The organism is Streptomyces sp. NPDC053048 (assembly GCF_044547045.1).
Classification (GTDB): Bacteria; Actinomycetota; Actinomycetes; order Streptomycetales; family Streptomycetaceae; genus Streptomyces.
Genome location: NZ_JBITZS010000006.1, coordinates 397,696 through 451,740 on the forward strand (window position 1 = coordinate 397,696; position 54,045 = coordinate 451,740).

The following is a 54,045-nucleotide window of genomic DNA, read 5'->3' on the forward strand; positions in this document are numbered from 1 at the left end:
TCGGGTTCACACCGGTGGCGGCGAGGGTCGCCTGCGACTGGGTGCGGCCAATGCCGAAGACGTAGGTGAGTGCGACCTCCACGCGCTTGTCGCGCGGGATGTCAACACCGGAAACGCGTGCCATTCAATGGCTCCAGATGTTCTCGGGGGTCTGACACAGAACCGATCCCGGCCGCCGTACTAGGTACGTTCCGGGTCCCCGGCCCCCGCCGGAGGTGTCGCCAGTGATCACTGGACGGGTTCTGCGTATGTACGTTTTTTGCTCGCGTCGCGCGAAGAACTGCGGAGTGCAGGCTTCTGCGTCAGCCCTGGCGCTGCTTGTGGCGCAGGTTGTCGCAGATGACCATGACCCGGCCGTGGCGGCGGATCACCTTGCACTTGTCGCAGATCTTCTTGACGCTCGGCTTGACCTTCATGGGATGTGAGGTTCTCCGGGTCAGTGCCGTCGCCCCGCCGGAAGCGGGGCGTCGACAAGATCTACTTGTAGCGGTAGACGATCCGGCCACGCGTCAGGTCGTAGGGAGACAGCTCCACGACGACCCGGTCATCCGGAAGGATGCGGATGTAGTGCATACGCATCTTGCCGCTGATGTGCGCGAGGACCTTGTGACCGTTCTGGAGCTCCACCTTGAACATGGCGTTCGGCAGAGACTCGATCACGGTGCCCTCGATCTCGATGGCACCTTGCTTCTTGGCCACGCTTCGCCTTTCGAATCGGCTACCTTGATCGACTCCCCCGTATGCACGCAGGCATGCGGATACACGAGAGCCGACGCATCAGTCTACGTCAGGGCAACCGGAAAGACTAATCCAGGGTGCTTGCCCCGCCGCAAAGATCCTTAAGCCAGCGGGTCGGGCGCCGCCGTGACGCCGTACTCCGCCAGCTTGGCGCGGCCTCCGTCGACCGCGGTGAGCACCAGCGGGCCCTGCTCCGTCAGGGCGACGGAGTGCTCCCAGTGGGAGGACCAGCTCTTGTCGTCCGTGAGGACCGTCCAGTCGTCCTCGAGGACGTGCGTCTTCGCGGTGCCCAGGCTCACCATGGGCTCGATCGCGATGCAGAAGCCCGGGACGAGCCTGGGGCCCTTGCCGCGCTTGCGCGAGACGTAGTTCAGCAGGTGGGGGTCCATGTGCATCTCGGAACCGATGCCGTGGCCGCCGTAGTCCTCGATGATCCCGTACTTGCCGCTGGCCGGGCGGGGCTGGCGGCGGATGTAGCCCTCGATGGCCTTGGAGATGTCCACCAGGCGGTTGCCGTTCCTCACGGCCGCGATGCCCGCCCACATGGACTCCTCGGTCACCCGGGAGAGCTCAATCAGCTCCGGAGCGTGACCGGTGCCCACGAAGGCCGTGAAGGCGGCGTCGCCGTGCCAGCCGTCCACGATCGCGCCGGCGTCGATCGAGATGATGTCGCCGTCCTTCAGGACGGTCCTCTCGTCCGGGATGCCGTGGACGACGACCTCGTTCACCGAGGTGCAGATCGTCGCGGGGAAGCCGCCGTACCCGAGGAAGTTCGACTTGGCGCCGTGCTCGGCCAGCACCTTGCGGGCGACCTCGTCCAGGTCCCTGGTCGTGGCACCGGGCACCGCGGCCTCCCGGGTGGCCGCGTGGATGGCGGCGACGACCAGCCCCGCCTCGCGCATCTTCGCGATCTGCTCCGGGGTCTTGATCTCGACCATGACGGCTGACGCCTTTCTCGACGACGGATGAAACGTTCTGTCTGGAGGGCGCCGCCCGGTCCTCCCGGGGCGCGGGCGCGCCCGCCCGAACACAATACGGCCGCGATGCCCGGTCGGGCATCGCGGCCGTATGGACCCCGGCGGGGTCAGGACTCCTCGCGCTCCAGCGCGGACATGGCCCGCTGGGTCACCTCGGCGACCTTGCCGAGGGCCGAGATCGTCACCACCAGGCCCTGGGCCTTGTAGTAGTCGATGATCGGCTCGGTCTCGCTGTGGTAGACCTCCAGCCGCTTGCGGACGGTGTCCTCGCTGTCGTCCTCGCGCTGGTACAGCTCGCCGCCGCAGGTGTCGCAGACACCCTCCGCGGCCGGCGGGTTGTAGATCACGTGGAAGATGTGGCTGCTGTCCTTGCGGCACATCCGGCGGCCGGCGATCCGCTTGACGACCTCGTCCTCGGGGACCTCGAGGTCCAGGACGGCGTCCAGCTTGAGGCCGTCGGCCTTGAGGATCTGGTCCAGCGCCTCGGCCTGGGCCAGGTTCCGGGGGAAGCCGTCGAGCAGGAAGCCGTGCGCGGCATCGGGCTGCTGCATGCGGTCCTTGGCCATCCCGATGGTGACCTCGTCCGGCACGAGCTGGCCGGCGCGCATGTACTCCTGGGCCTTCTGGCCCAGGGGCGTGCCCTGGCTGATGTTCGCCCGGAAGAGGTCGCCCGTCGAGATGTGCGGGATCGCGAGGTTCTTGGCGAGGTACGCGGCCTGCGTACCCTTGCCGGCGCCGGGCGGCCCGACGAGGACGATTCGCATCAGCGGAGGAACCCTTCGTAGTTGCGCTGCTGAAGCTGGCTCTCGATCTGCTTCACAGTCTCAAGACCGACACCCACGATGATCAGGATGCTGGTTCCACCGAACGGGAAGTTCTGGTTCGCGTTGAGTGTGACCAGTGCCACGGTCGGCACCAGGGCGATCAGGCCCAGGTAGAGCGAGCCCGGCCACGTGATGCGGTTCAGCACATAGCTCAGGTACTCGGCCGTGGGACGGCCGGCCCGGATGCCCGGGATGAACCCACCATACTTCTTCATATTGTCGGCAACTTCTTCGGGGTTGAAGGAGATGGCGACATAGAAGAACGCGAAGAAGACGATCAGCAGGAAGTACGTGACCATGTAGATGGGGTGGTCACCCTTGACCAGGTTGGCCTGCACCCAGTTCGCCCAGTCCGCCTTGGAGCCCGTGAACTGCACCAGCAGTGCCGGGATGTAGAGCAGCGACGAGGCGAAGATGACCGGAATCACACCGGCCTGGTTCACCTTGAGCGGGATGTAGGTCGACGTACCGCCGTAGGACCGGCGGCCGATCATGCGCTTCGCGTACTGCACGGGGATGCGGCGCTGGGCCTGCTCGACGAAGACCACCAGCGCGACCATGGCCAGACCGCAGAGGATCACCAGGCCGAACTCCAGCCAGCCGTCCATCAGCTTGCCCTGCATCTTGATCGCCCACAGGGCGCCCGGGAAGCCGGCCGCGATGGAGGTGAACATCAGGATCGACATGCCGTTGCCGATGCCGCGGTCGGTGATCAGCTCACCGAGCCACATGATCAGCGCGGTGCCCGCGGTCATGGTGATGACCATGATGGCGGTGGTGAAGACCGACTTGTCCGGGACGATCTGGTTGCCGACGGTGCAGTTCCCGAACAGCGCGCCGTTGCTGGCGGTGGCGACGAGGCCGGTGCCCTGGAGGATCGCCAGGGCGACGGTCAGATAGCGCGTGTACTGCGTGATCTTTGCCTGGCCGGACTGGCCCTCCTTCTTGAGGGCCTCCAGACGCGGGATGACAACGGTGAGCAGCTGAAGGATGATGCTCGCCGTGATGTACGGCATGATGCCGAGCGCGAAGATCGTGATCTGCAGCAGCGCACCACCGCTGAACATGTTCACGAGGCCGAAAAGGCCCATCCCGCTCTTGGCCTGGTCCATGCAGGTCTGGACATTGCGGTAGTCGACACCGGGCACGGGTACATGCGCACCCAGCCGGAAGAGCACCATGATGCCCAGCGTGAACAGCAGCTTCTTGCGCAGGTCGGGCGTCTTGAACGCCCGGGCGAACGCGGTGAGCACGGTGCCTCCTGCGCCTCTCACGCAGCCACGTGAGAGGTGACGGTGTTGTGGTTCGACGAATACATAACTGTCAAGTCCGCCCGGACACAGGCCGGGCGGCTCGGAGGCATGGGCCCCCACTGATACAGCAACAGTGCACGCCACCTTACCGGCGACCGTGCCCCCCTTGGAACGACCAACCGGGGATGCCCCTTTTGGGACATCCCCGGTTGTCAGATCAACGAACTCAGATGAGCTCGGAGACGGTGCCGCCGGCGGCGGCGATCTTCTCCTTGGCGGAGCCGGAGACGGCGTCGACCGTCACCTGCAGCGCCACGGAGATCTCGCCCTGGCCCAGGACCTTGACGAGCTCGTTCTTGCGAACCGCACCCTTGGCGACCAGGTCGGCCACCGTGACCTCGCCACCCTGCGGGTAGAGCGCGGCCAGCTTGTCCAGGTTCACGACCTGGAACTGCTTGTGGGCGGGGTTCTTGAAGCCCTTCAGCTTCGGGAGGCGCATGTGGAGGGGCATCTGCCCACCCTCGAAGCGCTCCGGAACCTGGTAACGGGCCTTGGTGCCCTTGGTACCACGACCTGCGGTCTTACCCTTGGACGCCTCACCACGACCGACACGGGTCTTGGCGGTCTTGGCGCCCGGGGCAGGACGGAGGTTGTGGACCTTCAGCGGGTTGTTCTCCGCCATGTCAGTCGACCTCCTCAACCGTCACGAGGTGGCGGACGGTGTGCACCATGCCGCGGATCTCGGGGCGGTCCTCCTTGACAACCACGTCGTTCATGCGCTTGAGGCCAAGCGAACGAAGGGTGTCGCGGTGGTTCTGCTTGCTGCCGATGTAGGACTTAACCTGCGTGACCTTGAGACGAGCCATTACGCACCCGCTCCCGCACGCGCCCGCAGCAGAGCCGCGGGGGCGACGTCCTCGAGCGGCAGACCACGACGGGCGGCGATCTCCTCGGGACGCTGCAGTCCCTGGAGGGCCTCCACCGTGGCGTGCACGATGTTGATCGGGTTCGACGAACCGAGCGACTTCGACAGGATGTCGTGGACGCCGGCGCACTCGAGCACCGCACGCACCGGGCCACCGGCGATAACACCGGTACCGGGGGTGGCGGGCTTGAGCAGGACGACACCGGCCGCCTTCTCGCCCTGGATCGGGTGGGGGATGGTGCCCTGGATACGGGGGACCTTGAAGAAGTTCTTCTTGGCCTCTTCCACGCCCTTGGCGATGGCAGCCGGAACTTCCTTGGCCTTGCCGTAACCGACACCGACCGTGCCGTCACCGTCGCCCACCACGACCAGCGCGGTGAAGCTGAAGCGGCGACCACCCTTGACAACCTTGGCGACGCGGTTGATCGCGACTACGCGCTCAACGTACGCGGTCTTCTCGGCGGCAGCGCCACCGTCGCGACCCTTCCGGTCCCGCCGCTCGCCGCCACCGGCACCGCTTCCGCGGCGCTGGGGTCCAGCCATTGGAATTACCTCTCTCTGTTACGTCCGCTAGCTCCGGAACCGGGGCTTAGAACTTCAGCCCGGCTTCGCGGGCGGCGTCCGCCAGAGCGGCAATGCGCCCGGCGTACTTGTTGCCACCGCGGTCGAACACGACGGCCTCGACGCCGGCGGCCTTGGCACGCTCGGCGACCAGGGCGCCCACCTTCGTGGCCTGGGCGCTCTTGTCGCCCTCGCCACCACGGATCGACGCGTCCAGGTGGGACGCCGACGCCAGGGTGTGACCCTTGATGTCGTCGATCACCTGGGCGGTGATGCCACGGTTGGAGCGCGTCACGACCAGGCGCGGACGCTCGGCCGTACCCGACATGTTCTTGCGGATGCGGATGTGGCGGCGGGCCTTGGCGGCGCGCTTGTACGCGTCACCCTTGGCGATCTTCACACCGTATGCCATGGCTTACTTACCAGCCTTTCCGACCTTGCGGCGGATGACCTCACCCGCATACTTCACGCCCTTGGCCTTGTAGGGGTCGGGCTTGCGAAGCTTGCGGATGTTGGCGGCAACCTCGCCGACCTTCTGCTTGTCGATGCCCTCGACGCTGAGCTTGGTGGGCGACTCGACCTTGAAGGTGATGCCCTCGGGGGCCTCGATCAGGATCGGGTGGCTGTAGCCCAGGGCGAACTCCAGGTTGGAGCCCTTCGCCTGGACGCGGTAACCGACACCGCTGATCTCAAGAGCCTTGCTGTAGCCCTGGGTCACGCCGGTGATCATGTTCGCCACCAGCGTGCGGGACAGGCCGTGCAGGGCCTTGTTCTGACGCTCGTCGTTGGGACGGGTGACGTTGAGAACGCCGTCCTCGCCCTTGGCGATCTCGATGGGCGCCGAGAGGGTGAGGTTCAGGGTGCCCTTGGGGCCCTTCACCTGCACGTCACGGCCATCGATGGTGACATCCACACCAGCGGGAACCTGGATGGGCAGCTTGCCAATACGCGACATTAGCTATTCCTCCGTTCCCGATTACCAGACGTAGGCGAGGACTTCCCCACCCACGCCCTTCTTGCTGGCCTGCTGGCCGGTCAGGAGACCGTGGGACGTGGAGATGATCGCCACGCCCAGGCCGCCGAGGACCTTCGGCAGGTTGGTGGACTTTGCGTAGACCCGGAGGCCCGGCTTCGAGATCCGCTTGATGCCCGCGATGGAGCGCTCACGGTTCGGGCCGAACTTGAGGTCGACGACGAGCTTCTTGCCGACCTCGGCGTCCTCGACCTTCCAGCCGGCGATGTAGCCCTCCTGCTGCAGGATCTCGGCGATGTGCGCCTTGATCTTGCTGTGGGGCATCGCCACGGAGTCGTGGTAAGCCGAGTTCGCGTTCCGCAGACGGGTCAGCATGTCTGCGATCGGATCGGTCATGGTCATGTTTGGCCTTCGGCCTCTCTCGCCGTGGTTTCCTATCTGCGCCATCCCTCTCCCCGAACTTGACGTCGGAGCGGGTGCGGCGCGGGGACCTACGGCGTAGTAAGACGGTCATGGGCGGCGGGCGCCCAACCCTTCAACTCTACGCGAGTCAAGGGCTGGGCCCCACCGTCCTTGATGCTTACCGAGAGCCCTGGTCAACCCAAGTGGGTTGTTACCAGGAGCTCTTGGTCACGCCCGGCAGCTCGCCACGGTGAGCCATCTCACGAAGGCACACGCGGCAGAGGCCGAACTTGCGGTACACGGAGTGCGGCCGGCCGCAGCGGTTGCAGCGGGTGTACGCGCGCACCGCGAACTTGGGCTTGCGCGAGGCCTTAGCGATCAGAGACTTCTTCGCCATCTCGGTTACGCCTCCTTGAAGGGGAAGCCGAGGTGACGAAGGAGGGCGCGGCCCTCGTCGTCGTTGGTCGCCGTGGTCACCACGGTGATGTCCATACCCCGGACGCGGTCGATCTTGTCCTGGTCGATCTCGTGGAACATGACCTGCTCCGTGAGACCGAAGGTGTAGTTGCCCCGACCGTCGAACTGCTTCGGGGACAGACCACGGAAGTCGCGGATGCGCGGCAGCGCGAGCGACAGGGTGCGGTCCAGGAACTCCCACATGCGGTCGCCACGGAGGGTGACGTGGGCGCCGATCGGCTGGCCCTCACGCAGCTTGAACTGCGCGATGGACTTGCGAGCCTTGGTCACGGCGGGCTTCTGGCCCGTGATCGTGGTGAGGTCGCGGATGGCGCCCTCGATCAGCTTGGAGTCGCGGGCGGCGTCGCCCACACCCATGTTGACCACGATCTTGGTGAGGCCGGGAACCTGCATGATGTTCTCGTAGGAGAACTCCTCACGCAGCTTGCCGACGATCTCTTCGCGGTAGCGCAGCTTGAGACGCGGCGCGTTGGTGGTGGCAGTCATCAGATGTCCTCACCGGTGCGCTTGGCAACGCGGATCTTGTTGCCGTTCTCGTCGAAGCGGTAACCGACACGCGTGACGACCTTCTTGCCGTCCTTCTCCACGACGAGCTGAACGTTGCTCACGTGGATGGGGGCCTCGGTCGTGACGATGCCGCCGGTCTGCGAACCACGAGCGGTCTGGCCGGCCTTGGTGTGCTTCTTGACCCGGTTGACACCCTCGACGAGGACGCGGTTGTCGGCGGGGAAGGCCACGATGACCTTGCCCTGCTTGCCCTTGTCCTTACCGGTGATGACCTGGACCAGGTCGCCCTTCTTGATCTTCATCGGTTACAGCACCTCCGGCGCGAGCGAGACGATCTTCATGAACTTCTTCTCGCGCAGCTCTCGGCCCACGGGGCCGAAGATACGGGTGCCGCGGGGGTCACCGTCGTTCTTGAGAACGACAGCGGCGTTCTCGTCGAAACGGATGTACGAGCCATCCGGACGGCGGCGCTCCTTGACGGTGCGAACGATGACGGCCTTGACGACGTCACCCTTCTTCACGTTGCCGCCGGGGATCGCGTCCTTGACGGTGGCGACGATGACGTCACCGATGCCCGCGTAGCGGCGACCGGAACCACCGAGAACACGGATGCAAAGGATCTCCTTGGCACCAGTGTTGTCGGCGACCCGAAGTCGCGACTCCTGCTGGATCACGTCTATCTCCTGATCGTCTGCCGGTTCCCGGCGGGGGCCTCAACGGGTGAGGCCCCACGCCGAGCCTGGCGGAACTTATCTGAGGGAAAACCCCTCAGAAATTACTTGGCCTTCTCGAGGATCTCGACGATGCGCCAGCGCTTGGTCGCCGACAGCGGACGCGTCTCCATGATGAGGACGCGGTCGCCGACGCCGGCAGCGTTCTGCTCGTCGTGCGCCTTGAGCTTGTTGGTACGGCGGATGACCTTGCCGTACAGCGCGTGCTTGACGCGGTCCTCGACGGCGACGACGACGGTCTTGTCCATCTTGTCGCTGACGACGAGACCCTCACGGGTCTTGCGGAAACCGCGCTCGTTCGTCTCAGTCACATTCTTCTCGCTCATCAGGCGCTCTCCACCGTCTCGATGCCCAGCTCACGCTCGCGCATCAGGGTGTAGATCCGGGCGATGTCCTTACGGACGGACTTGAGCCGACCGTGGTTCTCAAGCTGCCCGGTCGCCGCCTGGAAGCGGAGGTTGAACAGCTCTTCCTTGGCCTCACGGAGCTTCGCGACGAGGTCCTCGTCGTTCAGCTCACGCAGCTCGGTCGCCTTGATACCAGCGGCCATCACGACTCACCTGCCTCGCGCCGAACAATGCGGCACTTCATCGGAAGCTTGTGGGCGGCGCGGGTGAGCGCCTCCTTAGCGACCTTTTCGTTCGGGAAGGACAGCTCGAACATCACCCGACCGGGCTTGACGTTCGCGATCCACCACTCCGGAGAACCCTTACCGGAACCCATGCGGGTCTCGGCCGGCTTCTTCGTCAGCGGACGGTCCGGGTAGATGTTGATCCAGACCTTGCCGCCACGCTTGATGTGACGGGTCATGGCGATACGAGCGGACTCGATCTGCCGGTTCGTCACGTAGGCCGGGGTCAGGGCCTGGATGCCGTACTCACCGAACGCCAGCTCGGTGCCACCCTTGGCCATGCCGTTCCGCTTGGGGTGGTGCTGCTTGCGGTGCTTGACCCTGCGAGGGATCAGCATGTCGGTCAGGCCTCCGTTCCGGTGGACTCAGCCGGAGCAGCGGTGGCCTCGGCCTTGGGGGCCTCGGCAGCCTGCTGCGGCTTGCGGCCGCGGCCGCCACGCTCGCCACCACGGCCACCACGGGCCGGGCGGTCGCCGGCGCCACGGGACGGGCGGTTGCCCGCACGCGCGGCAGCGTTCTCGGCGCGGACCTCGGCGATGTTCTTGACGTCGCCCTTGTAGATCCAGACCTTCACGCCGATGCGGCCGAAGGTGGTCTTGGCCTCGAAGAAGCCGTAGTCGACGTTCGCGCGGAGCGTGTGCAGGGGCACACGGCCCTCGCGGTAGAACTCCGAGCGGGACATCTCGGCGCCGCCGAGACGGCCACCGCACTGGATCTTGATGCCCTTGGCGCCGGCCTTCATCGTCGACTGCATGCTCTTGCGCATGGCGCGACGGAAGGAGACGCGGGAGGACAGCTGCTCGGCGACGGCCTGGGCCACCAGCTGAGCGTCCACCTCGGGGTTCTTGACCTCGAGGATGTTCAGCTGGACCTGCTTGCCGGTCAGCTTCTCCAGCTCGCCGCGGATGCGGTCGGCCTCGGCGCCGCGGCGGCCGATGACGATGCCCGGACGAGCGGTGTGGATGTCAACGCGGACGCGGTCGCGGGTGCGCTCGATCTCAACCTTCGAGATACCGGCGCGCTCCATGCCCTTCGTCATCATGCGACGAATGGCAACGTCTTCCTTGACGTAGTCCTTGTACAGCTTGTCGGCGTACCAACGCGACTTGAAGTCGGTGGTGATGCCGAGCCGGAACCCGTGCGGGTTAACCTTCTGGCCCATTACCGGGTTCCTTCCTTGCTGCTGACGACCACGGTGATGTGGCTGGTCCGCTTGCGGATCCGGTAGGCACGGCCCTGAGCGCGCGGACGGAACCGCTTCAGGGTCGGGCCCTCGTCCACGAACGCCTCGCTGATGTACAGCGACGAAGCGTCCGTGTGGTCGTAGTTGTGCGCGGCGTTGGCAATGGCGCTGTCCAGCACCTTGCCCACCGGCACGCTCGCGGCCTGCGGGGCGAAACGCAGGACCGCCTGAGCCTCCGTGGCGTCCATGCCACGGATGAGGTCCACCACGCGGCGGGCCTTCATGGGCGTGACGCGGATGTACCGCGCCTGGGCCCTGGCTTCCATGGTTGTCCCTTCGGTGTCAGTCATAGTCGTTCACACCCCGCCTTAGCGGCGCTTCGACTTGCGGTCGTCCTTGACGTGGCCGCGGAAGGTGCGGGTCGGCGAGAACTCGCCGAGCTTGTGGCCGACCATCGACTCGGTGACGAACACCGGGACGTGCGTCTTGCCGTTGTGCACCGCGAGCGTGTGGCCGAGCATGGCCGGCACGATCATGGAGCGACGGGACCAGGTCTTGATGACGTTCTTGGTGCCGGCTTCGTTCTGGGCGTCCACCTTCTTGATCAGGTGGTCGTCGACGAAGGGCCCCTTCTTGAGACTACGCGGCATCTAAACCCGCTCCTAGCGCTTCTTGTTCGTCTTGCGGCGGCGGACGATGTACTTGTTGCTCGCCTTCTTGGGAGAACGAGTACGACCCTCCTTCTGACCCCACGGGGAGACCGGGTGGCGACCACCGGAGGTCTTGCCCTCACCACCACCGTGCGGGTGGTCAACCGGGTTCATGGCGACACCGCGGACGGTCGGGCGAACGCCCTTCCAGCGCATACGGCCGGCCTTGCCCCAGTTGATGTTCGACTGCTCGGCGTTGCCGACCTCGCCAACGGTGGCGCGGCAGCGGACGTCGACCAGGCGGACCTCACCGGACGGCATGCGCAGGTGGGCGTAGGCGCCCTCCTTCGCCAGCAGCTGCACGGAGGAACCGGCGGAGCGGGCGAACTTGGCACCACCGCCGGGACGGAGCTCGATCGCGTGGATCGTGGTACCGACCGGGATGTTGCGCAGCGGGAGGTTGTTGCCCGGCTTGATGTCGGCCGTGGGGCCGTTCTCGACCAGGTCGCCCTGGTTGAGCTTCGCCGGGGCGATGATGTAGCGCTTCTCGCCGTCTGCGTAGTGCAGGAGCGCGATGCGCGCGGTGCGGTTCGGGTCGTACTCGATGTGAGCGACCTTGGCCGGCACGCCGTCCTTGTCGTGACGACGGAAGTCGATCACGCGGTAGGCGCGCTTGTGGCCGCCACCCTGGTGGCGGACGGTCACGCGACCGGTGTTGTTACGGCCACCCTTGCTGTGCAGCGGGCGGACCAGCGACTTCTCCGGCGTGGACCGCGTGATCTCGACGAAGTCGGCGACGCTGGAGCCACGACGGCCCGGGGTCGTCGGCTTGTACTTGCGGATACCCATTTCTCAGTCCTCGTCCGATTTCGGACGATCCAGACCGCCGTTAGGCGGTCGGACCGCCGAAGATGTCGATACGGTCGCCCTCGGCGAGGGTCACGATGGCGCGCTTGGTGTTGGCGCGCTTGCCGAAACCGGTGCGGGTGCGCTTGCGCTTGCCCTGGCGGTTGATCGTGTTGACCCCGGTGACCTTGACCGAGAAGACCGCCTCGACGGCCTGCTTGATCTGGGTCTTGTTGGCGCGCGGGTCGACGATGAACGTGTACTTGTTCTCGTCCAGCAGCGCGTAGCTCTTCTCGGAGACAACCGGCTTGACCAGCAGGTCACGCGGGTCCGAGAAGGTCTTGCTGGTGACGACGGCCTCAGTCATCAGGCCTCGCTCCCTTCGGTCTCAGCGTTCCGTCCAGCGGGCGCGCCAGACACGAAGGACTCGAAGGCGGCCTGGGTGAAGACCACGTCGTCGGAGACGAGCACGTCGTACGTGTTCAGCTGGCCCGGCTCCAGGATGTGGACCTGGGGCAGGTTGCGGGCGGACAGCCACGCGGCCTCGTCGGACCGGTCGGCGACCAGGAGCACGTTCTTGCGCTCCGAGATCTTGCCGAGCAGGGTCTTGGCGGCCTTGGTGGACACCGCGCCGTCGACCACGCCGGAGACGACGTGGATACGGCTGTGGCGCGCCCGGTCGGTGAGGGCACCGCGCAGGGCGGCGGCCTTCATCTTCTTGGGCGTGCGCTGCGAGTAGTCACGCGGCACGGGACCGTGCACGACGCCACCACCGGCGAACTGCGGCGCGCGGGTCGAACCCTGACGGGCGCGACCGGTGCCCTTCTGGCGGTAAGGCTTGCGGCCACCGCCGCGGACCTCGCCACGGGTCTTCGTCTTGTGCGTGCCCTGACGGGCAGCGGCCAGCTGCGCGACGACGACCTGGTGGATCAGCGGAACGCTGACCTTCGCGTCGAAGATCTCCGAGGGGAGCTCGACGGTCCCGGCCTTGTCGCCTGCCGGCGAAAGGATGTCAATGGTGCTCATCGTTACCTCAGGCCCCCTTGGCCGCGGTACGGACCAGGACGAGGCCGCCGTTCGGACCAGGAACCGCGCCCTTGATCAGGAGCAGGCCCTTCTCCGCGTCAACGGCGTGGACGGTCAGGTTCTGGGTGGTGACCCGCTCGTTGCCCATGCGGCCCGCCATGCGGAGGCCCTTGAACACACGGCCCGGGGTGGCGCAGCCACCGATGGAACCGGGGGAGCGGTGCTTGCGCTGGGTGCCGTGCCCGGCGCCGAGGCCACGGAAGTTGTGACGCTTCATGACACCGGCGAAGCCCTTGCCCTTGCTCTTGCCGGTGACGTCAACCTTGACGCCCGACTCGAACACGGCAGCGGTGATCTCCTGGCCGAGCGTGTACTCGCTGGCGTCAGCGGTACGCAGCTCCACCAGGTGGCGGCGCGGGGTGACGTCGGCCTTGGCGAAGTGGCCCTTGAGGGGCTTGTTCACCTTGCGCGGGTCGATCTCGCCGAAGGCGATCTGGACCGACTCGTAGCCGTCGATGTCGTTGGTGCGGACCTGGGTGACGACGCAGGGCCCGGCCTTGACGACGGTCACCGGGACAACCCGGTTGTTCTCGTCCCAGACCTGGGTCATGCCGAGCTTCTCGCCCAGGACGCCCTTAATGTTCTTAGCCATCTCGCGCGTCACCTCAGAGCTTGATCTCGATGTCGACGCCAGCCGGCAGGTCGAGACGCATGAGCGAGTCAACCGTCTTCGGCGTGGGGTCGAGGATGTCGATGAGGCGCTTGTGCGTGCGCATCTCGAAGTGCTCGCGCGAGTCCTTGTACTTGTGCGGCGACTTGATGACGCAGTACACGTTCTTCTCAGTGGGCAGCGGCACCGGGCCCGCGACCGACGCACCAGTGCGGGTCACCGTCTCGACGATCTTCTTCGCCGAGGAGTCGATGACCTCGTGGTCGTAGGCCTTGAGCCGGATGCGGATCTTCTGTCCCGCCATGGCTACTCAGTAGTCCTGTCTCTCGTAACGCTCTGGGACTCGGCCGGCTGTGCCCCCGGAAACCTCCGGAAACACCGCTCCTCCCCACTCCACCTCCGACCCACGCGGTCGGGCGTGTCGCGCCCCTTCCAGCAGAATCCCCAAAGGGGATTCCCTGCTCAAGGGGTTTGTGGGGGAAGAACACCCACCGAGCGCCTGGCTGGGGCCCCGCTGACACTTCCCGGAAGATTCCCGTACTTCCGCCTCTGAAAAGAGGCGACGAGTACTGCGGGACTCGCTTCCAGTCCTCCCGGCGGGAGGCGCGCAGCATCGGCACTCAACCGAGCAACCTGAACAGTGTGCCATACGCGCCCGAAGAGGCGCCAATCGCGGCCGAAGACGGTACCCCGAGCGGCGCACTTGTCAAACCACCCCGCCGACATACGGGACACTATGGTCGCGAACAGCCTGGTGTCACGGCTGTCACGCCCCGGCGGGCGTGTGGGACGGTTCCGCCTCGCCGGACCGGCAGGCTTTGTCAGGGCTTGGGCAACCCATGCCCCGCTCCAGCCGTCCCCTATCTCGCTGGGGCAGCCGGGGCTGCGCGCGCTGGACGACGGGACGGAGTCACTTTGTTGAACACCTCACAGCGCAGGGGCATCTCACGCCGGGCCGTCCTCGCGGGCGTCGCCGCCACCACGGCGGTCACCGCGGCCGGCTGCAGCACAGGCTCCGGGCGGGTCGCTCCCGGCCCCGACGCCACGCGGTCCGTCGATCCCAGCGCCACGCAGTCGTTCAACAACCCCGAGGGCTCCCTGCTGCTGCAGGTCATGGCACACCCCGACGACGACCTGTTCTTCATGAACCCCGACGCCCAGCACCTGGTCACCGCGGGCGTCCCGGTCGTCTCCGTCTACGTCACCGCGGGCGAGGCCGTGGGGCAGAACTGGACCTCGGGCATGCCCCTGCCCAAGCCCAAGCCGGACAAGGCCGCCTATTCCGCCGCCCGCCACCAGGGGCTCCGCCAGGCCTACGCCGAGATGATCGGCAAGGACAGGTTCACCCCATGGAAGAAGTCCGTCATGGACCTTCCGGGTGGTGTCCGCGCCGAGACCAACGAGCTCGCCAACGGCAGGCGCAGGGTCCGGCTGGTCTTCCTGAACATCGCCATGCTCTCCAGCGGCAACACCCGCCTGCCCCAGCTGTGGGAGCGCCCGTACGCGGTGATGCAGAGCATGGTCGCCAAGGACTCCCCCTGCACCAGCGTCACCACCTACCGGCACCGGACGCTGGTCGACGCGCTGGCCGCGATCATGGCCAAGTTCCGGCCCACGGTCGTCCACACCATGGACCCCGACCCCGACTACCAGGTCCACGACGCCACGCACCCCAAGGACAACGACTACGGAGCGTGCTCGGACCACCGCGACCACACCCCCACCGCGCTCTTCACCTGGAAGGCCCTCGCCCAGTGGGTGGCCGAGAGCACCCGGCGCGCCGGGCACCCGCCGCGCTTCACCGTCAACGCCTTCCGCGGCTACTACAACCAGCGCTGGCCGCACAATCTCCCTCCGGAGATCGTCAAGGACAAGCACCGCCTGGTCGAGGCCTACGGCGGCTCCCCCTCCTGGCAGTGCGGGAACGCCTCCGGCTGCGGCGACTACGGCCAGGGCGGCGACCGCCCGCTGAAGAACCGCAAGGGCTGGATCCGCTCCACCCACTACCGCTACCCGGGGTCCACGGTCGCCGCGGACAGCGACCGCGCCGGGCGCCTCGAGGCCTTCGGCGTGCTCGGCATGCAGGCCGTCCGCTGGCAGGAGTCCTCCCCCGGCAGCGGCCGCTGGGGCGACCCGCAGAACCTCGGCGGCGGGCCGCTCGCCCCCTCCCTGGCCTCCGTCAAGGACGCCAAGGGCCGCCGCCTGCTGTTCGCCCTGCGCTTCTCCGGCCTCGAGGGCCAGGGGCGCGCCAACAGCCGCGAGATCGTCGTCCTGGAGCAGCGCACGCCCGGCGGCTCCTTCAAGGCCTGGACGGGCCTGGGCAACCCCGAGCGCAGGACCGAGCGCGGCCGCCGGGTGGGCATGCCCGCCGCCGTCGCCACCCCGGACGGACGCGTCCACCTGTTCGTACGCAACGCCGGCAAGGGCCTCTCCAGCCGCGTCCGCGAGCCGGACGGCACCTGGGGCAAATGGCGCAGCCTGCACGGGCAGGACATCCAGGAGGGGCTGACCGTCGCCCTGGACCGGCAGCAGCGCGTCCACGTCTTCGGCGTCGGCCGGGACACCGTGCACCACTGGAGCCAGGAGGCCCCGGACAAGCCGGTCCGCCACATGCCGCTAAAGGACCTGCCGGGCCCCGGCGGCGACCGCGTGGGGGCCGCCCTCGGCCCGGACGGCGCGCTGACCGTCGTCTACCGCACGCCCGCCACCGCGGAGCCCGCCGCTTTCAGACTCACCGAGGACGGCTCCAGCGCCGAGCGGACCGCGGGCTCCGGGCTGCGGGGCTTCGCCGGGTACGGGGCCATAGGCGCCGTCACCGTGCCCCGGCGCGGCCGCAAGGACTCCCTGATGGTGCTCAGCCGCGCGGTGAGCGGCGAGATACAGCTCGCCGACGCCGAGGACGGCGACTCCCCCGTACGCCCGTCCCGCGCCCTGGTCCCCGTCGGCTCCCCGGCGCTGCTCACGGACGCGAGCCACCGGCTGTGCGCCGTGGGCCTGGGCCCGGACGCCACCCCCTGGGTGTGGCGCCCGGCGCCCGGATCGGGCGCCTGACAGACCGCGCGCACCAGGTTCACCTGGAAGTGGCTGAGGAGGTTCCTCCCCGGCCACTTCCACGTTCAAGCCGCTCCCCACGGGGCAGTGGCAGGGCGTGCGCATTCACTTCACCGGCGTCGACCTCGGCCGCATCAGGATGTCCGCCGAGCCCGACCTCCTGTGGGAGACGCTGCTGGCCGCCCACATGGTCCAGACCGGGCAGGGCCCCCTGATCTTCGGCGAATGGCGCAACCGGATCCGCGACCGGCTCACCGACCCCATGCGGCGCCTGCTGGCGCTGGCCCCGCCCCGGGGCTACTCCCCCGACTTCCTCACCCCGCCGGAGGCCACCGAGGGCCTGACCACCGGCCTCGACGCCATGCTCTCCCTGCCCCGCGCCACCCTACGCCGGGACCTGGAGCTGCTCGCGCCCGAGCGCCAGGACCTGAACTTCGTCCGAGCCCTCGCCGAGGGCCGGGTACCGGCGCTGAACGCCCTGGGCGACGGCATCACCGCCTTCCACGACCTGGCGGTCCGCCCCTACCTGGGCAAGATGCGGGAACACATTTCGGCCGACCGGGCCGCCCGCACCCAGGCCATCCTGCTGAGCGGGGGCGAGCAGCTGCTGTCCACCCTGCACCCGGCCATCCGCTGGAACCCACCGGTGCTGGAGGTGGCCGTCCCCGGCACCACCGAGGACCTCTATCTGGAGGGGCGCGGGCTGCGGCTCGTGCCCTCCTTCTTTTGCTGGCGCGCCCCCACCGTGCTCCGCGACCCCGAGCTGCCGCCCGTGCTCGTCTATCCGATCACGCACGACCCCGCCTGGCTCCTGGACATCCACGGCCCGCGCGGGGGCGGGAGCGGCGAGCCCCCGCTCGCGGCGCTGCTCGGCCGCACCCGGGCCGAGGTGCTGGAGGCCACCGCCCGCGGCTGCACCACCAGCGAGCTGGCCCGCCGGGTGCGCATCGCCATGGCCACCGCCAGCCACCACGCCACCGTCCTGCGCGACGCCGGGCTGATCACCACCCACCGCGCCAACGGCAGGGCGTACCACACCCTCAGCGTCCTGGGCCGGGACCTGCTCAACGGCCGGCGGCCGCTCACCAGGGAGACCGCCGGCTGAGCGGAGCTGCCGATCCACGGCCGATCGGCGGATTCCTTGATTACGCCCCGCTGTTGACGTCCCGTCAACCCGCACCGCCTACCGTGGGTGCATGCAGCAGCCGAATGCGACCAGCCCAGGCCGACGGCTCTTGGCCGTCAGCGACCTGCACACCGGCATGGCCGACAACGTGCCCATCGCCGAGTCCCTGCGCCCCACCACCGACGACGACTGGCTGATCGTGGCCGGCGATGTGGCCGAACGCTTCGAGGACGTCGAGCGCACGCTCAAGCTGCTCGCCGGCCGCTTCGCCAAGGTCGTCTGGACGCCGGGCAACCACGAGCTGTGGACCCCGCGCACCGACCCGGTGGAACTGCGCGGGCGGGCCCGCTACGAGCACCTGGTCCGGACGTGCCGGGACATGGGCGTGGTGACGCCGGAGGACGCCTGGCCGGTGTGGGAGGGCGAGGGCGGGCCGGTGGCGATCGCGCCGCTGTTCACGCTGTACGACTACACCTTCCGCACCCCGACGGCCGCCACCAAGGAGGAGTCGCTGGCCCAGGCCCACGAGGCGGGTGTCGTCTGCACGGACGAGTACCTGCTGCACCCCGAGCCCTACGCGGGTGCCGACGACTGGTGCCGGGCCCGGGTCGCGGCCACCGAGGAGCGGCTGGCCGCGCACGATCCGTCCGTGCCGCTGGTGCTGGTCAACCACTGGCCGCTGGACCGGCGGCCGACGGACGTCCTGATGTACCCGGAGTTCGCCCAGTGGTGCGGCACGGAGCTCACGGCCGACTGGCACACCCGCTTCAACGTCGCGGCGGTGGTCTACGGGCATCTCCACATCCCCCGGACCACCTGGTACGAGGGCGTGCGCTTCGAGGAGGTCTCCATCGGCTACCCGCGCGAGTGGCGGCGCCGGGGCCACCCCAAGGGGCTGCTGCGCCAGATCCTCCCGTACCGGAGCGCGTAGCGCCGAAGCGGCCCCGGAAAACACGAGAGGGCCCGCACACCTCGCGGCGTGCGGGCCCTCTTGTCGACCGTCAGGTCAGACCGTCAAGCAAGCGGACTTACTTGTTGATCTTGGTGACCTGGCCGGCGCCGACGGTGCGGCCGCCCTCACGGATGGTGAAGCGCAGGCCCTCCTCCATGGCGACGGGCTGGATCAGGGAGACGGACATCTCGGCGTTGTCGCCGGGCATGACCATCTCGGTGCCCTCGGCGAGGGTCACAACACCGGTCACGTCAGTCGTACGGAAGTAGAACTGCGGACGGTAGTTGTTGAAGAACGGGGTGTGACGGCCACCCTCGTCCTTCGACAGGATGTAGGCCGTGGCCTCGAACTCGGTGTGCGGGGTGACCGAACCCGGCTTGATGATGCACTGGCCGCGCTCGACGTCCTCGCGCTTGATGCCGCGGAGCAGCAGACCGACGTTCTCACCGGCCTGGCCCTCGTCGAGCAGCTTGCGGAACATCTCGATACCGGTGACCGTGGTGGTGGTCTTCTCGGTCTTGATGCCGACGATGTCGACGGTCTCGTTGACCTTGAGGACACCGCGCTCGATACGACCGGTGACGACGGTGCCACGACCGGTGATCGTGAAGACGTCCTCGATCGGCATCAGGAACGGCTTGTCGACGTCACGCTCGGGCTGCGGGATGTTCTCGTCCACGGCCTTCATCAGGCCGAGGAGCTTCTCGCCCCACTCCTTGTCGCCCTCGAGCGCCTTGAGCGCCGAGACCTGGACGACCGGAGCGTTGTCGCCGTCGAACTCGTACTCGTTGAGGAGCTCACGGACCTCGAGCTCGACGAGCTCCAGGATCTCCTCGTCGTCCACCATGTCGGCCTTGTTCAGGGCGACAACGATGTACGGAACGCCGGACTGGCGGGCCAGGAGCACGTGCTCCTTGGTCTGCGGCATCGGACCGTCGGTCGCGGCGACCACGAGGATCGCGCCGTCCATCTGGGCGGCACCGGTGATCATGTTCTTGATGTAGTCCGCGTGACCCGGGCAGTCGACGTGGGCGTAGTGACGCGACTCGGTCTGGTACTCGACGTGAGCGATCGAGATCGTGATACCGCGCTGACGCTCCTCGGGCGCCTTGTCGATCTCGTCGAACGGCGTGAAGGGGTTCAGGTCCGGGTACGCGTCGTGCAGCACCTTGGTGATCGCCGCGGTAAGAGTGGTCTTACCGTGGTCGACGTGACCGATGGTGCCGATGTTGACGTGCGGCTTAGTCCGCTCGAACTTCGCCTTCGCCACTGGGGTCCTCCTGGGAGTGGTTCTGTACGCCTTACTTCGATCGGCGCCAGGGATCTTTGCTGGGGTGCCGGCCGCCGGGGCACCCGCGGCGAAACCTTACGGTTTGCCGTGGTATGCCCCAGCGGTCGGTGTCAAGCCTACGGCGTGAGCCTCGTCTGTGGAGACGGGAGCTCGTTACTCGCCCTTGGCCTTCGCGATGATCTCCTCGGCGACGTTCCGCGGAACCTCGGCGTAGGAGTGGAACTGCATCGAGTAGCTTGCGCGACCCGAGGTCTTGCTGCGGAGGTCGCCGACGTAGCCGAACATCTCCGACAGCGGAACCAGGCCCTTGACGAGCTTGGCGCCGTGACGGTCCTCCATGGCCTCGATCTGGCCACGGCGGGAGTTGATGTCGCCGATCACGTCACCCATGTAGTCCTCGGGGGTGGTGACCTCGACCGACATCATCGGCTCCAGCAGAGCCGGCGACGCCTTGCGAGCACCCTCCTTGAACGCCATGGAACCGGCGATCTTGAACGCGAGCTCCGAGGAGTCGACGTCGTGGAAGGCACCGTCGAGCAGCGTCACCTTGACGCCGGTCAGCGGGTAGCCGGCCAGAACACCGAACTCCATGGCCTCCTGGCAACCCGCGTCCACGGACGGGATGTACTCCCGCGGGATACGGCCACCGGTGACCTTGTTCTCGAACTCGTAACCGTCGCCCTCGAGGGGCTCGATCGCGATCTGCACCTTGGCGAACTGGCCGGAACCACCAGTCTGCTTCTTGTGCGTGTAGTCGATACGCTCGACGGCCTTGCGGATCGTCTCGCGGTACGCGACCTGCGGCTTGCCGACGTTGGCCTCGACGCGGAACTCACGGCGCATACGGTCGACCAGCACGTCGAGGTGCAGCTCGCCCATACCCGCGATGATGGTCTGGCCCGTCTCCTCGTCCGTGTGGACCTGGAAGGACGGGTCCTCCTCGGCCAGACGCTGGATGGCGACACCCAGCTTCTCCTGGTCGCCCTTGGACTTGGGCTCGATGGCGACCTGGATGACCGGGGCCGGGAAGTCCATCGACTCGAGGATCACCGGGTTCGCGGCGTCGCAGAGGGTCTCACCGGTGGTGGTCTGCTTCAGACCCATGACGGCGACGATGTCACCGGCACCCACCGAGTCGATCTCCTCACGCTTGTTCGCGTGCATCCGGTAGATCTTGCCGATGCGCTCCTTCTTGCCCTTCACGGAGTTCTGCACCTGGGTGCCGGCCTCCATGCGGCCCGAGTAGACCCGGACGAAGGTGAGCTTGCCGAGGTGCGGGTCGCTCATGATCTTGAAGGCAAGACCGGAGAACGGCTCGTCGTCGGACGGCTTGCGCTTCACGACCTCGTCGGCGTCGTTGACCGCGTGGCCCTCGACAGCCTCGATGTCCAGCGGCGACGGCAGGTAGCGGACCACGGCGTCGAGCAGGGGCTGAACGCCCTTGTTCTTGAACGCGGTACCACAGAACACCGGGGTGACGGTGACGGAGTCGCCGCCGCCACGCGAGGCGAGGGTGATGCGGCGGATGGCCGCCATGAGCTGCTCCTCGGTGGGCTCCTGGCCCTCGAGGAACATCTCCATCATCTCGTCGTCGTGATCGGCAACGCCCTCGAGGAGCTTGCCGCGCCATTCCTCGGCAGCCTCGACGTGGGTGTCCGGGATGTCGACGACGTCGTACATCTCGCCCTTGGCGGCCTCGGCGGACCAGACCAGAGCCTTCATCCGGACGAGGTCGACCACGCCCTTGAAGTCGGCCTCGGTGCCGATCGGCAGCTGCATGACCAGCGGAACCGCGCCCAGGCGGTCGACGATCATGTCGACACAGCGGTGGAACTCGGCACCGGTACGGTCCAGCTTGTTCACGAAGCAGATGCGCGGCACGCCGTAACGGTCGGCCTGACGCCACACCGTCTCCGACTGCGGCTCGACACCGGCAACGCCGTCGAACACCGTCACGGCACCGTCGAGCACGCGCAGGGAGCGCTCCACCTCGACGGTGAAGTCGACGTGACCCGGGGTGTCGATGATGTTGATGGTGTGATCGACGTTGTCGAGCGGCCAGTGGCAGGTCGTCGCGGCAGACGTGATCGTGATGCCGCGCTCCTGCTCCTGCTCCATCCAGTCCATCGTGGCAGCGCCGTCGTGGACTTCACCGATCTTGTACGAAACACCGGTGTAGAACAGGATCCGCTCGGTGGTGGTCGTCTTGCCCGCGTCGATGTGGGCCATGATCCCGATGTTGCGGACCTTGGCCAGGTCAAGCGAAGTGGTGGCCATATGGCTCAGTCTTCTCTCGGTTCTCGATGGGGGTAGCGACTACCAGCGGTAGTGCGCGAAGGCCTTGTTGGACTCGGCCATCTTGTGCGTGTCCTCACGCTTCTTGACCGAGGCGCCGAGACCGTTCGAGGCGTCCAGCAGCTCGTTCATGAGGCGCTCGGTCATGGTCTTCTCGCGACGGGCGCGGGAGTAACCGACCAGCCAGCGCAGCGCCAGGGTGGAGGCGCGGCCCGGACGGACCTCGACCGGCACCTGGTAGGTGGCGCCACCGACGCGGCGGGACTTGACCTCGAGAGCCGGCTTGACGTTCTCGAGGGCGCGCTTGAGGGTGATGACCGGGTCGTTACCGGTCTTCTCGCGCAGACCCTCCATGGCGCCGTACACGATGCGCTCGGCGGTGGAGCGCTTGCCGTGCAGCAGGATCTTGTTGATGAGCGACGTCACCAGGGGGGAGCCGTAAACCGGGTCGATGATGACCGGGCGCTTCGGGGCGGGGCCCTTACGAGGCATTCTTACTTCTCCTTCTTGGCGCCGTAGCGGCTGCGAGCCTGCTTGCGGTTCTTGACGCCCTGGGTGTCGAGCGAGCCACGGATGATCTTGTAGCGAACGCCCGGCAGGTCCTTCACACGACCGCCACGCACGAGCACGATGGAGTGCTCCTGCAGGTTGTGGCCCTCACCCGGAATGTAAGCGGTGACCTCGATGCCGCTGGTCAGACGCACACGCGCGACCTTACGGAGCGCCGAGTTCGGCTTCTTCGGGGTGGTCGTGAAAACACGCGTGCAGACGCCACGGCGCTGGGGCGAACCCTCGAGTGCGGGCGTCTTGTTCTTCTCGACCTTGTCCTGCCGGCCCTTTCGGACCAGCTGCTGGATCGTAGGCACCGTTTCTCCGGTTTCTGTGTGCCGATCACGATAAAACTAACCTGGAACCACCGACCCACGCGGTCGGGTGTGTCGAAGGCTGCAGACCCCCGCCGATGGCGGCTCGATGCAGATTCCAGTGTCTCCGGGCCGGTATGGAAACCGTCCGGTTCCGGGCTCCCCGTGCGGTCTGACGGCACGCACAAGAGCCCAGGGACACCCCAGGCACAAGGTCAGAGCGTACCTACCGCATGGGCTGCGGTCAAAACAAATGCACACGCAGAGGACACCCTGATGTGCTGCAAATGTCGCATCCCCGGGTCGAGTTGGCCTGACCTGCCACTTCCGCGACCGCCGTATGGGTGAAATCACGCCGCAGGGCGGCCACCCCCGAGGGGGTGACCGCCCTGTTGCGATCAGTGATCAGCTCACTGGTTGTACGGACCGTAGTCGTAGTCCTCCAGCGGAACCGCCTGGCCGGAGCCGGTGCCGAAGGGCGAGTAGTCGATGTCGTCGTAACCGACGGCCGAGTACATCGCGGCCTTCGCCTCCTCGGTGGGCTCCACCCGGATGTTGCGGTAGCGGGACAGGCCCGTACCGGCCGGGATGAGCTTACCGATGATGACGTTCTCCTTGAGGCCGATCAGGGAGTCCGACTTGGCGTTGATCGCCGCGTCGGTCAGAACCCGGGTCGTCTCCTGGAAGGACGCCGCCGACAGCCAGGACTCGGTCGCGAGCGAGGCCTTGGTGATACCCATCAGCTGCGGACGGCCGGAGGCCGGGTGGCCACCCTCCGTCACGACCCGACGGTTCTCGGACTCGAAGCGCGAGCGCTCCACGAGCTCGCCCGGCAGCAGCTCCGCGTCGCCGGACTCGATGATCGTCACGCGGCGCAGCATCTGCCGGATGATGATCTCGATGTGCTTGTCGTGGATCGACACACCCTGCGAGTTGTAGACCTTCTGGACCTCGCCGACCAGGTGGACCTGGACGGCGCGCTGGCCGAGGATGCGCAGGACGTCGTGCGGGTTGGTGGCACCCACGGTGAGCTTCTGGCCCACCTCGACGTGCTCGCCCTCGGAGACCAGCAGACGGGCTCGCTTGGAGATGCCGTAGGCCGTCTCGTCGGAGCCGTCGTCCGGGGTGACGACGATCTTCTTGGTCTTCTCGGTCTCCTCGATACGGACGCGGCCGGCCGCCTCCGAGATCGGGGCGACACCCTTGGGCGTACGGGCCTCGAAGAGCTCGACGACACGGGGCAGACCCTGGGTGATGTCGTCACCGGCCACACCACCGGTGTGGAAGGTACGCATCGTCAGCTGGGTACCGGGCTCACCGATCGACTGGGCGGCGATGATGCCGACCGCCTCGCCGATGTCCACCAGCTTGCCGGTCGCCAGCGAGCGGCCGTAGCAGAAGGCACAGGTGCCGACCGCGGACTCGCAGGTGAGGACCGAGCGGGTCTTGACCGTCTCGACGCCGTGGGCGACGAGCTGGTCGATGAGCACGTCACCGAGGTCGACGTTGGCCGGCGCGATGACCTTGCCGTCGACGACGACGTCCTCGGCCAGCATCCGGGCGTACACGCTGGTCTCGACGTCGTCGGCCTTGCGCAGCACGCCGTCGGCGCCCTTGGAGGCGATCGTCAGCTTGAGGCCACGGTCGGTGCCGCAGTCCTCCTCGCGGATGATCACGTCCTGCGAGACGTCGACCAGACGACGGGTGAGGTAACCCGAGTCGGCGGTACGGAGGGCGGTGTCCGCGAGACCCTTACGGGCACCGTGGGTGGAGATGAAGTACTCCAGCACGGAGAGACCCTCACGGAACGACGCCTTAATGGGTCGCGGAATGGTCTCGTTCTTCGCGTTCGACACCAGACCACGCATACCGGCGATCTGCCGCATCTGCATCATGTTTCCTCGGGCACCCGAGTCAACCATCATGAAGATGGGGTTCGTCTTGGGGAAGTTGGCGTTCATGGCCTCGGCGACCTCGTTGGTCGCGTTGGTCCAGATGCCGATGAGCTCCTGCGTGCGCTCGTCCTTGGTGATCAGACCACGCTCGTACTGCTTCTGGATCTTCTCGTCCGCGGCCTCCCAGCGGGCGACGATCTCCTTCTTCGCCTCGGGGACGACAACGTCGGAGATGGCCACGGTGACACCGGAACGGGTCGCCCAGTGGAAGCCGGCCGCCTTCAGGTTGTCGAGCGTCGCCGCCACGATGACCTTGGGGTAGCGCTCGGCGAGGTCGTTGACGATCTCGGAGAGCTGCTTCTTGCCCACCGAGTAGTCGACGAACGGGTAGTCCTCGGGCAGCAGCTCGTTGAAGAGCGCGCGGCCCAGCGTGGTGCGCAGGCGGAAGCTGTCGCCCTGCTGCCACTCCGGCTCGCCCTCCTCCGCGACCGGGGGAACCCAGCCGCGCGGCGGAACGGTGCCGATCGGGAAGCGGATGTCGACCTTCGCCTGGAGCGAGAGCTCACGGGCGTCGAACGCCATGATCGCCTCGGCGACCGAGCCGAAGGACCGGCCCTCGCCCACGACCTTGCGCTCTTCCTCGTCGGTGGTGAGGAAGAACAGACCGAGCACCATGTCCTGGGTCGGCATGGTGACCGGACGGCCGTCGGCCGGCTTGAGGATGTTGTTCGAGGACAGCATCAGGATGCGGGCCTCGGCCTGCGCCTCCGCGGAGAGCGGCAGGTGGACGGCCATCTGGTCACCGTCGAAGTCCGCGTTGAACGCGGTGCAGACGAGCGGGTGGATCTGGATGGCCTTGCCCTCGACCAGCTGCGGCTCGAAGGCCTGGATGCCGAGGCGGTGCAGCGTGGGCGCACGGTTCAGCAGCACCGGGTGCTCGGCGATGACCTCTTCGAGGACGTCGTACACGACGGTGCGGCCACGCTCGACCATGCGCTTGGCCGACTTGATGTTCTGCGCGTGGTTCAGGTCGACCAGGCGCTTCATCACGAACGGCTTGAAGAGCTCCAGCGCCATGGCCTTGGGCAGACCGCACTGGTGCAGCTTCAGCTGCGGACCGACGACGATGACGGAACGCGCGGAGTAGTCCACACGCTTACCGAGCAGGTTCTGACGGAATCGACCCTGCTTACCCTTCAGCATGTCGCTGAGGGACTTCAGCGGACGGTTGCCGGGGCCCGTGACCGGGCGACCACGACGGCCGTTGTCGAAGAGGGCGTCGACCGCCTCCTGGAGCATCCGCTTCTCGTTGTTCACGATGATCTCGGGGGCACCGAGGTCGAGCAGACGCTTCAGACGGTTGTTGCGGTTGATCACACGGCGGTACAGGTCGTTCAGGTCGGAGGTCGCGAAGCGGCCACCGTCCAGCTGCACCATCGGACGCAGGTCCGGCGGGATCACGGGGATGCAGTCCAGCACCATGCCGCTGGGGCTGTTGCGGGTCTGCAGGAAGGCGGAGACGACCTTGAGGCGCTTGAGCGCACGGGTCTTCTTCTGGCCCTTGCCGGTCCGGATGATCTCGCGGAGGCGCTCGGCCTCCTCGTCGAGGTCGAAGGACTCCAGGCGCTTCTGCAGCGCGGCGGCGCCCATCGCACCCATGAAGTACGTGCCGAAGCGGTCACGCAGCTCGCGGTAGAGCAGCTCGTCGCCCTCGAGGTCCTGGACCTTGAGGTTCTTGAAGCGGCTCCACACCTCGTCGAGGCGGTCGATCTCGCGCTGCGCGCGGTCGCGCAGCTGCTTCATCTCACGCTCGGCGCCCTCGCGCACCTTGCGGCGCACGTCGGCCTTGGCACCCTCGGCCTCGAGCTCGGCCAGGTCGGCCTCGAGCTTCTTGGCGCGGGCCTCGAGGTCGGCGTCGCGGCGCTGCTCGATCTGCTGGCGCTCGACGGAGACGTGAGCCTCCAGCGAGGGCAGGTCGCGCGTGCGGCGCTCCTCGTCCACCCACGTGATCATGTAGGCGGCGAAGTAGATGACCTTCTCGAGGTCCTTCGGGGCCAGGTCGAGCAGGTAGCCCAGGCGCGACGGGACGCCCTTGAAGTACCAGATGTGGGTGACAGGAGCGGCAAGCTCGATGTGGCCCATCCGCTCACGGCGCACCTTGGCGCGCGTGACCTCGACGCCACAGCGCTCACAGATGATGCCCTTGAAGCGGACACGCTTGTACTTGCCGCAGTAGCACTCCCAGTCCCGGGTGGGGCCGAAGATCTTCTCGCAGAAGAGTCCGTCCTTCTCGGGCTTGAGGGTGCGGTAGTTGATGGTCTCCGGCTTCTTGACCTCGCCGTGGGACCAGGTCCGGATGTCGTCCGCGGTCGCCAGGCCGATCCGCAGCTCGTCGAAGAAGTTGACGTCGAGCACTGTTCGTCAATCCCTCTTTCAGGGTCGTGCCCCTCGCGTTAGCGATTTATGGGCTCTACATCAGTGGTCTGGGGGTCCGGGGACGGGAGGGGGCTCCGGGGTTCGAAGCCCCCTCCCAGACCCGTCAGACCTCTTCGACGCTGCTCGGCTCGCGCCGGGACAGGTCGATACCGAGCTCCTCCGCCGCGCGGAAGACGTCCTCGTCGGTGTCCCGCATCTCGATGGACATGCCGTCCGAGGACAGCACCTCCACGTTGAGGCAGAGGGACTGCATCTCCTTGATGAGCACCTTGAAGGACTCGGGGATGCCGGGCTCGGGGATGTTCTCGCCCTTGACGATCGCCTCGTAGACCTTCACTCGGCCGGTGACGTCGTCGGACTTGATGGTCAGCAGCTCCTGGAGGGCGTACGCGGCGCCGTAAGCCTCCAGCGCCCACACCTCCATCTCACCGAAGCGCTGGCCACCGAACTGAGCCTTACCACCCAGCGGCTGCTGGGTGATCATGGAGTACGGACCGGTCGAACGGGCGTGCAGCTTGTCGTCGACCAGGTGGTGCAGCTTGAGGATGTACATGTACCCGACGGAGATCGGGTCCGGGAACGGCTCGCCGGAGCGGCCGTCGAACATCCGCGCCTTGCCGGACGGGAGCACCAGGCGCTCGCCGTCGCGGTTGGGGATCGTGGACTCGAAGAGACCGGCGATCTCGTCCTCGCGGGCACCGTCGAAGACCGGGGTCGCGACGTTGGTGCCGGCGGCGACGTCGTCGGCGCCGATCGCCTGCAGGCGCTTCATCCACTCCTCGTCGCCCTCGACCTTCCAGCCGCGGCTGGCGAGCCAGCCGAGGTGGATCTCGAGGACCTGTCCCGGGTTCATTCGGGACGGGACACCGAGCGGGTTGAGGATGATGTCGACCGGGGTGCCGTCCTCGAGGAACGGCATGTCCTCGACCGGGAGGATCTTGGAGATGACACCCTTGTTGCCGTGACGGCCGGCGAGCTTGTCACCGTCGGTGATCTTGCGCTTCTGCGCGACGTAGACGCGGACCAGCTGGTTCACGCCCGGCGGCAGCTCGTCGCCCTCTTCGCGGTCGAAGACGCGGACGCCGATGACCTTGCCGATCTCACCGTGCGGCACCTTCAGGGAGGTGTCACGGACCTCGCGGGCCTTCTCACCGAAGATCGCGCGGAGCAGGCGCTCCTCCGGGGTCAGCTCGGTCTCACCCTTCGGGGTGACCTTGCCGACCAGGATGTCGCCGGCGACGACCTCGGCACCGATGCGGATGATGCCGCGCTCGTCGAGGTCGGCGAGGACCTCCTCGGAGACGTTGGGGATGTCCCGGGTGATCTCCTCGGGGCCCAGCTTGGTGTCACGGGCGTCGACCTCGTGCTCCTCGATGTGGATCGAGGAGAGGACGTCGTCCTGTACGAGGCGCTGCGACAGGATGATCGCGTCCTCGTAGTTGTGGCCCTCCCACGGCATGAACGCCACGAGCAGGTTCTTGCCGAGCGCCATCTCGCCCTCGTCCGTGGACGGACCGTCGGCGAGCACCTGGCCGGTGACCACGCGGGCGCCCTCGTCCACGACGACCTTCTGGTTGAAGGAGGTGCCCTGGTTGGAGCGGGAGAACTTGGCGACGCGGTAGGTGTTGTACGTGCCGTCGTCGTTGGCCACCGTCACGTAGTCGGCGGAGACCTCCTGGACGACACCGTCCTTCTCGGCCTTGATGACGTCGCCGGCGTCGACCGCGCAGCGGTACTCCATGCCGGTGCCGACCAGCGGCGCCTCGGCCTTGATCAGCGGGACGGCCTGGCGCATCATGTTCGATCCCATGAGCGCGCGGTTGGCGTCGTCGTGCTCGAGGAAGGGGATCATGGCGGTCGCGACCGACACCATCTGGCGCGGCGAGACGTCCATGTAGTCGACCTCGTCCGGCGCGATGTAGTCGATCTCGCCACCACGGCGGCGGACCAGCACACGGGCCTCGGAGAAGCGCATGTCCTCACCCAGGGCGGCGTTCGCCTGGGCGATGACGAAGCGGTCCTCCTCGTCGGCGGTCAGGTAGTGCACCTCGTCGGTGACCTGGCCGTCCACGACCTTGCGGTACGGGGTCTCGACGAAACCGAACGCGTTGACGCGGCCGTACGAGGCGAGCGAGCCGATCAGACCGATGTTCGGGCCTTCGGGCGTCTCGATCGGGCACATGCGGCCGTAGTGCGACGGGTGGACGTCTCGGACCTCGAAGCCGGCCCGCTCACGGGAGAGACCGCCCGGACCCAGCGCCGACAGACGACGCTTGTGGGTCAGACCCGACAGCGGGTTGGTCTGGTCCATGAACTGGGACAGCTGGCTGGTGCCGAAGAACTCCTTGATGGAGGCGACGACCGGCCGGATGTTGATCAGGGTCTGCGGCGTGATCGCCTCGACGTCCTGGGTGGTCATCCGCTCGCGGACGACGCGCTCCATGCGGGCCAGGCCGGTACGGACCTGGTTCTGGATGAGCTCGCCGACGTTGCGCAGACGACGGTTGCCGAAGTGGTCGATGTCGTCGGTCTCGACGACGATCGAGGTGCCGTTCTCGCCGACGGTCTCGACCTCACCGGCGTGCAGCTTCACCAGGTACTTGATCGTCGCGATCACGTCGTCGACGGTCAGCACACCGGCGTCGAGCGGGGCGTCGGCGCCCAGCTTCTTGTTGACCTTGTAGCGGCCGACCTTCGCGAGGTCGTAGCGCTTGGGGTTGAAGTAGAGGTTCTCGAGCAGCGTCTGCGCGGCCTCACGGGTCGGCGGCTCGCCCGGACGCAGCTTGCGGTAGATGTCGAGCAGCGCGTCGTCCTGGCCCTGGGTGTGGTCCTTCTCCAGGGTGGCGCGCATGGACTCGTACTCGCCGAACTCCTCGAGGATCTGCTCGGTGGTCCAGCCGAGGGCCTTCAGGAGGACGGTGACGGACTGCTTGCGCTTGCGGTCGATGCGGACACCGACCATGTCGCGCTTGTCGACCTCCATCTCCAGCCAGGCACCCCGGGACGGGATGATCTTGGCGGTGAAGATGTCCTTGTCGGACGTCTTGTCGATGGAGGAGTCGAAGTAGACACCGGGCGAACGGACCAGCTGCGAGACGACGACACGCTCGGTGCCGTTGATGCAGAAGGTGCCCTTGGGCGTCATGAGCGGGAAGTCGCCCATGAAGACCGTCTGGGACTTGATCTCACCGGTCTCGTTGTTGGTGAACTCGGCCGTGACGAAGAGCGGAGCCGCGTACGTGAAGTCGCGCTCCTTGCACTCGTCGATGGAGTTCTTCGGGGGCTCGAAACGGTGGTCGCGGAAAGTCAGCGACATCGACCCGCTGAAGTCCTCGATCGGGGAGATCTCCTCGAAGATCTCCTCCAGACCGGACTTGGTGGGGACGTCCTGACCAGACTCCAGCGCAGCCTCGACGCGAGCCTTCCAGGCGGCATTGCCGAGCAGCCAGTCGAAGCTCTCGGTCTGCAGCGCAAGGAGGTTCGGAACCTCGAGGGGCTCCTTGATCTTCGCAAAAGAGATGCGCAGCGGGGCGGTGCTGGCGCCGTTGTTCGTATTGGCGGTCGAGGCGTTGCGCGAGGCGGCCAAGAGGGGGTCCTTCCGAGGGCTCGGACTCACTACGCGCGTACCGGTCCCACTCCGTACATAGGAGAGAAATCCCAGCTCAGGGGGTTTCCATCAGCTGTGCTCGGAAGTGGGCATGCCCCTGGTGACGGGCAGGGAGCAGCTAACAGGCAGCGCAAAGGGTCAGTGTAGCCACTTGGCCCACTGATGTCCAGAGCGGATTTCCGGAGACCGGTGCGATACCAATCTCTCCCTCCGGGATCCTCTGTTGTTCCTCATCGCCTGGCGCCCGCCCGACGCATGCCATGCGCCGCAAGCGCATGACGATACTTCCCTCTCCGCCCTCGATCCATGCCTCGGACGGAGGATCGATATCGCGGTGCGTCCTGGGACGCGTCCTGAGAATCGCGCGCGGCGTGCCGTTCGTCAAGGCCCTCGGGCCCCGGCCGCCTCCGGGTGACGGCCCCGCGGCCTGCCCGCGGCGGTCCGCCGCTGGACGCGGCCACGTCAGGACAACGAAGATCACCATACTCGTACCGGCGGCCTCGCGCGCGCATCCGTCCCGGGAACGCCTAAGGGCGACCACCCGCATGGGTGATCGCCCTTAGGTTACTGACGTACGTCAGAGAGAGGTCGGCAGACCTCGTCGGGTCACTTGACCTCGACGGAGGCGCCGGCGGCCTTGAGGGCCTCGGCAGCCTTGTCGGCGGCCTCCTTGTTGGCCTTCTCGAGGACCGGCTTCGGGGTGCCGTCGACGAGCTCCTTGGCCTCCTTCAGACCCAGGGAGGTCAGCTCGCGCACGACCTTGATGACCTGGATCTTCTTGTCGCCGGCCGCGGTGAGGATGACGTCGAACTCGTCCTTCTCCTCCTCGGCGGCGGCCTCGCCACCGGCGACGCCGCCGGCCATGACGACCGGCGCAGCGGCGGCGGCGGTGACGTCGAACTTCTCCTCGAACGCGGACACGAAGGCCGCGAGCTCGATGAGGGTCATCTCCTCGAACTGCGCGAGCAGCTCGTCCTGGGTGAGCTTCGCCATGATGGCGGGTCCTTCCACTAAATCGGCAGGTGCCGGGATGTACATGTCGGCGGGCGTACGGCCCGCTGTGATCAGCGCCTCACGCGGCGCGGATCAATGCGCGAGCCGAATTACTCGGCACCGCCCTGCTCGGCCTGCTTGGCACGGAGCGCGTCCACGGTGCGGACGAGCTTCGTGGGCAGGGCCTGGAAGAGCGAGGCAGCCTGGGACTGCTTGCCCTTCATGGCACCCGCCAGCTTGGCGAGCAGAACCTCGCGGGACTCGAGGTCCGCAAGCTTCTTGATCTCATCGGCGGACAGCGCCTTGCCGTCAAGGACACCGCCCTTGATGATCAGGTTCGGGTTGTCCTTGGCGAAGTCACGAAGACCCTTCGCCGACTCCACCGGGTCACCGGTGACGAAGGCGACGGCCGTCGGACCAGCGAAGAGCTGGTCCTCGAGCGTGATGCCGGCCTCACGGGCCGCAATCAGGGTCAGGGTGTTCTTCACCACGGCGTACTGGGCGTTCTCACCGAGCGAACGACGCAGCGTCCTGAGCTGCGCCACGGTGAGACCGCGGTACTCGGTCAGCACGGCGGCGTTCGAGGTGCGGAACTTGTCCGTCAGCTCGGCAACCGCGGCTGCCTTGTCGGGGCTAGCCATGAGCACGGCCTCCTTCCGGGGTGATTCGGACCGCATAGGCGCGAGAAGGGACCTGGGCAAAACGAAACGCCCCGGCGCAGGCGTCGGGGCGTGACTCGACCGTGCGGACGCAATTTCCTTACGCCCTGACGGGAGTGCAACCTCTGTCACCTGCGCAGGTCGCCCGCAGCTCTAGCGGATCCTTCGGCCACCACGCCTCCGGGAGGAGGCACAGCAACGACCAGCGGTCTTTGGCTTCTGCAGGAGATTACGCGATAGGTGCACAAGGATGCAAATCGAGCCGGGCCCCGCACCTTCGAAAGGTGCGGGGCCCGGCCCTACGACGCGCGCTACGCGCTACAAGACCGTCCTCAGACGGTCTCGTCCTCCACGAGGAGGTTGCGGGTGCGGTTCGGGTCCAGCGCGATGCCGGGGCCCATCGTGGTGGTCAGGGTCGCCTTCTTGATGTAGCGGCCCTTCGCGGCGGACGGCTTGAGGCGGGTGATCTCCTCGAGCGCCGCGGCGTAGTTCTCCACCAGCTTGGCCTCGTCGAAGGAGACCTTGCCGATGATGAAGTGCAGGTTCGAGTGCTTGTCGACGCGGAACTCGATCTTGCCGCCCTTGATGTCCGTGACAGCCTTCGCCACGTCCGGGGTGACCGTGCCGGTCTTCGGGTTCGGCATCAGGCCACGGGGACCGAGCACGCGGCCGAGGCGGCCGACCTTGCCCATGAGGTCCGGGGTGGCGACGACGGCGTCGAAGTCCAGACGGCCCTTGGCGACCTCGTCGATGAGCTCGTCGGCGCCGACGATGTCGGCGCCCGCGGCACGCGCGGCCTCGGCACGGTCGCCGGTCGCGAAGACCAGGACCCGGGCGGTCTTACCGGTGCCGTGCGGAAGGTTCACGGTGCCACGGACCATCTGGTCGGCCTTGCGCGGGTCGACACCCAGGCGCATGGCGACCTCGACGGTCGCGTCGAACTTGACGGAGGTGGTGTCCTTCGCCAGACGGACGGCCTCGAGCGGGGCGTACAGACGCTCCCGGTCGATCTTCGCGTCCGCGTTGCGAAGAGTCTTGCTGCGCTTCACTGAAACTCCTCAGTGGTGATTGGAGTCGTGGTACGGGCCGGCGCTGGCCCTTCCACGGGGTGCTGCCGAAAGGCGGGGGACGATCAGCCCTCGACCGTGATGCCCATGGAACGGGCGGTGCCGGCGACGATCTTCGCCGCGGCGTCCAGGTCGTTCGCGTTCAGGTCGGGCATCTTGGTGGTCGCGATCTCGCGGATCTGCGCCTCGGTGATCTTGCCGACCTTGGTCTTGTGCGGCTCGCCGGAGCCCTTCTGCACGCCCGCGGCCTTCAGGATCAGCTTGGCGGCCGGCGGAGTCTTGGTCACGAAGGTGAAGGAACGGTCCTCGTAGACCGTGATCTCCACCGGCACGACCATGCCACGCTGCGACTCGGTCGCGGCGTTGTAGGCCTTGCAGAACTCCATGATGTTGACGCCGTGCTGACCCAGCGCGGGGCCGACCGGCGGAGCCGGGTTGGCGGCACCAGCCTGGATCTGGAGCTTGATAAGCCCCGTGACCTTCTTCTTCTTGGGAGGCATTGCTCTCTCCGGGTCCTAGTGAGAGTTTTTTTGCCTGCGACACACTGCTCGCAGGCATACCGCACCACGATAACGGGTAACGTGGCCGGGCCAAAAACCGAGAGGTCAGACGGGCTGAATCAGCCCGTCTGACCTGTTCGGAAGTGTTCGACCAGAAGTGTCAGTTCTTCTGGATCTGGTCGAAGCTGAGCTCGACCGGGGTCTCGCGACCGAAGATCTCGACGAGGCCCTTGACCTTCTTCGAGTCGGCGTTGATCTCGTTGATCGTGGCCTGCAGCGTCGCGAACGGACCGTCCGTGACCGTGACCGAGTCGCCGACCTCGAAGTCCAGCACCTGGACCTCGACCTTGCGGCTGGGGGCCGGACGGCCCTCGGCCTCGGCGGCCTCCTTGGCGGCCTTGGCCTCGGCCTCGGGGGCGAGCATCTTGACGATCTCGTCCAGGGTCAGCGGGTACGGGTCGTAGGCGTTGCCCACGAAGCCGGTGACGCCCGGGGTGTTGCGGACGACGCCCCAGGACTCGTTCGTCAGGTCCATGCGCACCAGCACGTAGCCGGGGAGCTTGTTCTGGCGGACGGTGCGGCGGTCGCCGTTCTTGATCTGGACGACCTCTTCCTGCGGCACCTCGGCCTGGAAGATGTAGTCCTCGACGTTCAGCGAGACGGCACGCTGCTCGAGGTTGGTCTTCACGCGGTTCTCGTAACCCGCGTAGGTGTGGATGACGTACCACTCGCCGGGCAGGCCACGGAGTTCGTCGCGGAGCGCGGCGACGGGGTCGACCGGAGCGGCCTCCTCCTCGGCTTCCTCGGCCTCGGCTGCCTCCTCGGCGGCCTCGGCCTCCTCGCCGGACTCGACGCGCAGCGCGGCCTCCTCGGCGGGCTCGCCGGCGGCGGCTTCCTCGGCGTCGAGCTCGTCGACGTTGTCGGCGTTCTCGACGATCTCCTGCGCGGTGTCGTCGCCCTCGACCTCGGCCGAGACAGCCTCGTCAACGTTGGCCTCAGCCGCGACGGGCTCGGCGGCGTCGTTCAGGTTCGGGTCAGACACGTGGCTGCTTCTTCCTGGCTTCAAGGGGTGGAACGAGCGAAGAGGCGTACCTCCGGAAAGGCCGCCTTACGCGCGGGCTCAGCCGAAGACGTACTTGACGGCCTGCTCGAACCCATAGTCAATCACGGTCACCAGACCAATGACGATGACAACAAAGACGATCACCACAGTGGTGTACGTCGACAGCTGGCTCCTGGTGGGCCAGACGACCTTGCGGAGCTCGGCCACAACCTGGCGGTAGAACAGCGCGAGGCGGCCCAGAGGGCCCTTCTTCCCACGCTTCCCGCCACGGCGGCCCTTCTTGGCGGCCACCTCGTCCTCGGGACGACCGCTCTCAGGCGTCGCGGTGGAGCCAAGGGCTTCCGTCACTACGTCCTCACCTGAATCCGGGTCGTGGCCGTGCCGCGCCCGGTTGAGCCGCACGGCGGTGCATTTCAGTACGTACGCACGCACGCACCCTGGTGACGATGCGTGTAGCAGGGCCGAAGGGACTTGAACCCCCAACCGCTGGTTTTGGAGACCAGTGCTCTACCAATTGAGCTACGACCCTTTGTTGTGTTCCCCCAACGTACCGCATCCATCCGGATGCACGATGTACACGGGACGGCGTTGCCGGTGAGGGGCCAACGACGCATGAGTGTACGTGGTCCTGGGGCTGGCGTCGAACAGCAAGCCCGGCGGAGCGGGTGTCGGGGCGGGGCGGGCGTCCGTCCACGGGTCCGCCGAGGGGTCTGTGAAACCCGTGTGTCCCCGCCCTTCGAGGTCTGCGACGATGCCCCTATGAGCGCTGCGACTCCTCCCGTCCCCCCCGCCCAGTCCCCCACCGAGCGCCGGGTCTCGGCCCGCATCGGCTCGATCTCCGAGTCCGCCACCCTCGCGGTGGACGCCAAGGCCAAGGCCCTCAAGGCCGCCGGCCGCCCGGTGATCGGCTTCGGCGCCGGCGAGCCCGACTTCCCCACGCCCGGCTACATCGTCGAGGCCGCCGTGGAGGCCTGCCGCAACCCCAAGTACCACCGCTACACCCCGGCCGGCGGCCTGCCCGAGCTCAAGGCCGCCATCGCCGCGAAGACGCTGCGCGACTCCGGCTACGAGGTCGAGGCCTCCCAGGTGCTCGTCACCAACGGCGGCAAGCAGGCCATCTACGAGGCGTTCGCCGCGATCCTCGACCCGGGCGACGAGGTGATCGTCCCGGCCCCGTACTGGACCACCTACCCCGAGTCGATCCGCCTCGCGGGCGGCGTGCCGGTCGAGGTCGTCGCCGACGAGACCACCGGCTACCGGGTGTCGGTCGAGCAGCTGGAGGCCGCGCGCACCGAGCGCACCAAGGTGCTGCTGTTCGTCTCGCCGTCCAACCCGACCGGCGCGGTCTACTCGCGCGAGCAGGTCGAGGCCATCGGCCGCTGGGCCGCCGAGCACGGCCTGTGGGTGCTGACGGACGAGATCTACGAGCACCTGGTCTACGGCGACGCCGAGTTCTCCTCGCTGCCGGTCGTGGTGCCGGAGCTGCGCGACAAGTGCGTCGTCGTCAACGGCGTCGCCAAGACGTACGCCATGACCGGCTGGCGGGTGGGCTGGATCATCGGCCCCAAGGACGTCGTCAAGGCCGCCACGAACCTGCAGTCGCACGCCACGTCGAACGTGAGCAACGTCGCGCAGGTCGCGGCGCTGGCCGCCGTGTCGGGCGACCTGACGGCCGTCGAGGAGATGAAGGTCGCCTTCGACCGCCGCCGCCGCAAGATCGTGGCCATGCTGAACGAGATCGACGGCGTCCTCTGCCCGGAGCCGGAGGGCGCGTTCTACGCCTACCCCTCGGTCAAGGAGCTGCTCGGCAAGGAGATCCGCGGCCGCCGGCCGCAGACGTCCGTCGAGCTCGCCGCGCTGATCCTCGAGGAGGCCGAGGTCGCCGTGGTGCCGGGTGAGGCGTTCGGCACACCGGGTTACCTGCGGCTGTCGTACGCGCTGGGTGACGAGGATCTCGTCGAGGGCGTGTCGCGGATGCAGAAGCTGCTGGCGGAGGCGAAGGCATAGCGCCTCGTTCTTTCCGTCGATACGGGCTCATGCGGGCTCCCGGCTGCGGCCGGGGGCCCGCTTTTGCTTTCGGGCCGGTCCCCGTTCAGGGAAAGTCCCTTCCGGTTGACCGGTGGGTACGGCAAGATCCTGGGATGGAGAACGTTCGCGACGTCAGGAAGCTGCCGAAGGCCCATCTGCACCTGCACTTCACCGGGTCCATGCGCCCTTCGACCCTGCTGGAGCTGGCCGACAAGTACGGCGTGCACCTGCCGGAGGCGCTGAGCAGCGGGGAGCCGCCGAAGCTGCGGGCCACGGACGAGCGCGGGTGGTTCCGCTTCCAGCGGCTGTACGACATCGCGCGGTCCTGCCTGCGGTCCGAGGAGGACATCCGGCGGCTGGTGCGCGAGGCCGCCGAGGAGGACGTGCGGGACGGTTCGGGGTGGCTGGAGATCCAGGTCGACCCGACCTCGTACGCGCCCCGGCTGGGCGGGCTGATCCCGGCGCTGGAGATCATCCTGGACGCCGTCGAGGACGCCTCGCGCGAGACCGGGCTGGGCATGCGGGTGCTCGTCGCCGCCAACCGCATGAAGCACCCGCTGGACGCCCGGACGCTGGCCCGGCTCGCGGTGCGGTACGCCGACCGGGGTGTCGTCGGCTTCGGCCTGTCCAACGACGAGCGGCGCGGGCTCGCCCGTGACTTCGACCGCGCCTTCGAGATCGCCCGTGAGGGCGGCCTGCTGGCCGCGCCGCACGGCGGCGAGCTGACGGGGCCGAGCAGCGTCCGGGACTGCCTGGACGACCTGCACGCGGCGCGGGTGGGCCACGGCGTGCGGGCCGCCGAGGACCCGCGGCTGCTGCGGAAGCTCGCGGAGCGCGGCGTGACGTGCGAGGTCTGCCCGTCGTCGAACGTCGCCCTCGGTGTCTACGACAAGCCGGGCGACGTGCCGCTGCGGACCCTGTGGGACGCCGGCGTGCCGATAGCGCTGGGCGCGGACGACCCCCTGCTCTTCGGCTCCCGCCTCGCCGCCCAGTACGAGCTGGCCCGCGAGCACCACGCCTTCACGGACGAGGAGCTGGCGGAACTGGCCCGCCAGTCGGTACGGGGGTCGGCTGCGCCGACGGAGGCACGGGAGCGGCTGCTGGCGGGCATCGAGGGGTGGCTGGCGCCCTGACGGTTGTGGGCAGTCGTTCCGCTGGGGCGGAACGGGTGGGCACAACCGAACCCGCAGCCGGACGACTACAGGCTGACCCCGACGGTCACCGGCTCGTTCACCAGGGTCACCCCGAAGGCGGCGTGGACGCCGTCCCGCACCTCGCGGGCCAGCGCCAGCAAATCTTCGGTCGTGGCTTCGCCACGATTGGTCAGGGCCAGCGTGTGCTTCGTCGAGATCCGGGCCCTCCCGGCCCCGTACCCCTTCGTGAAGCCCGCCCGGTCGATCAGCCAGGCGGCGGACGTCTTGACCATGCCGTCGCCCGCCGGGAAGGCGGGCGGCGCCACGTCGGGCCCGAGCCGCTCGGCGACCCGGGTGAGGAACGCGGCGTGCTCGGCGGCCGTCAGGACGGGGTTGGTGAAGAACGATCCGGCCGACCACGTGTCGTGGTCCTCGGGGTCGAGGACCATGCCCTTGCCGGCGCGCAGCTTGAGCACCGTCTCGCGGGCGCGGGCGGCCGGGACGCGGTCGCCGGCCTCGACGCCGAGGGCGCGGGCGGTCTCGGGGTACTTCAGGGGGGCGGAGAGGCCGCCGGCGTCCTCCAGCTCGAAGCGGACCCGCAGGACGACGTAGCGGCCGGTGTCCTCCTTGAAGCGGCTGTGGCGGTAGGAGAAGGCGCACTCGGCGTTGGGGAGGGTGACCGTCTCGCCGGTGCGGCGGTCGTAGGCGATCACTTCGGTGATCGTGGAGGAGACCTCCTGGCCGTAGGCGCCGACGTTCTGGATGGGCGTGGCGCCGGCGGAGCCGGGGATGCCGGCCATGCACTCGATGCCGGCGAGTCCGGCCTCGACGGTGCGGGCGACGGCGTCGGACCAGTTCTCGCCGGCGGCCAGCTCGAGGCGGGTGCCGTCGAGGTGGAAGCCGGTGGTGGCGATGCGCAGGGCGATGCCGTCGAAGCCCTTGTCGGAGATGACCAGGTTGCTGCCGCCGCCGATGATCAGGAGCGGGGTGCCGGTGGCGTCGGCCTCGCGGACCGTGTCGATCACCTCGGCGTCGGTGACGGCGGTGACGAGGCGGGTGGCCGGGCCGCCGAGGCGGAAGGTGGTCAGGGGGGCGAGGGGGGCGTCGTGTCGTTCCTGCACGGGCACCAGGGTACGGGGGCCCGGCGGGGGCGCCGCCCCGGGCCGGGGCCGTGTGGTGCCCCGGAAGGCCGTAAGGGGCGCCCTCCATGGAGAGGCGCCCCTTACGTCAGGTGAGTCGCGTCACGCGAGCCTGACCACCGCGCGGGACATGCCGAGGACCTTCCGGCCCTCGTTCATCGCCACCAGGTCGACGCGGACCGTGCGGGCCTCGTCGTCGAGCTTGGCCGCGACCTTGCCGCTGACCTCGATGACCGCGCCCTCGTCGTCGTTCGGGACGACGACCGGCTTGGTGAACCGCACGCCGTACTCGGCCACGGCCGCCGGGTCGCCGGCCCAGTCGGTCACCACGCGGATCGCCTCGGCCATGGTGAACATGCCGTGCGCGATCACGTCCGGCAGGCCGACCTCCTTGGCGAACTTCTCGTTCCAGTGGATCGGGTTGAAGTCGCCGGAGGCGCCCGCGTAGCGGACGAGCGTCGCCCGGGTCACCGGGAAGGACTGCGCGGGCAGCTCGGTGCCGGCCTCGACGTCGTCGTAGGAGATCTTCGCGGCCATCACGCCTCCTCGGCGGCGCGCGCCACCAGCGTCGTGTGCGCGGTCACGACGTGGGCGCCGTCGGCGTCGTGGACCTCGCCGCGGACCGACAGCACGTCGTTGCCCGCCAGGGACTTGATCGACTCGATCGTCGAGGTGACCGTCAGGCGGTCGCCCGCGTGGATCGGGCGGGTGTAGACGAACTTCTGGTCGCCGTGCACCACACGGGAGTAGTCCAGCCCCAGCTGCGGGTCCTCGATGACCTGACCGGCGGCCTTGAAAGTGATGGCGAACACGAAAGTCGGCGGGGCGATCACATCCGGGTGACCGAGCGAGGCGGCGGCCCCGGCGTCGGTGTAGGCCGGATTGGCGTCGCCTACGGCCTCGGCGAATTCGCGGATCTTCTCCCGGCCGACCTCATAGGGCTCGGTGGCCGGATAGGTCCGTCCGACGAAGGACTGGTCGAGCGCCATGGGCCCGGCACCTCCTGATGGACTGATTTTCCGTGGGTGGATACGCCATGAGGCCGCCCCCAGGTTCTGGGGGCGGCCTCATGAACGAGACTTAGCGTCAGCGCGTTTCGCGGTGCGCCGTGTGGGCGTTGCAGCGCGGGCAGTGCTTCTTCATCTCAAGGCGGTCCGGGTCGTTACGCCGGTTCTTCTTGGTGATGTAGTTCCGCTCCTTGCACTCCACGCAGGCCAGCGTGATCTTCGGGCGGACGTCGGTGGCAGCCACGTGAGTGCTCCTTGACGGAATGGACGGATTAAACGCAGAAAAGAGTAGCCGATCGGAGGACCGACCCCACAATCGGCTACTGTGTGTAGCGGTGACCGGACTTGAACCGGTGACACAGCGATTATGAGCCGCTTGCTCTACCGACTGAGCTACACCGCTTTGATGCGGGAGAGCTTCCCCGTCCTAAGACGGGGAAACCTTCCACACCAGAGCCCCAAAACGGAATCGAACCGTTGACCTTCTCCTTACCATGGAGACGCTCTGCCGACTGAGCTATTGGGGCGAGCGAGGAAGACATTACACGGTCTGCGGCCGAAGGTGAAATCCGTATCCGGCCGCCCCCGCCTGGCCCTTCTCCCGCGGCTCGCCCGCGGCCCCGGTGACCACACCAGTACGACTATTCGTCGCCTGCTCGAACCGGCTTCCTACGCGCCCTACGCTCGGACCACGCTGCGTGATCATGCCCGCCCCGGCCCACCGGAGGATCGCGATGCCCGACAGTCAGCCGCAGCCCGCCAGAAGCCCCGACGGCGACGCCGCCACCCCGCAGTCCGGCGACGGCCCCCTGGTGCTCTGCGGCGCCCGGCTCACGGACGGACGCGTCGTGGACGTGCGCCTCAGCGGCGGCCGGATCGAGGCCGTCGGCACCGCCGGCAGCCTCGCGCCCGGCCCGCGGGTCGACCTCAGCGGCTACGTCCTGCTGCCCGCCCCCGCCGAACCGCACGCCCACTACGACACCGCGCTCACCGCCGACCTCGGCGGCCCCGTCCCGCACTCCGTCGAGGACGTCCAGCGCCGGGCCACCGAGGCCGCGCTGCTGCAGCTGGGACACGGCGCCACCGCCGTACGCGCCCATGTGCGCATCGGGGACGTGCAGGAGCTCCGCTCGCTCGAGGCCGTGCTGCAGGCGCGCAGGTCGCTGCGCGGGCTCACCGAGCTCACCGCCGTACCGGTCCCCCGGCTGCTGACGGGCGCCGCCGGAGCCGACGGGCTGGCCATGCTGCGGGACGCCGTCAAGATGGGCGCCACCGTCGTCGGCGGCTGCCCCGACCTCGACCCCGACCCGACGGGCTACGCCGAGGCCGTGCTGGCCATCGCGGCCGAGCACGGCTGCGCCGTCGACCTGCACACCGACGGCGCCGACCCGGCCCGGCTGGCCCGGCTGGCCGCTATGGCGGGCGGACTGCGGCCGGGCGTGGCCATCGGCCCCTGCGGAGGCCTGGCCCGGCTGCCGTACGAGCAGGCCGCGCGGGCGGCCCAGCAGCTCGCCGCGGCCGGCGTGACGGTCATGTGCCTTCCGCAGGGCGACTGCGGGGTCTCCGGCGGCACACGGGCCCCCTGGTACGCGCCCGTACGCCTGCTGCGGTCGGCCGGGGTCCGGGTGGCGGCCGGCAGCGGCTCGCTGCGCGACGCGGCCAACCCCGTGGGGCGGGGCGACCCCCTGGAGGCCGCGTTCCTGCTGGCCTCGCGCGGCGAGCTCAGCCCGGAGCGGGCGTACGAGGCCGTCAGCGGGCGCGCCCGCACGGCACTGGGGCTGCCTGAGGTGCGGGTGGAGGCCGGGTTCCCGGCCGAGCTGCTGGCGGTGCGGGGTTCCGGGATCGCCGGGGTGCTCTCCCTGGGCTACAGCCGGCTCGTGGTCCACAAGGGGCGCGTGGTGGCCAGGACGAGCGCGGTGCGGGAGTACGGGGACGTCCAGGCCACCGTGGCCCTCGACCTGCCCCGCCAGTCGCCACGCGGCGGCGATCCGGCCTGAGGCGCCCCTCCGGGGCGTACGGTCGGATCATGCGCATTGTCATCGCAGGAGGACATGGTCAGATCGCGCTGCGGCTGGAGCGGTTGCTCGCCGAGCGCGGTGACGAGGTGGCGGGGATCATCCGCCGCCCGGGACAGGCGGGAGACCTGCTGGCGGCCGGAGCCGAACCGGTCGTGTGCGACCTGGAGTCGGCGACCGTCGCGGACGTCGCCCGGCACCTGGAGAGCGCCGACGCAGCCGTCTTCGCCGCCGGCGCCGGGCCCGGCAGCGGCATCGACCGCAAGGACACCGTCGACCGCGGGGCCGCCACCCTGTTCGCCGACGCGGCCGAGGCCGCCGGCGTGCGGCGCCTGATCGTCGTCTCGTCCATGGGCGCCGACAGCGAGCCGGCGGAGGGCACCGACCCGGTCTTCGCCGCCTACCTGCGCGCCAAGGGCGCCGCCGACGCCGACATCCGCGCCCGCAGCGGCCTGGACTGGACGATCCTGCGCCCCGGCCGCCTGACGAACGACCCGGGGACGGGCCGGGTGACCCTGTCGCCGGGCTCCACGGGCCGGGGCGAGGTGACCCGGGACGACGTGGCGGCGGTGCTGGCGGCGCTGCTGGAAGACGAGTGGGGGGCGCTGGGCCTGACGCTGGAGCTGATCGGCGGCGACACGCCCGTGACGGAGGCGGTCAAGGCACTGGCGGACTGACGGCCGCTGCGGGGACACCCCGGCAACAAAAGAGGCCCCTGACCTTCGCAGGTCAGGGGCCTCGTTCTGTGGCGGCGCCAGGATTCGAACCTGGGTAGGCTAAGCCGACGGATTTACAGTCCGCTCCCATTGGCCACTCGGGCACACCGCCATGGGCTGTCACCTCGGTCGCTCTTTCGAGTCGCTCCGGGGCAACGACGTAAACCATACCCGATGACCTGGGGTGGTCCGCCACTCGGTTCACAGCCCCTCGATCGGCCCCCGGGTGACTAGGCTGGCAGCGCGGCCCATCAGGGGCCGCGCCCCCTGATGGATCTACGTACGAGGAGCCAACTCAATATGGCCGACTCCAGTTTCGACATCGTCTCGAAGGTCGAGCGGCAGGAGGTCGACAACGCCCTCAACCAGGCCGCCAAGGAGATCTCCCAGCGCTACGACTTCAAGGGCGTCGGCGCCTCGATCGAGTGGTCCGGCGAGAAGATCGAGATGCGCGCCAACTCCGAGGAGCGCGTCAAGGCGATCCTCGACACCTTCCAGTCCAAGCTGATCAAGCGCGGCATCTCCCTGAAGGCCCTGGACGCCGGCGAGCCGCAGGCCTCCGGTAAGGAGTACAAGCTCTTCGCCACGATCGTGGAGGGCATCTCCCAGGAGAACGCCAAGAAGATCGCCAAGATCATCCGTGACGAGGGCCCGAAGGGCGTCAAGGCTCAGGTCCAGGGCGAGGAGCTGCGCGTCTCCTCCAAGAGCCGCGACGACCTGCAGGCCGTCCAGGCGCTACTCAAGGGCAAGGACCTGGACTTCGCGGTCCAGTTCGTCAACTACCGGTGATGTAGGTCTCTGACCTGCACATATGCACTTTAGGCGGGCCGGGCAGGGCACAACGGGGGCACATCGCCGAGGACTTCCTCGACGGCGGCCCTCGTTGTGTCCTCGTCGTCCGGCCACAGATGCGTGTAGGTGTCGAGCGTGATCGACGGCTTCGCGTGGCCGAGCCGCTTCTGCACCGTCTTGACGTTCTCGCGGTGCTTGATCAGCAGCGACGCGTAGAAGTGGCGCAGGTCGTGCATGCTCGCCCCTTCGGGGACTTGCAAGAGTTCAGGTGCCTTGCCTTCCGGCTTCCCCCTCTTGACCCACCCCGCGTGGGCGCGCCCGTGCGCCGCAGTGCGCCTCCGGCAGCTTAAAGTCACAGCTCAAAGGGCTGGTCTGACCGGTGCTCGGGGTGCTCACGCTGGTCGTGGGCGGCAGTCTGCGGGGTAGATCGTCTGTCAGCCCGAGTTCCGGTCCTGCCGCCTGCGCCAAACGGCCACCGCCGCGCAGCCCGCCGCGCCCGCGAGGCTCGTCAGGAGAACCGGGTTGACCGCTGCGGGGATGAAGTCGACAGGAGTGTGAATGTCAGAGACGCAGCGGGCCTTCAGCGGAAACCAGCTGTTTTCCGTACGGGGGTGAGGGGACACGGTCGATGGATCGGGGTCGTCGGAGAACTTCACCACCGGGCACCAGTCGGGCCACGGGGACAGGAACATGGCCCCTACCCCCACTCCGTACGCCAGCACCGCGCCACACAGCAGCCAGCCCGCCCCTTCCGCCCATGCAGCGGCGCCCTTCCTGCGAGTCAGCCGCCGGGTCACCACAACGCGCACAGCCTTCACGAGCAGCAGGCAACCGACTACCGGCACGGCAAGAAGAAGCGTCACAATCACGACAAGCACGTGATCACCATGCCATATGGCCTGCTCAGGAGCGTCGGCCCACGCGACGCCGTCGTCACGGGCACGGAGGCTCAGCGGCTGACTGCAAGGTTCGTCAGGACGAGCAGGGCGCGCAGGAGGCGGGTCGCGCAGGCGGGGTCGGTGCGGAGTTTGGTGAGGACCCGCCAGTTCTTGAGATGGGCGATGCCGTGCTCGACCGGTGCCCGTCCGACGGCGAGGACGCGATTGGCGGTCTTCTGGCCGGGTGTGAGCTTGTGGGAGCGGGTGACTGTGAACCCGGTGACGACCACGGGGTCGCGTACGTCGTTGTCCAGGCCGCGGAAGCCGAGGTCCGCGAGGGCGCCCAGACCGGCGGTGCGCAGGTGGGCCAGGATGTGGTCGCGGCGGGCGGCGGTGACGTCGTGGGTGCGGCCGGGCCGGGCGGCCGATATCCGGATCAGCCGGCCCTTCTCGTCGGTCAGGGCGAGGAAGTGCAGGCCGTGACGGCGGTGTTTGCCGGAGTGGTTCCGGCGGTCGGCCCTTCCGGTGCGGCGCTGGGTGGGGATGAGGGTGCCGTCGATCAGGACCACCTCCCCGCCCAGCTTGGTGACCTTCTTCAGAGCGCGGTCCAGGCGCGGGGCGTCCAAGCTCTCCGACTCCTGTCGTATCAATTCGGTGCTCACACCGGCCTTTCGCCGGTGGCCAAGCCATGGGCGTGGATCACGACCAGTTCCCTCGCCTGGATTCGTCACGCCAGCACGGCAGCATCGGTCTCCGGGCAGGCCACGTGCGGGGCAATCATGGCTCCTGCCGGGCGGCGTCCCCGCTTCACTGTGCTCAGCGCACGTCGAGCAGCATCACGTCATGGAGGTCCGCGCCCTCCCACGGGCGTGCCTCGCCGATCTTGCGATATCCCCACGTCCGGTAGGCGGCCGACGCTGCCTTGCTGTCCGGGTGGACGTTGAGCAGCACACGCTCGGCCTCGATGCCGTCGAGCAGCGTCTCGTGCAGGCGATGCGCGATGCCCTGCCGGCGCCACGGCCCGCGCACCGCGAGCTCAATGAGCCCGAAGGTGCGGCGCCCGTCTTCCCGCCGCATGTCATCGGACACGGGATCGGTCAGTTGGTCCCACCACCCCGTGTTGGGACCGAGTGGGTAGCCGTACGCCATGCCGACCGGCTCGCCGTCCTCGGCGCGCGCCAGGGCAGCGCGGAAGGTGCCTTTGCGGGTCTGGGAGCGGAAACGCCGGAAGGTGGCTGCCACGTCGCCCGCGGTCTCGTTGTACGGCGGCTCTGCGAACGCCTCGGCGTAGACCAGCCTGAACGCTTCCTCGGCCTCAGCGGCAGCAGCGCCATCCATGCGCTTTACCGTGATGGCCCCTTGCTGCGTCACGTGGTGCCTCCTCGGACGGTCTCGCGGATACGCTCACCGCACTCGCGGACCGCGATGCTGTCGACGCCGGCCGCGGCCTGCTGGAACTCTCGGATCTTGCCCAGCAGCCGCGGAGAGGCGATACCGCCGGATGCGTCGAGAGCAGCGCCCATCTCCGCGCAAGCTTCGTCGACCTCCCCGGCGGCGAGAAGTACATCTGCGAGCTTCACGCGGTATGAGGCGCTGTTGCGACTAAGTCGCCGCCGATGCCGCGCACGGCGGCGCGCAGGAATGGCACGGCCTGTTTCGGCTGCTCGGCCCGCACGTACATGTCCGCCGTGGCGTAGTCGACCTCGAACGGGCCGACGAACCGGGCCCACTTCGGCACCTCGGCATCCATGTCCGCGCGTCCTTGGTGGCTGACGGCCCGACTCAGCGCGCGGCGCGCCCCGGACAGGTCTCCCGCGTGGGTCGCGACGTTCGCATCCCGCAGCGCGATCACCAGGTGCACCGTGTGACCGGCGCCCGCGCGCGTGGCGAGGCGGTACGCGTTCTCGACCGCACTCGCCGCTTCCCATGCTCGCTCCGCCTTGATCGCGAGGAGCACCAGCGTCTCGAGCACGGAAATCCGTAGCAACGGATTGTCGACAAGTTGCGCCGCGGCGAGCGCTTCCATGCAGGCGGCGCGCCCCTGATCAATGCGCCCGCCGTCGTAGCCGTACCAAGCCCGGTGGCCATGCAGCTCGGCAAGCATCGTCTGCAACTCGCGACCAATGCGGCTGGTGTACGAGGCGGCGCCGAGAGCCTCTGTAATCTCACCCTCGATACGGCCCGCCTGCGTCATGGCCGGCATGCTGCCCATGGTGTGGTCCGTCTGGTACAAGCCGTCGAGCCTCGACCGCAGACGGGCCATGTCGGACGTACCGATCCGCGGCCCCGGTCGAACAGGAACAAGGGTCGCTGCGGCGAGTGCCCCGGCGTCGGCGACGAACGTTCTCCGCTTCACCTCTCCAGCGTCGCTGTTCGGCACTGCGACCGTCACGCGGTGCTTCGGGACGTCGAAGCCCATCTCGGCCAGCGGCACGCCGAACATGGCTTCCAGTGCGGCCTGCTGACCCGGGTGCGGCAGAGGCGGCGGCGTTTCTCGTTCCCACCGGCGCAGCTGCCGCACACTGAGGGAAGCCGCGACCCCAAGGCGCGCAGCCTCCTCGAGGAACGCCGCTACGAATGACGCTTGCGTGTACCCGGCGGCCCGGCGTAACTGCGTCAGCCGGCTGATCGTCTTGCCCGCCATGCGCTCTCCTCGCGACCGCGGATTCCCTCCACACCGTAATGACTTGACGCCTGCGCCGACCCCGAAAACGTCCGCCTAAACGTCCGGTCCCGCGACGCCCGCAGCGCCCGCTCGAGCAGTGCACTGGTGGTGCACCACTTCGAGCTACGCCAGCGAGGGGGCAAGACGTGAGCAAGTCCGTAAGAGCGCACGCCGGACGGCCGGCGCAGGCTGCCCGTTCTTGGCTCCTTCCCCCGCGCTTCCTTCGGTCGCACCCTGCGGTCCGCAAACCAGCGGGGTGAGCACGACATCACCGCGCACTCGCCGTCGCTTCAGCTGCTGCTGAGGCGAGAGAGGTCACCGAACTATGAACACTCGCGCCGCCGCGCCCCGGTTTGCCGGGCCGAGCCCGCTCGGCGAAAGCGGCTTCCGTACCGGCATCGGCTGGCACCTGAACGAGGTGGCGCGCGGCTGCGGCGCCGAAGTTACAGCCACGCACCTCGACAGCCGTACCGAGGTCACCCCCGAGGCTCATCTGCGCATCGAGTGGGCCGCCTACGCCGTGCGTAGCCCCGGGCTGCTCCGCGCCGTCCAGGACGTCATCGGCAACGCCGTGGCCGTTGAGAAAACCTTTCTCATGGTCAAGTGGCCGGGACGCGAGTTCCTGGTGCCCTGGCACCAGGACGGCACGAATGAGCGCATGGACCTCGACCCCGAACGGTCGGTCGCCGCATGGCTGGCCATCACCGACGCGACCACCGGGAACGGCTGCTTGCAGGTGCTGCCGGGATCACACGCCGCCGGTTACCTCCCCAACGGTCGGGAGAGCGGCGACGCGGCGCGCGGCAAGGCGCTCGGGGTGCACGGCATGGCGGACGGCCCGCACGAGCGCGGGGTGTGGCTGCCTCTTGATGCCGGTCAAGCCTGCTTGATGGACGTCCGTCTCATCCACCGCTCGGACAGCAACACCGCCGATGAGCCCCGCGTCGGCCTGAACGTTCGCTACGTCGCGCCCGGCGCTGTTCAGGCGCGCGGCGACTACAGCCCCAGCCTGTACCCGCTCACCGGATCGGGCTGGTAGCCCAACAAGGCACCAATGGGAGAGAGAGGAGCACCAACCGTGACCATCCTCGAGACCGGCGCACCGCCGATCACCCGTGTGCGCGTCCTCACCGGCGACGACGCCGACCCCGCCCGCAGGGGCAGCAAGACGGTCATCGCGTTCAGCGACTGCCGCTACTACTGCCCCGACGCCGCCACCGTCGAACGGTGCGTCGAGCACCTGCGCGCCAGCGACGAGCGGCTCCGTTCCCGTCCCGAAGAGCAGATGCTGTGGGACTGGCAATGCACCTACTTCGAGGCCGACACCGACAACGCCAACGGCGGTGGGACGGTCATCCTCGGCGTCTCCTGGTACGACCGGGCATTCTTCGACGACCGCCGCGACGCCTGGTTCGGCGCCATGCACACCCGCATCTACAAGGAGATCGGCGTGCCCATGGAGGACGTCACCGTGGAGCACTGGCTCGCCCTCGAGGTGGCCCAGTGGAAGGCCGAGCCGCAGTCCGCGTAGCAGCTCGACACCGGCCGCCTGAACGGGCGACTTCCCCGTAAGCCCTCGGCCCCGTCACGCCTGCACCGCGTGGCGGGGCCGAGGCACGTACCCGGCTATTCCGCAGTCACCGCTCGCCCACGGGCCGCCGCGGGTACAGGCAGGGCGGCGTCCGGGCGCAGCGCCCGGGAGGCGACTAGCAGCGCGCCGAGCGCCGTGCCGGCCACGATGCCCCCGCCCGCCACGAACGCACCGCGCGGCGAGGCGTCGACCAGGAACGGCAGCATCAGCATTCCGGCCGTACCACCGGCACGGATCACGGTCTGGTCCACGGACATCAATCGCAGGCGCTCAGCAGGGGCGAATACGCCAAGGCGCGCCCGCAAGGTGACGCTTGTAGCGGGGGTGACCAGACCGGTCACCCCGGCGAGCAGCAGCAGCACGGGCAGACTCAGCACCAGCCCCATGCACGCCGTTGCTACGCCTTGCACCACCCACGCCGCGCAGTACACGCTCATCCAGTCGCTTGGGCGCCGATTACTGGCAAGGGGGTTGCCCAGCAGCGCCCCGACGCCCACAGCAGCGGTCACAAGCCCGTAGACGGCCGCCCCGGCGCCGTACCGGGTGGCGAGCAGCGCCGGCATGCCGACTGCCGTCACGGCCGAGCAGAACAGCGCGACGCCGTGCACCCCGATCGCGAGTCCGACGCGGGGGTGGGCGCGAACCGTCGGCCATGCTTGTACCGCCGGCCGCGCCCCGCCGGACTGCTCCGCCCCCTCAGCGCCGGCCGCCAGGGCGTACCGCCGTGCCAGCCATCCGAGTGCCACCGCGGACACTGCGAACGTCACCCCGTTCAGTGCGAAGAGCTGCGCCTCGGAGACGACGAGCAGCAGCAGACCGATACTCGCCGGACCCGCGATCCGGGCAATGCGTCCCGTGAGGTCGAACAGTCCCGTGACCTGTTGAACCCGCGCGGGCTCGACGAGATCCGGCACCAGGGCGCCGAGGTTCGGATCGAACAAGGCTCCTAGAGTGCCGAGCAGCAACACCCCGACGAGTAGCAGCGCCACGCCCTGCGCGTCCGGTGACCACAGGAAGGGCAACGCGACCGCGACCAGCGCCCGCGCCGCGTCGACCCACGCCAGCCGCCCGAATGTCGAGAACCGTGCGACCGCATGGCGCCCGGCGGTGCCGAGCACGACGTACGGCAGCGACTCGACGACCGCGATCAGCCCCATGAGCGAGGCCGAGCCGGTCGCGGCGTAGACGACCCACATCACCGCGAGCGCGTACAGCCGATCCCCGAGCACGGAGAGGCTCTGTGCGAGCCACAGCACCAGTACGGACCGCTGCCGGAGCAGCCGCAGGTAACTCACGTGCCCTCCGAGCCGGGGCGTAGGGACCGGAAGCGCTCGCCCCAGTGGAACCGGCGCCCACCCTAGGACCCTCCGGGCGCAGCGGGCCCGCCGTTCCCCAACACCTCACACGAATGCGGCAGGGTCCACGCGACACAGATGGCTTTGCCCTACGACCGATGTCGCAGGGCAGGAACGAGGGGGTGCCCCCGGTGCCCCGAGGGCACACTCAGGGCACAAGAACCAGGAAGACCCCGGAACACGGCGGCAACTACTGAGGGTAGTTTTCGCACGTCAACCGGGGTTTTCTTGGATCAACGCAGGTCAGACGATCGATCGAGCGGTTCGTCAACTACCGGTGACCTTCCGCCGGTAGGCGGTTCGGCGGCACCAACGAGGGCGCGCCGGGCGCGGACTTGTGTCCGCCCCGGCGCGCCCTCGTGCGTCGTGGTGCCTCAGCGGGTCGCGAACGGCCGGTCCGTGGGGACGATTTCGCGGCCCAGCGGCATCAGCGAGACCGGGATCAGCTTGAAGTTGGCGATGCCGAGCGGGATGCCGATGATCGTCACGCAGAGCGCGATGCCCGTGAGGATGTGGCCGAGGGCCAGCCACCAGCCCGCGAAGACGATCCAGATGACGTTGCCGATGAGCGACCCGGCACCGGCGTCCCGCCGCTCGACCGTCGTCCGGCCGAAGGGCCACAGGGCGTAGGAGGCTATGCGGAAGCTGGCGATGCCGAACGGGATGGTGACGATCAGGACGCAGCAGACGATGCCGGCGACGATGTAGCCGAGCGCCATCCACAGCCCGCAGAGGACCAGCCAGATTACGTTCAGGATGAACCTCATGATGTAAGCCTTCCACGCGACCGGTGCTATGGCCACCAAGACGCCGGGCCGCACGGTCGCGGTTGCGTGAACGCGCAGGTGAGGACCCTGAGCGGGCCCCTAGGGGACGCATGGGGGACGGCCGGCGGGGATGCTTCGGTGGGTCGCCACCGGCCCCCGGACGGGTCAGTTCGGCGCGCGCGGTCCGGCCCTGTGTGGTCATGGTGGGGCGAGCCCGGGGCTCGCCCCGTCGCGCACACCAGGAGGAGTCACCATGCGCGTACACCTCATGACCGGAACGGCCGTCACGGCGGTGGCGCTGGCCGCCCTGGGGGCGTTGGGCGTCGCCGGTGCCCGTCCGGCGGGGGCGGCGGACATCGGGCCGCGGGAGTGCATCGACGGGGGCGGCACGATCACCGTGAAGGTGGGCGGGACGTTGCTGGCGCCCACCGTGCAGCAGGTCTGCTCCGGCGGCACCCAGGACGGCAAGGTGCTGGGCACCTAGGGCGGGCGGTCAGCGGCCGCCGGCCATCTGCTCCAGGCGGCTGATGCGCTCGCGCATCGGGGGGTGGGTGGAGAACAGCTTCGTCATGCCCTCCCCCGCCCGGAACGGGTTCGCGATCATCATGTGGCTGGCCGTCTCCAGGCGCGGCTCGGGCGGCAGGGGACGGCGCTGGGTGCCCAGCTCGAGCTTGCGGAGGGCGGAGGCGAGGGCCAGGGGGTCGCCGGTGAGGCGGGCGCCGGAGGCGTCGGCCTCGTACTCGCGGGAGCGGCTGACGGCGAGCTGGATGAGGGAGGCCGCGATGGGGCCGAGGAGCATGATCATGATCATGCCGATGATGCCGGGGCCCTCGTCGTCGTCGGAGCGGCCGATGGGGATCAGCCAGGCGAAGTTGACCAGGAACATCACCACCGAGGCGAGCGCGCCGGCGACGGAGGAGATGAGGATGTCGCGGTTGTAGACGTGGCTGAGCTCATGGCCGATGACGCCGCGCAGCTCGCGCTCGTCGAGCAGGCGCAGGATGCCGTCGGTGCAGCAGACGGCGGCGTTGCGCGGGTTGCGGCCGGTTGCGAAGGCGTTGGGGGCCTCCGTCGGGGAGATGTACAGGCGCGGCATGGGCTGGCGTGCGGCGGTGGAGAGCTCGCGGACCATGCGGTAGAGCTGTGGTGCCTCGAACTCGCTGACCGGCCGGGCGCGCATGGCGCGCAGGGCGAGCTTGTCGCTGTTCCAGTAGGCGTAGGCGTTGGTGCCGAGTGCCACCAGGACCGCGACGATCAGGCCCGTACGCCCGAACATGCTGCCGATGACGATGATGAGCGCGGACAGCCCTCCGAGGAGGACGGCGGTCCTGAGCCCGTTGTGCCGGCGGTGCACGGTACGCCCTCCAAATGGTGCGGCAGGGGAACCCTTGAACCAGTGGAACCTTTCGAACTGGTCAACGCCAGGCGAGGGCGGCTGGTTCCCTTGCGCACGCGGGCCGGCGCTGGTCCGACCGGGTGACGCCGGCTACAGGCGCCGGCTGCGGACGCCGCTACAGCAGCGCCCGTGAGGCGAAGCGGAGGACGAGCTGGGGGGCGCCGGAGAGGGCCACGCCGGTCACCGCCGTCAGGGCGATGGCCGTCGTCAGGGGGCGGGAGGTGCGCAGCGGCTGCCGTTCCTGCTCCGTCTCGGCGCCGCGGAAGAGCACCGCTGTCCACTGCAGGTAGTAGAAGAGCGCGATCACGACGTTGAGCGCCATGACGACGGCCAGCCAGCCCAGGCCGGCGTCGACGGCCACCGAGAAGACGGTGACCTTCGCGAAGAGGCCGATGATGCCGGGCGGCAGGCCCGCCAGGCAGAGCAGGAAGAAGCCCAGCGAGAGCGCGGCGAGCGGGCGGCGGGCGTACAGGCCCCGGTAGTCGGTGATCCGGTTGTCCGGGCTGGTGCGGGCGACGAGGGCGGCGACGGCGAAGGCGCCCAGGTTCACAGCGGCGTACATCAGGGCGTACGCGACGGTGGAGCCGATGGCGCGGGAGGGGGCGTCGGTGTAGCCGGCGGCGGCGATGGGGACGAGCAGGTAGCCCGCCTGGCCGACCGAGGACCAGGCCAGCAGGCGTACGGCGCTGCGCTTGCGGCCGGGGCGCTGGCGCAGGGCGGCGACGTTGCCTGCGGTCATGGTGAGGGCGGCGAGCACGGCGACGGCCGGGGCCCATACGTCGGCGTAGGAGGGGAAGGCGACGACCGTCACCAGGATGAGGCCGGTGAAGCCGACGGCCTTGCCGATGACCGACAGGTAGGCGGCGACGGGCAGCGGGGCGCCAGCGTAGGTGTCGGGCACCCAGAAGTGGAAGGGGACGGCCGCGGTCTTGAAGGCGAAGCCGACGAGGGTCAGGGCGACGCCCGCCTGGGCGAGGACGGCCAGGCGCGGGTCGACGTCGGTGAGGCCCTGGGCGATCGCGGTGAGGTGCAGGGTGCCGGTGGCGGCGTAGACGAAGCTGACGCCCAGCAGGGTGACCGCCGTCGCGGTGACGGAGGACAGGAAGAACTTCAGTGCCGCCTCGGAGGAGCGGCTGTCGCCGCGGCGCAGGCCGACGAGGGCGAAGGCGGGCAGCGAGGCCACCTCGAGGGCGACGACGAGGGTGGCGAGGTCGCGGGAGGCGGGCAGCAGCGCGGCGCCGGCGGCCGAGGACAGCAGGAGGAACCAGAACTCCCCGGCGGGGAGTTCGGAGTCCACGATGTCGCCAATGGACAGCAGCGCCGTCAGCAGGGCTCCGCCGAGCACCAGGAGCTGGATGACGAGCGTGAAGTGGTCGGCGGTGTAGCTGCAG

Annotated in this window: 64 protein-coding genes and 4 tRNA genes (2 of these 68 cut by a window edge); 11 read left to right on the plus strand and 57 right to left on the minus strand. The window is 68.4% G+C overall.

Annotated elements, in window-relative coordinates; all coding sequences use genetic code 11:
* From rpsM to rpsJ, 27 genes are all read right to left on the minus strand, one after another.
* On the minus strand, positions 1-124 hold the start of the coding sequence (rpsM, locus tag ACIG36_RS18430; protein ID WP_030368393.1) for a 30S ribosomal protein S13. It extends 257 nt beyond the left edge of the window; 124 of the gene's 381 nt are visible here — the first part of the coding sequence; the start codon lies at positions 122-124; its stop codon lies off the left edge, out of view.
* A 178-nt stretch (positions 125-302) separates the two neighbouring features.
* Positions 303-416 carry a 50S ribosomal protein L36 gene (gene rpmJ, locus ACIG36_RS18435; RefSeq protein ID WP_003956441.1) on the minus strand — a complete coding sequence of 38 codons (114 nt, stop codon included), beginning with the start codon at positions 414-416 and terminating at the stop codon, positions 303-305.
* Positions 417-477: 61 nt separating this feature from the next.
* A complete protein-coding gene (gene infA / locus ACIG36_RS18440) occupies positions 478-699 on the minus strand; it encodes a translation initiation factor IF-1 (protein WP_003956442.1) in 222 nt (73 codons plus the stop codon).
* 140 nt (positions 700-839) lie between these two features.
* Complete coding sequence (gene map, locus ACIG36_RS18445) at positions 840-1,676, minus strand: type I methionyl aminopeptidase (protein ID WP_399928518.1); 837 nt, start codon at positions 1,674-1,676, stop codon at positions 840-842.
* 146 nt (positions 1,677-1,822) lie between these two features.
* Positions 1,823-2,479, minus strand: coding sequence for an adenylate kinase (locus ACIG36_RS18450; RefSeq protein ID WP_399928520.1), 657 nt, complete (start codon positions 2,477-2,479; stop codon positions 1,823-1,825).
* Complete coding sequence (gene secY, locus ACIG36_RS18455) at positions 2,479-3,792, minus strand: preprotein translocase subunit SecY (protein ID WP_399928523.1); 1,314 nt, start codon at positions 3,790-3,792, stop codon at positions 2,479-2,481. The genes ACIG36_RS18450 and secY overlap by 1 nt, the downstream gene beginning before the upstream one ends.
* A gap of 226 nt (positions 3,793-4,018) precedes the next feature.
* Positions 4,019-4,474: a 50S ribosomal protein L15 gene (gene rplO, locus ACIG36_RS18460; RefSeq protein ID WP_399928526.1), complete on the minus strand. Its 456-nt coding sequence runs from the start codon at positions 4,472-4,474 to the stop codon at positions 4,019-4,021.
* Between the two features lies 1 nt (position 4,475).
* Complete coding sequence (rpmD, locus tag ACIG36_RS18465; protein ID WP_086567281.1) at positions 4,476-4,658, minus strand: 50S ribosomal protein L30; 183 nt, start codon at positions 4,656-4,658, stop codon at positions 4,476-4,478.
* On the minus strand, positions 4,658-5,260 hold the full coding sequence (gene rpsE, locus ACIG36_RS18470; RefSeq protein WP_190111585.1) for a 30S ribosomal protein S5: 603 nt from the start codon (positions 5,258-5,260) through the stop codon (positions 4,658-4,660). Before rpsE ends, rpmD begins: the two co-directional genes overlap by 1 nt.
* A 46-nt stretch (positions 5,261-5,306) precedes the next feature.
* Positions 5,307-5,690, minus strand: coding sequence for a 50S ribosomal protein L18 (gene rplR / locus ACIG36_RS18475; RefSeq protein ID WP_399928530.1), 384 nt, complete (start codon positions 5,688-5,690; stop codon positions 5,307-5,309).
* Between the two features lie 3 nt (positions 5,691-5,693).
* Entirely contained in the window at positions 5,694-6,233 is a 540-nt protein-coding gene (gene rplF, locus ACIG36_RS18480) for a 50S ribosomal protein L6 (protein ID WP_399928533.1), read from the minus strand.
* Between the two features lie 21 nt (positions 6,234-6,254).
* Entirely contained in the window at positions 6,255-6,653 is a 399-nt protein-coding gene (gene rpsH / locus ACIG36_RS18485; protein WP_071964540.1) for a 30S ribosomal protein S8, read from the minus strand.
* Between the two features lie 211 nt (positions 6,654-6,864).
* Entirely contained in the window at positions 6,865-7,050 is a 186-nt protein-coding gene (locus ACIG36_RS18490) for a type Z 30S ribosomal protein S14 (protein WP_399928535.1), read from the minus strand.
* A gap of 5 nt (positions 7,051-7,055) precedes the next feature.
* A complete protein-coding gene (gene rplE, locus ACIG36_RS18495; RefSeq protein WP_086567288.1) occupies positions 7,056-7,616 on the minus strand; it encodes a 50S ribosomal protein L5 in 561 nt (186 codons plus the stop codon).
* The gene (gene rplX / locus ACIG36_RS18500; protein WP_399928539.1) at positions 7,616-7,939 is read right to left on the minus strand and encodes a 50S ribosomal protein L24; all 324 of its coding nucleotides are present in this window, start codon (positions 7,937-7,939) and stop codon (positions 7,616-7,618) included. The genes rplE and rplX overlap by 1 nt, the downstream gene beginning before the upstream one ends.
* Before the next feature lie 3 nt (positions 7,940-7,942).
* Positions 7,943-8,311: a 50S ribosomal protein L14 gene (gene rplN, locus ACIG36_RS18505; protein ID WP_099199421.1), complete on the minus strand. Its 369-nt coding sequence runs from the start codon at positions 8,309-8,311 to the stop codon at positions 7,943-7,945.
* Between the two features lie 101 nt (positions 8,312-8,412).
* Positions 8,413-8,694 (minus strand): 30S ribosomal protein S17, encoded by a 282-nt coding sequence (gene rpsQ, locus ACIG36_RS18510; protein ID WP_311608933.1) that lies wholly within the window; start codon positions 8,692-8,694, stop codon positions 8,413-8,415.
* Entirely contained in the window at positions 8,694-8,918 is a 225-nt protein-coding gene (gene rpmC / locus ACIG36_RS18515; RefSeq protein WP_030368408.1) for a 50S ribosomal protein L29, read from the minus strand. The genes rpsQ and rpmC overlap by 1 nt, the downstream gene beginning before the upstream one ends.
* Entirely contained in the window at positions 8,918-9,337 is a 420-nt protein-coding gene (gene rplP / locus ACIG36_RS18520) for a 50S ribosomal protein L16 (RefSeq protein ID WP_030368409.1), read from the minus strand. Before rplP ends, rpmC begins: the two co-directional genes overlap by 1 nt.
* Positions 9,338-9,342: 5 nt before the next feature.
* Positions 9,343-10,161 carry a 30S ribosomal protein S3 gene (gene rpsC / locus ACIG36_RS18525; RefSeq protein WP_071964543.1) on the minus strand — a complete coding sequence of 273 codons (819 nt, stop codon included), beginning with the start codon at positions 10,159-10,161 and terminating at the stop codon, positions 9,343-9,345.
* Positions 10,161-10,508: a 50S ribosomal protein L22 gene (gene rplV, locus ACIG36_RS18530; RefSeq protein WP_031012097.1), complete on the minus strand. Its 348-nt coding sequence runs from the start codon at positions 10,506-10,508 to the stop codon at positions 10,161-10,163. Before rplV ends, rpsC begins: the two co-directional genes overlap by 1 nt.
* Before the next feature lie 42 nt (positions 10,509-10,550).
* Entirely contained in the window at positions 10,551-10,832 is a 282-nt protein-coding gene (gene rpsS / locus ACIG36_RS18535; RefSeq protein WP_030368412.1) for a 30S ribosomal protein S19, read from the minus strand.
* Positions 10,833-10,844: 12 nt separating this feature from the next.
* Positions 10,845-11,681 (minus strand): 50S ribosomal protein L2, encoded by an 837-nt coding sequence (gene rplB, locus ACIG36_RS18540; protein ID WP_399928543.1) that lies wholly within the window; start codon positions 11,679-11,681, stop codon positions 10,845-10,847.
* 40 nt (positions 11,682-11,721) lie between these two features.
* Positions 11,722-12,045, minus strand: coding sequence for a 50S ribosomal protein L23 (gene rplW, locus ACIG36_RS18545; protein ID WP_106677948.1), 324 nt, complete (start codon positions 12,043-12,045; stop codon positions 11,722-11,724).
* Positions 12,045-12,704, minus strand: a complete 660-nt coding sequence (rplD, locus tag ACIG36_RS18550; protein WP_399928545.1) for a 50S ribosomal protein L4 — start codon at positions 12,702-12,704, stop codon at positions 12,045-12,047. Before rplD ends, rplW begins: the two co-directional genes overlap by 1 nt.
* A 7-nt stretch (positions 12,705-12,711) precedes the next feature.
* Entirely contained in the window at positions 12,712-13,356 is a 645-nt protein-coding gene (rplC, locus tag ACIG36_RS18555) for a 50S ribosomal protein L3 (protein ID WP_360909202.1), read from the minus strand.
* A gap of 13 nt (positions 13,357-13,369) precedes the next feature.
* Complete coding sequence (gene rpsJ / locus ACIG36_RS18560; protein ID WP_003948644.1) at positions 13,370-13,678, minus strand: 30S ribosomal protein S10; 309 nt, start codon at positions 13,676-13,678, stop codon at positions 13,370-13,372.
* Between the two features lie 614 nt (positions 13,679-14,292).
* On the opposite strand from rpsJ, the gene ACIG36_RS18565 reads away from it, so the two are divergent.
* The 3 genes from ACIG36_RS18565 to ACIG36_RS18575 all read left to right on the plus strand — a co-directional run bounded on the left by ACIG36_RS18565 (position 14,293) and on the right by ACIG36_RS18575 (position 18,482).
* Entirely contained in the window at positions 14,293-16,425 is a 2,133-nt protein-coding gene (locus ACIG36_RS18565) for a PIG-L family deacetylase (RefSeq protein ID WP_399928547.1), read from the plus strand.
* 97 nt (positions 16,426-16,522) lie between these two features.
* Complete coding sequence (locus ACIG36_RS18570; protein ID WP_399928550.1) at positions 16,523-17,530, plus strand: ArsR/SmtB family transcription factor; 1,008 nt, start codon at positions 16,523-16,525, stop codon at positions 17,528-17,530.
* A gap of 91 nt (positions 17,531-17,621) precedes the next feature.
* A complete protein-coding gene (locus tag ACIG36_RS18575) occupies positions 17,622-18,482 on the plus strand; it encodes a metallophosphoesterase family protein (RefSeq protein ID WP_399928552.1) in 861 nt (286 codons plus the stop codon).
* A 97-nt stretch (positions 18,483-18,579) separates the two neighbouring features.
* Here the strand turns inward: ACIG36_RS18575 and tuf are convergent, their stop codons facing one another.
* The 13 genes from tuf to ACIG36_RS18640 form a co-directional block, all read right to left on the minus strand.
* On the minus strand, positions 18,580-19,773 hold the full coding sequence (gene tuf, locus ACIG36_RS18580; protein WP_399928555.1) for an elongation factor Tu: 1,194 nt from the start codon (positions 19,771-19,773) through the stop codon (positions 18,580-18,582).
* A gap of 174 nt (positions 19,774-19,947) precedes the next feature.
* Entirely contained in the window at positions 19,948-22,071 is a 2,124-nt protein-coding gene (gene fusA, locus ACIG36_RS18585; RefSeq protein ID WP_399928558.1) for an elongation factor G, read from the minus strand.
* 39 nt (positions 22,072-22,110) lie between these two features.
* Complete coding sequence (gene rpsG / locus ACIG36_RS18590) at positions 22,111-22,581, minus strand: 30S ribosomal protein S7 (protein WP_004950419.1); 471 nt, start codon at positions 22,579-22,581, stop codon at positions 22,111-22,113.
* Positions 22,582-22,583: 2 nt separating this feature from the next.
* A complete protein-coding gene (gene rpsL / locus ACIG36_RS18595; protein WP_003948652.1) occupies positions 22,584-22,955 on the minus strand; it encodes a 30S ribosomal protein S12 in 372 nt (123 codons plus the stop codon).
* Between the two features lie 407 nt (positions 22,956-23,362).
* On the minus strand, positions 23,363-27,262 hold the full coding sequence (locus tag ACIG36_RS18600; protein WP_399928561.1) for a DNA-directed RNA polymerase subunit beta': 3,900 nt from the start codon (positions 27,260-27,262) through the stop codon (positions 23,363-23,365).
* 124 nt (positions 27,263-27,386) lie between these two features.
* The gene (gene rpoB, locus ACIG36_RS18605) at positions 27,387-30,869 is read right to left on the minus strand and encodes a DNA-directed RNA polymerase subunit beta (RefSeq protein WP_399928564.1); all 3,483 of its coding nucleotides are present in this window, start codon (positions 30,867-30,869) and stop codon (positions 27,387-27,389) included.
* A gap of 627 nt (positions 30,870-31,496) precedes the next feature.
* On the minus strand, positions 31,497-31,883 hold the full coding sequence (gene rplL, locus ACIG36_RS18610) for a 50S ribosomal protein L7/L12 (protein ID WP_399928567.1): 387 nt from the start codon (positions 31,881-31,883) through the stop codon (positions 31,497-31,499).
* Between the two features lie 110 nt (positions 31,884-31,993).
* Complete coding sequence (gene rplJ, locus ACIG36_RS18615; RefSeq protein WP_399928569.1) at positions 31,994-32,524, minus strand: 50S ribosomal protein L10; 531 nt, start codon at positions 32,522-32,524, stop codon at positions 31,994-31,996.
* Positions 32,525-32,874: 350 nt separating this feature from the next.
* On the minus strand, positions 32,875-33,591 hold the full coding sequence (gene rplA / locus ACIG36_RS18620; protein ID WP_399928571.1) for a 50S ribosomal protein L1: 717 nt from the start codon (positions 33,589-33,591) through the stop codon (positions 32,875-32,877).
* A gap of 83 nt (positions 33,592-33,674) precedes the next feature.
* Positions 33,675-34,109 carry a 50S ribosomal protein L11 gene (gene rplK / locus ACIG36_RS18625; protein WP_171082683.1) on the minus strand — a complete coding sequence of 145 codons (435 nt, stop codon included), beginning with the start codon at positions 34,107-34,109 and terminating at the stop codon, positions 33,675-33,677.
* 160 nt (positions 34,110-34,269) lie between these two features.
* Positions 34,270-35,151 carry a transcription termination/antitermination protein NusG gene (nusG, locus tag ACIG36_RS18630; protein WP_399928573.1) on the minus strand — a complete coding sequence of 294 codons (882 nt, stop codon included), beginning with the start codon at positions 35,149-35,151 and terminating at the stop codon, positions 34,270-34,272.
* A 78-nt stretch (positions 35,152-35,229) separates the two neighbouring features.
* The gene (gene secE / locus ACIG36_RS18635; protein ID WP_086567320.1) at positions 35,230-35,520 is read right to left on the minus strand and encodes a preprotein translocase subunit SecE; all 291 of its coding nucleotides are present in this window, start codon (positions 35,518-35,520) and stop codon (positions 35,230-35,232) included.
* A 108-nt stretch (positions 35,521-35,628) separates the two neighbouring features.
* Positions 35,629-35,701: transfer RNA gene (locus ACIG36_RS18640), tRNA-Trp, on the minus strand.
* A gap of 230 nt (positions 35,702-35,931) precedes the next feature.
* On the opposite strand from ACIG36_RS18640, the gene ACIG36_RS18645 reads away from it, so the two are divergent.
* Positions 35,932-37,179: a pyridoxal phosphate-dependent aminotransferase gene (locus tag ACIG36_RS18645; RefSeq protein ID WP_399928577.1), complete on the plus strand. Its 1,248-nt coding sequence runs from the start codon at positions 35,932-35,934 to the stop codon at positions 37,177-37,179.
* Positions 37,180-37,313: 134 nt separating this feature from the next.
* Complete coding sequence (locus tag ACIG36_RS18650; RefSeq protein WP_399928579.1) at positions 37,314-38,333, plus strand: adenosine deaminase; 1,020 nt, start codon at positions 37,314-37,316, stop codon at positions 38,331-38,333.
* A 65-nt stretch (positions 38,334-38,398) separates the two neighbouring features.
* On the opposite strand, the gene ACIG36_RS18655 is transcribed toward ACIG36_RS18650, so the two are convergent.
* The 6 genes from ACIG36_RS18655 to ACIG36_RS18680 all read right to left on the minus strand — a co-directional run bounded on the left by ACIG36_RS18655 (position 38,399) and on the right by ACIG36_RS18680 (position 41,006).
* Positions 38,399-39,454 (minus strand): UDP-N-acetylmuramate dehydrogenase, encoded by a 1,056-nt coding sequence (locus tag ACIG36_RS18655; RefSeq protein ID WP_399928581.1) that lies wholly within the window; start codon positions 39,452-39,454, stop codon positions 38,399-38,401.
* Between the two features lie 120 nt (positions 39,455-39,574).
* Positions 39,575-40,009, minus strand: a complete 435-nt coding sequence (locus ACIG36_RS18660) for a MaoC family dehydratase (protein ID WP_399928584.1) — start codon at positions 40,007-40,009, stop codon at positions 39,575-39,577.
* Positions 40,009-40,461, minus strand: a complete 453-nt coding sequence (locus ACIG36_RS18665) for a MaoC family dehydratase N-terminal domain-containing protein (RefSeq protein WP_399928586.1) — start codon at positions 40,459-40,461, stop codon at positions 40,009-40,011. The genes ACIG36_RS18660 and ACIG36_RS18665 overlap by 1 nt, the downstream gene beginning before the upstream one ends.
* Before the next feature lie 97 nt (positions 40,462-40,558).
* Complete coding sequence (gene rpmG, locus ACIG36_RS18670; protein WP_004571794.1) at positions 40,559-40,723, minus strand: 50S ribosomal protein L33; 165 nt, start codon at positions 40,721-40,723, stop codon at positions 40,559-40,561.
* A gap of 86 nt (positions 40,724-40,809) precedes the next feature.
* Positions 40,810-40,882, minus strand: a tRNA-Met gene (locus ACIG36_RS18675).
* Positions 40,883-40,933: 51 nt separating this feature from the next.
* A tRNA-Thr gene (locus tag ACIG36_RS18680) sits at positions 40,934-41,006 on the minus strand.
* Between the two features lie 207 nt (positions 41,007-41,213).
* Between ACIG36_RS18680 and ACIG36_RS18685 the strand changes: the two genes are divergently transcribed.
* Positions 41,214-42,476: an amidohydrolase family protein gene (locus ACIG36_RS18685; protein WP_399928590.1), complete on the plus strand. Its 1,263-nt coding sequence runs from the start codon at positions 41,214-41,216 to the stop codon at positions 42,474-42,476.
* A 29-nt stretch (positions 42,477-42,505) separates the two neighbouring features.
* Positions 42,506-43,171 carry an NAD(P)H-binding protein gene (locus tag ACIG36_RS18690; RefSeq protein WP_399928592.1) on the plus strand — a complete coding sequence of 222 codons (666 nt, stop codon included), beginning with the start codon at positions 42,506-42,508 and terminating at the stop codon, positions 43,169-43,171.
* Positions 43,172-43,240: 69 nt separating this feature from the next.
* Here ACIG36_RS18690 and ACIG36_RS18695 read toward each other — a convergent pair.
* Positions 43,241-43,322, minus strand: a tRNA-Tyr gene (locus ACIG36_RS18695).
* A 188-nt stretch (positions 43,323-43,510) separates the two neighbouring features.
* Here ACIG36_RS18695 and ACIG36_RS18700 point away from each other — a divergent pair.
* Positions 43,511-43,999, plus strand: a complete 489-nt coding sequence (locus ACIG36_RS18700; RefSeq protein ID WP_399928594.1) for a YajQ family cyclic di-GMP-binding protein — start codon at positions 43,511-43,513, stop codon at positions 43,997-43,999.
* A gap of 29 nt (positions 44,000-44,028) precedes the next feature.
* On the opposite strand, the gene ACIG36_RS18705 is transcribed toward ACIG36_RS18700, so the two are convergent.
* From ACIG36_RS18705 to ACIG36_RS18730, 6 genes are all read right to left on the minus strand, one after another.
* Positions 44,029-44,238 carry a tyrosine-type recombinase/integrase gene (locus ACIG36_RS18705; protein WP_399928597.1) on the minus strand — a complete coding sequence of 70 codons (210 nt, stop codon included), beginning with the start codon at positions 44,236-44,238 and terminating at the stop codon, positions 44,029-44,031.
* 198 nt (positions 44,239-44,436) lie between these two features.
* Entirely contained in the window at positions 44,437-44,880 is a 444-nt protein-coding gene (locus ACIG36_RS18710; protein WP_399928600.1) for a hypothetical protein, read from the minus strand.
* A gap of 71 nt (positions 44,881-44,951) precedes the next feature.
* Entirely contained in the window at positions 44,952-45,506 is a 555-nt protein-coding gene (locus ACIG36_RS18715; RefSeq protein ID WP_399928603.1) for a transposase family protein, read from the minus strand.
* A 190-nt stretch (positions 45,507-45,696) separates the two neighbouring features.
* The gene (locus ACIG36_RS18720) at positions 45,697-46,218 is read right to left on the minus strand and encodes a GNAT family N-acetyltransferase (RefSeq protein WP_399928953.1); all 522 of its coding nucleotides are present in this window, start codon (positions 46,216-46,218) and stop codon (positions 45,697-45,699) included.
* 29 nt (positions 46,219-46,247) lie between these two features.
* Positions 46,248-46,460: a hypothetical protein gene (locus ACIG36_RS18725; RefSeq protein WP_399928606.1), complete on the minus strand. Its 213-nt coding sequence runs from the start codon at positions 46,458-46,460 to the stop codon at positions 46,248-46,250.
* Positions 46,457-47,524, minus strand: coding sequence for a hypothetical protein (locus ACIG36_RS18730; protein ID WP_399928609.1), 1,068 nt, complete (start codon positions 47,522-47,524; stop codon positions 46,457-46,459). The genes ACIG36_RS18725 and ACIG36_RS18730 overlap by 4 nt, the downstream gene beginning before the upstream one ends.
* A 346-nt stretch (positions 47,525-47,870) precedes the next feature.
* Here ACIG36_RS18730 and ACIG36_RS18735 point away from each other — a divergent pair, with 346 nt between their 5' ends.
* Together ACIG36_RS18735 and ACIG36_RS18740 are read left to right on the plus strand one after the other, a co-directional pair.
* Entirely contained in the window at positions 47,871-48,584 is a 714-nt protein-coding gene (locus tag ACIG36_RS18735; protein ID WP_399928611.1) for a phytanoyl-CoA dioxygenase family protein, read from the plus strand.
* A gap of 39 nt (positions 48,585-48,623) precedes the next feature.
* A complete protein-coding gene (locus ACIG36_RS18740) occupies positions 48,624-49,076 on the plus strand; it encodes a hypothetical protein (protein WP_399928613.1) in 453 nt (150 codons plus the stop codon).
* A 95-nt stretch (positions 49,077-49,171) separates the two neighbouring features.
* Here the strand turns inward: ACIG36_RS18740 and ACIG36_RS18745 are convergent, their stop codons facing one another.
* Both ACIG36_RS18745 and ACIG36_RS18750 read right to left on the minus strand, forming a co-directional pair.
* The gene (locus ACIG36_RS18745; protein WP_399928616.1) at positions 49,172-50,431 is read right to left on the minus strand and encodes an MFS transporter; all 1,260 of its coding nucleotides are present in this window, start codon (positions 50,429-50,431) and stop codon (positions 49,172-49,174) included.
* Between the two features lie 434 nt (positions 50,432-50,865).
* Positions 50,866-51,258 (minus strand): YccF domain-containing protein, encoded by a 393-nt coding sequence (locus ACIG36_RS18750; RefSeq protein ID WP_399928618.1) that lies wholly within the window; start codon positions 51,256-51,258, stop codon positions 50,866-50,868.
* 253 nt (positions 51,259-51,511) lie between these two features.
* Here ACIG36_RS18750 and ACIG36_RS18755 point away from each other — a divergent pair, with 253 nt between their 5' ends.
* The gene (locus tag ACIG36_RS18755; protein ID WP_399928621.1) at positions 51,512-51,742 is read left to right on the plus strand and encodes a hypothetical protein; all 231 of its coding nucleotides are present in this window, start codon (positions 51,512-51,514) and stop codon (positions 51,740-51,742) included.
* Between the two features lie 9 nt (positions 51,743-51,751).
* Here ACIG36_RS18755 and htpX read toward each other — a convergent pair whose 3' ends face one another.
* Both htpX and ACIG36_RS18765 read right to left on the minus strand, forming a co-directional pair.
* Entirely contained in the window at positions 51,752-52,612 is an 861-nt protein-coding gene (gene htpX, locus ACIG36_RS18760) for a zinc metalloprotease HtpX (RefSeq protein WP_399928624.1), read from the minus strand.
* A gap of 157 nt (positions 52,613-52,769) precedes the next feature.
* Positions 52,770-54,045 carry the 3' portion of an NADH-quinone oxidoreductase subunit N gene (locus tag ACIG36_RS18765; RefSeq protein ID WP_399928627.1) on the minus strand. 230 nt of this gene lie beyond the right edge of the window, so 1,276 of the gene's 1,506 nt are visible here — the last part of the coding sequence; its start codon lies off the right edge, out of view; the stop codon is at positions 52,770-52,772.

What these genes read in the sequence shown, in the direction of transcription:
- rpmJ (WP_003956441.1), bottom strand. Translation starts at nt 416, where the DNA reads ATGAAGGTCAAGCCGAGCGTCAAGAAGATCTGCGACAAGTGCAAGGTG.
- map (WP_399928518.1), bottom strand. Translation starts at nt 1,676, where the DNA reads ATGGTCGAGATCAAGACCCCGGAGCAGATCGCGAAGATGCGCGAGGCG.
- ACIG36_RS18450 (WP_399928520.1), bottom strand. Translation starts at nt 2,479, where the DNA reads ATGCGAATCGTCCTCGTCGGGCCGCCCGGCGCCGGCAAGGGTACGCAG.
- rplO (WP_399928526.1), bottom strand. Translation starts at nt 4,474, where the DNA reads ATGGCGGAGAACAACCCGCTGAAGGTCCACAACCTCCGTCCTGCCCCG.
- rpmD (WP_086567281.1), bottom strand. Translation starts at nt 4,658, where the DNA reads ATGGCTCGTCTCAAGGTCACGCAGGTTAAGTCCTACATCGGCAGCAAG.
- rpsE (WP_190111585.1), bottom strand. Translation starts at nt 5,260, where the DNA reads ATGGCTGGACCCCAGCGCCGCGGAAGCGGTGCCGGTGGCGGCGAGCGG.
- rplR (WP_399928530.1), bottom strand. Translation starts at nt 5,690, where the DNA reads ATGGCATACGGTGTGAAGATCGCCAAGGGTGACGCGTACAAGCGCGCC.
- rplF (WP_399928533.1), bottom strand. Translation starts at nt 6,233, where the DNA reads ATGTCGCGTATTGGCAAGCTGCCCATCCAGGTTCCCGCTGGTGTGGAT.
- rpsH (WP_071964540.1), bottom strand. Translation starts at nt 6,653, where the DNA reads ATGACCATGACCGATCCGATCGCAGACATGCTGACCCGTCTGCGGAAC.
- ACIG36_RS18490 (WP_399928535.1), bottom strand. Translation starts at nt 7,050, where the DNA reads ATGGCGAAGAAGTCTCTGATCGCTAAGGCCTCGCGCAAGCCCAAGTTC.
- rplE (WP_086567288.1), bottom strand. Translation starts at nt 7,616, where the DNA reads ATGACTGCCACCACCAACGCGCCGCGTCTCAAGCTGCGCTACCGCGAA.
- rplX (WP_399928539.1), bottom strand. Translation starts at nt 7,939, where the DNA reads ATGAAGATCAAGAAGGGCGACCTGGTCCAGGTCATCACCGGTAAGGAC.
- rpsQ (WP_311608933.1), bottom strand. Translation starts at nt 8,694, where the DNA reads ATGAGCGAGAAGAATGTGACTGAGACGAACGAGCGCGGTTTCCGCAAG.
- rpmC (WP_030368408.1), bottom strand. Translation starts at nt 8,918, where the DNA reads ATGGCCGCTGGTATCAAGGCGACCGAGCTGCGTGAGCTGAACGACGAG.
- rplP (WP_030368409.1), bottom strand. Translation starts at nt 9,337, where the DNA reads ATGCTGATCCCTCGCAGGGTCAAGCACCGCAAGCAGCACCACCCCAAG.
- rpsC (WP_071964543.1), bottom strand. Translation starts at nt 10,161, where the DNA reads ATGGGCCAGAAGGTTAACCCGCACGGGTTCCGGCTCGGCATCACCACC.
- rplV (WP_031012097.1), bottom strand. Translation starts at nt 10,508, where the DNA reads ATGGAAGCCAGGGCCCAGGCGCGGTACATCCGCGTCACGCCCATGAAG.
- rpsS (WP_030368412.1), bottom strand. Translation starts at nt 10,832, where the DNA reads ATGCCGCGTAGTCTCAAGAAGGGGCCCTTCGTCGACGACCACCTGATC.
- rplB (WP_399928543.1), bottom strand. Translation starts at nt 11,681, where the DNA reads ATGGGTATCCGCAAGTACAAGCCGACGACCCCGGGCCGTCGTGGCTCC.
- rplW (WP_106677948.1), bottom strand. Translation starts at nt 12,045, where the DNA reads ATGACTGAGGCCGTCGTCACCAGCAAGACCTTCTCGGACCCGCGTGAC.
- rplD (WP_399928545.1), bottom strand. Translation starts at nt 12,704, where the DNA reads ATGAGCACCATTGACATCCTTTCGCCGGCAGGCGACAAGGCCGGGACC.
- rplC (WP_360909202.1), bottom strand. Translation starts at nt 13,356, where the DNA reads ATGGCTAAGAACATTAAGGGCGTCCTGGGCGAGAAGCTCGGCATGACC.
- rpsJ (WP_003948644.1), bottom strand. Translation starts at nt 13,678, where the DNA reads ATGGCGGGACAGAAGATCCGCATCCGGCTCAAGGCCTACGACCACGAG.
- ACIG36_RS18575 (WP_399928552.1), top strand. Translation starts at nt 17,622, where the DNA reads ATGCAGCAGCCGAATGCGACCAGCCCAGGCCGACGGCTCTTGGCCGTC.
- fusA (WP_399928558.1), bottom strand. Translation starts at nt 22,071, where the DNA reads ATGGCCACCACTTCGCTTGACCTGGCCAAGGTCCGCAACATCGGGATC.
- rpsG (WP_004950419.1), bottom strand. Translation starts at nt 22,581, where the DNA reads ATGCCTCGTAAGGGCCCCGCCCCGAAGCGCCCGGTCATCATCGACCCG.
- rplL (WP_399928567.1), bottom strand. Translation starts at nt 31,883, where the DNA reads ATGGCGAAGCTCACCCAGGACGAGCTGCTCGCGCAGTTCGAGGAGATG.
- rplJ (WP_399928569.1), bottom strand. Translation starts at nt 32,524, where the DNA reads ATGGCTAGCCCCGACAAGGCAGCCGCGGTTGCCGAGCTGACGGACAAG.
- rplK (WP_171082683.1), bottom strand. Translation starts at nt 34,109, where the DNA reads ATGCCTCCCAAGAAGAAGAAGGTCACGGGGCTTATCAAGCTCCAGATC.
- ACIG36_RS18645 (WP_399928577.1), top strand. Translation starts at nt 35,932, where the DNA reads ATGAGCGCTGCGACTCCTCCCGTCCCCCCCGCCCAGTCCCCCACCGAG.
- ACIG36_RS18650 (WP_399928579.1), top strand. Translation starts at nt 37,314, where the DNA reads ATGGAGAACGTTCGCGACGTCAGGAAGCTGCCGAAGGCCCATCTGCAC.
- ACIG36_RS18660 (WP_399928584.1), bottom strand. Translation starts at nt 40,009, where the DNA reads ATGGCCGCGAAGATCTCCTACGACGACGTCGAGGCCGGCACCGAGCTG.
- ACIG36_RS18665 (WP_399928586.1), bottom strand. Translation starts at nt 40,461, where the DNA reads ATGGCGCTCGACCAGTCCTTCGTCGGACGGACCTATCCGGCCACCGAG.
- ACIG36_RS18685 (WP_399928590.1), top strand. Translation starts at nt 41,214, where the DNA reads ATGCCCGACAGTCAGCCGCAGCCCGCCAGAAGCCCCGACGGCGACGCC.
- ACIG36_RS18690 (WP_399928592.1), top strand. Translation starts at nt 42,506, where the DNA reads ATGCGCATTGTCATCGCAGGAGGACATGGTCAGATCGCGCTGCGGCTG.
- ACIG36_RS18700 (WP_399928594.1), top strand. Translation starts at nt 43,511, where the DNA reads ATGGCCGACTCCAGTTTCGACATCGTCTCGAAGGTCGAGCGGCAGGAG.
- ACIG36_RS18705 (WP_399928597.1), bottom strand. Translation starts at nt 44,238, where the DNA reads ATGCACGACCTGCGCCACTTCTACGCGTCGCTGCTGATCAAGCACCGC.
- ACIG36_RS18720 (WP_399928953.1), bottom strand. Translation starts at nt 46,218, where the DNA reads ATGGATGGCGCTGCTGCCGCTGAGGCCGAGGAAGCGTTCAGGCTGGTC.
- ACIG36_RS18730 (WP_399928609.1), bottom strand. Translation starts at nt 47,524, where the DNA reads ATGGCGGGCAAGACGATCAGCCGGCTGACGCAGTTACGCCGGGCCGCC.
- ACIG36_RS18735 (WP_399928611.1), top strand. Translation starts at nt 47,871, where the DNA reads ATGAACACTCGCGCCGCCGCGCCCCGGTTTGCCGGGCCGAGCCCGCTC.
- ACIG36_RS18750 (WP_399928618.1), bottom strand. Translation starts at nt 51,258, where the DNA reads ATGAGGTTCATCCTGAACGTAATCTGGCTGGTCCTCTGCGGGCTGTGG.
- ACIG36_RS18755 (WP_399928621.1), top strand. Translation starts at nt 51,512, where the DNA reads ATGCGCGTACACCTCATGACCGGAACGGCCGTCACGGCGGTGGCGCTG.